Source organism: Nocardia sp. NPDC047654 (assembly GCF_043205035.1).
In the GTDB taxonomy this organism is placed as follows: Bacteria; Actinomycetota; Actinomycetes; order Mycobacteriales; family Mycobacteriaceae; genus Nocardia.
The window spans coordinates 403219-460889 of record NZ_JBIDDF010000002.1; the positions used below are offsets into that span (position 1 = coordinate 403219).

The window sequence follows — 57671 nt, forward strand, 5'->3', positions numbered from 1 at the left end:
AACCTCATCATCACCCAGGTTTACAACGCACTATTCCCGTCACAGGTGGTCTGAGCCGGTGTCATCAACCTATGTACCGCCGCTGCTGCGGCCTCTCCAGACGATCCGGAAATCGGCCCAGGCGCCGGTCGATTGGCTCGCCAGGCTCGGCCACCAGGTGTTCTTCCTGTTGCGCTCGATCGGCTCGATTCCGCTGGCGCTCAAGCACTACCCCAAGGAAGTGTGGCGCCTGCTCTCCGACGTCACCTGGGGCAACGGCAATCTCGTCGTCGGCGGCGGCACCATCGGCGTCGTCGTCATTCTGAGCGCCTTCGGCGGCATGACCGTCGGTATCCAGGGCTACAACTCGCTGAACCTGCTCGGTCTGAGCCCGATCACCGGCGCGATCTCGGCGTTCGCCACGACTCGCGAACTCGGCCCGCTGCTCGCGACGCTGGCCTTCGCCGCTCAGGCGGGTTGCCGGTTCACCGCGCAGCTAGGCGCCATGCGCATCTCCGAGGAGATCGACGCGCTGGAGTCCATCGCCATCCGGCCGCTGCCCTACCTGATCAGCACCAGGATGTTCGCGGCGATGATCGCCATCATCCCGCTCTACTGCCTGGGCCTCACGATGGCCTACATCTCCTGCTCGCTGACCGTGCAGCTGATCGGCGGTACCGCCGTGGGCACCTACCAGCACTACTTCTATCAGTTCCTCGTCCCGGTCGACGTCGTCTATTCGCTGATCAAGGCGATCCTGTTCGTCGCGATCACCACGTTCATCCAGTGCTACTACGGCTTCTTCGCCTCCGGTGGCCCCGAGGGCGTCGGCGTGGCCGCGGGCCGCGCGATCAAGATGTGCATCATCGCGGTCGTTTTCGCGAACCTGTTCATGACATTGGCGATCTGGGGCGTCAACCCCGGCATCCGGATCTCGGGGTAGACACCAGATGATCATCGATCCCAGTGGGCGCGGGCCCACGATGCGGCAGCTGTTCATCGCGGGCGTCTGCGGTCTGGTCGTGTTCGCGCTGGTGCTCAGCTTCCTGATGCTGCGCTACAAAGGGTTCTTCCAGGAGAAGGTCAACGTCACCGCGAACCTGACCACCACGGGTGACGGTCTGCCCGAGCAGGCCGACGTCAAGTTCCGCGGCGTGCTCGTCGGCGCGGTGAAGACCGTCGACGTCGCGGCCAAGGGCGAACTGCAGAAGGTCCGGATCGAGATGAAGCCGGAGTTCGCCGACGACATCCCGGCCAACGTGACCGCTCGCGTGGTGCCGAGCAATCTGTTCGCCGTCACCTCCGTCGAACTCGTCTTCAACGGCCCCGCCGACCAGTACCTGCACGAGGGTTCGGTCATCGAGGAAGACCGCAGCAAGGGCACCATCGCGTTGCAGGACACGCTCACCACGGTCCGCAACATCCTCGACAAGATCGATCCGGTGCAGTTCGGCCGGGTGCTGGGCACCCTGTCGCAGGCGCTGGACGGCAGCGGCCGGGTGCCCGGCTCCACCGTCGAGCGGCTGGACCGTTGGCTGCTGGCCGTGGACGAGTCGATTCCCGATCTCGGTGTGCTGCTGGGTGACTTCTCCGCCTCGTTCAACGCGCTCAACCAGTCCGCACCCGAGCTGGTCGACGTGCTCGGCACCTCGGTGCAGACCGCGCGCACCATCGCCGACCGCCGCGGCGAGCTGGTCGCGTTGATCACCGGTACCTCGGGCACCATCGACACGGTCAACGACCTGTTCGCACGTAACCCGAACGTGGGCATCGAGGTCACCGCGGGCACGAACGACATGTTCGGCGCACTCGCCGCGGACCCGGACGCGATCACCAGGAGCCTGCTGAACCTCAGCGAGACCATGCGCCGGATGGACACCACGTTCAAGTGGGGCCCGCAGAAGCAGCAGGTCTGGGACGCGGGCATCACCCTCACGCCGTACCGGCCCTACACCGTGGCCGACTGCCCGCGCTACGGCGACATGGTCGGGCCGAGCTGCTTCACCGCTCCCGCCGTCGCCGACGTCGGCGAGCTGCCGGAACAGCTGAAGCCGCGCGCGCTCGCCTCGGCCGCCGGGCTTCCCCCGGTCGTGCCGATGCCCGGCCTGCCGCTGATTCCCGGCGTCACCACACCGGACCCGAACCGCGCCACCGCGGCCGCTCCCACCGGCGGTGCACCCGCTCCGTTCGCGGGCACTCCGCTCGAAGGCCTGTTCCCGATGCTGCCGCCCGGTCTGCTCCCGCCTGCCGCGGCTCCGGCGCCCGTCGCGCCGGCCGCCGCCCCGGAAGGCACCCCGTCGGCGGCGCCGATCTCCTACCGGGGTGACTCGGCGATCCCCGCGCTGCTCGGCCGCAAGCCGACCACCGCCGAATATCTGCTGCTGAGCTCGATTCTGAAGGGCGGAACCATGCAGGTGTCCGACAACGGTGCCGGACGATGAGCATTCGCAAGCCGCTCATCGGCTTCACCATCTTCGCCATCGTGTCGATTCTGGTCACGGTGGTGGTGTGGAACACGCTGGCGCGCATCGTCAACGGGGACACCTACACCTACTCCGCGACGTTCTCCGACGTGCTCGGTTTGCACGAGGGCGACGACGTCCGCATGGCGGGCGTGCGGGTGGGCAAGGTCGAGAAGATCGAGCGGGGCCGCGACGCGAATCTGAAGAAGTCGGTCGCGAAGGTCACCTTCGTCGTGCAGCGCGACCAGACGATCTACAACGACACCAAAGCGCTGGTCCGCTACCAGAACCTGATCGGTCAGCGGTACGTGGCCCTGGCTCCCGGCAAGGCGTCGAGCCCGGCGCCGTTGAAGAACAACGGTTCCATCCCGATCGATCGGACCGAGCCGTCGTTCGATGTGTCCGGTCTGCTCAACGGATTCCAGCCACTGTTCCAGGTGTTGCAGCCCGAGCAGGTCAACCGGTTGTCGGAGACCTTCATCCAGGCATTGCAGGGCGACGGCGTCTCGTTGAGCGCGTTCATCGTGCAGGCCGCCCAGCTGGCCACCGACTTCCAGCGCAGGGACGCGATCCTGTCCGATGTGATCACCAACCTGTCGGGCGTGATGTCGGGGTTGGCGAAACGAGGTGATGAATTGGAGACCCTGGTGACCCAGACCCGGGCCTTGATCGGCGGGCTGTACGAACAAGGGCAGTCGTTGCTCGGCTCGACCGAGCAGATCGCGACCGCGACCACGTCGCTGGTCGGCATGATGGACCGGATCCAGCCGAGCCTGCGCACCGCGCAGAACTCCACCAGCGCCGCGTTGACGCTGTTGCTGGACAACGGCGCCAAGCTCGATCAAGCGGCGATCGACCTGCCGAACGTCCTGTCCGCGGCGGGCAGGCACACCTCGGAGGGCGGTTACGCCAACGCCTACCTGTGCGGGCTGGACCTGTCGCTCTACGGTGTCCTCTTCCCCCGCGGTCTGTTCTCGCAGATCGGTGGCACCTCGCACTCGGCGGTGTGCCGCCCATGATGACGAAGCTCAGGTCCAGGTTCGAAAGCAACCGGTTCTTCTGGTTGGGCGTCATCGGCGGTGTCCTCATCGTGGTGCTGCTGGTGGTGTCCAGCGTCTACAAGCTTCTCGGCGTCGGCGAGCAGTCGATCAAGGCCGAGTTCGTGCAGGCCGCGGGTATCAGGGTCGGCGACAAGGTGAACATCGCGGGGGTGTCCTCCGGGTGGGTGGTCGACGCCGAACTCGAGGGCAGTCACGTGCTGCTCACGTTGAGCGTCAGCGACGACGTGAAACTCGGCCCGGACGCGCGCGCATCCATCAAGATGGCCACGCTGCTCGGCGCCAGGTACGTCGACCTCGAGCCGGGCGACGGTTCGGGCCTGAAGGGCAAGCGGATCCCGGTGTCCAACACCACGGTGCCGTACAACCTGGCCGACGTCGTGCAGGTCGGCACGCCGAAGTTCGAAGCGCTCGACACCAAGAAGCTGGCCGACTCGCTGAACCTGATCAACGAGCAGATGAACGGCTCGCCCCAGCTCACCGCGCAGGCACTGGACAGCGTCGGCGCGCTGGCCAAGGTGATCGACAGCCGCAAGGCCGAGGTGGACACCCTGCTGAAGGACTTGGACCGGGTTACCCGGATCCTCGGCGACAACCGCAACAGCATCCTGCTGGTGATCACCCAGGGTGAGGCCATCGCCAATCGGGTGATGGAGCGCCAGGCGCTGCTGCGCCAATTGCTGGACAACGTCGCCGCGCTGACCAAGCAGCTGGAGGCGATCGGCGCGGAGAACAACGATCAGCTCGGCCCGACCATCCAGCAGCTGAACACCATGGCCGAGGGCCTGCAGAAGAACAAGGACAACCTGGATCGGATGCTGTCGATCATGCCGCCGACCCTGCGCTACCTGGCGAACTCCTGGGGCGGCAGCGGTCCGTACGGCGATGTCGGCCTGCCGTGGCTGTTCCCGGACAACTGGTTGTGCTTCGCCCAAGTCATCGAGGGGTGCCAGGGATGAGATTCCGCACGGGCTTTCCGCTGAGGACCGTCGCGAAGGCGTTCATGATCAGCGCCGCCGCGCTCACGATCGGCAGCTGTTCGCTGCTGCCGAGTTCGGTGAACAACGCACTGGGCACCACCCTGCAGTTCACCGCGGACTTCGACAACATCGCGGGCATCTACGAGGGCAATCCGATCACGGTGCTCGGGCTCGACGTCGGCAAGGTCGACAAGATCGTGCCCAAAGGCACCCTGATCGAGGTGCACATGTCCATCGACAAGGACGTGAAGATCCCGAAGGACGCCATCGCCGCGATCATCTCGCCGTCCATCGTGACCGACCGGCACATCGAACTCACCCCGGTCTACACCGGCGGCGCGACCTTGGCCGACGGCGCGCACCTGCCCAAGGCCCGGACCAAGACGCCGGTCGAGCTGGACACGATGATCAAGACCATCGATCAGTTCGCCGCCGCGCTGAAGCCGGAGCCGGGTCAGGAGGGCATCGGCCCGCTGTCGGGCCGGGTGCTCTACCCGATGCTCAACGGCAACGGCGAGAAGATCCGTGACACCCTCAACGCGTTGTCCAGCGCGTTGAAGGTCGGTGTGGACAACAAGGACGCGATCTCCAGCATCATCATCAAGCTGAACGACCTCACCACCATGCTGGCCGAGAACGACCAGTCGGTGCGCGATTTCAGCAACCGGGTGACCCAGATGACCGGCCTGCTCGCCGATCAAGCGCCCGGTCTACAGGCCACGCTCGATCAACTCCTCGCCTTCCTGCGCAACACCAGCACCACGCTGACGCAGTACGAGAGCCAGTTGTCCGGCACGATGACCGGCCTGACCAACGTGACCCAGCAGTTGCGCGACAACGCCTACGGCCTCACCGAAGTCGCCGACCTGGCGCCGATGGTCATGCAGAACGTCGACAACATCATCAACCGCGAGCACGGGTACGTCCGGCTGCACGCGGTGATCGGCACCGCGCTGTCGGGTGAGATCGTCAGCCTGTTCTGCGAGCGCATCCAGATGAAGGCCGACGGCTGCCGTACCGGAAACATGCAGGACTTCGGACCCGACTACGGGCTCACCGCCGCACTGCTCGGACTGACGAAATGACGTACCGAATGACGATCAAGGCACGCAGGACGCTGGTCGCCGTCGCCGCGGTAGCCGGTGTGGCGGTCACCTCCGGCTGCGGGCTCACGGTGGAGAAGCTGCCGTTGCCGAAACCGGGTCAGGGCGGGGAGACCTACACGATCCACGCGGTCTTCGAGAACGCGCTGAACCTGCCCGACCAGGCGAAGGTGAAGATCGGTGGCTCGGATGTCGGCGTGGTCACCGACATCAAGACCAAGAACTTCCAGGCCGTCGTGGACTTGACCATCCGCAAGGACATCGAGTTGCCCAAGGGAAGCACGGCGGAACTGCGTCAGGCCACCCCGCTGGGTGATGTGTTCGTCGCGGTGTCCAAGCCCAAGACCGAGCCCGGCGCGGACGTGCTGCACGACGGTGACACGCTCACCCTCGACAGCACCTCCGCGGGCGCGACCGTCGAGCAGCTGCTCATCTCGGTCTCCATGCTGTTCAACGGTGGCGGCATCGCCAGCCTGTCCAAGCTGGGTTCCGAGCTGGACTCCATCGTCGGCGGCCGCGGCGAGCAGCTCGCCCACCTGATCACCGAGATGACCGGCGTGGTCGGCAGTCTGAACGACAACTCCGCCCGGGTGGACAGTGTGCTCGGTGAGTTCAGCACCCTCGCCAACACCATCGAGGGCAGGCGGTCGGAACTCGGCGAGGTGGCCGACACGCTGCCGCAGATGATCGGCGCCATCGCCGAGAACAACCGAGCCCTCGGCGATCTGCTCGCCAGGTTGTCCACCGCCAGCGCCGCCCTCGGCGATTACGCGAACACCTCGACCGAGAGCTTGAACGGACTGCTGGAGAACACCCACCAGCTGATGGACGCGATAGCCAAGACCGGCGACGGCTTCGGCGTCCTGCTCGACCGACTGCGGGTGCTGCGGCCGAAGGTCGACGCGACCTTCCGCGGCAGCAGCTTCGCGGTGTACGCGACCGCGACCAACCTGGACATCAGCGCGCTCACCGATCCGCAGCACGGCAAGCTCCAGGACCTCAACGACTTGCAGGACTTCGCGGGCAGCCTGATCCAGGTGCTGCAATTGGTGCAGGGCCGGGTGGGAGGACAGCGATGACCTCGGCGCGCAAACTGTTCGGAAGCAAGATCTTCCTGTCGAACGTGGGCTTGGTGCTCGTGCTGCTGGTCGGCGCGACGTACCTGCTGCTGAACGTCATGCGGGTGAACCCGCTGCGGTCCGACTACACCGTCACGGTGAATCTGGATCGTTCCGGTGGTCTGCAACCCGGCAACGACGTGACGTTGCGCGGGTGGCGCATCGGCAAGGTGACATCGATCGAGCTGTCCGATCGCGGCCAGGCCATCGCCGCCACCGCGCAGATCGAGTCGAAGTACAAGATCCCGGTGGACACCCAGATCGCGGTGCAGGCCTTGTCGGGCGCGGGTGAGCAGTACATCGACTTTCGGCCGAATGCCGAACAGGGGCCGTTTCTGGCCAACGGCGCGGTGATCAAGTTCGATCCGGACAGGATCCACACGCCCACGCCGGTGTGGTCGGTGCTGGACAACTCCAGCGCCCTGATCGCGCAGATCAACCCCGAGCACTTCCAGGTCATCCTGAACGAGCTGGACATCGCGCTCAGCGGCGGCCCGGATCAGCTGCGCGGCCTGGTCAACGGGATCAGCCTGGCGACGGCGGGCCTGGACTCGTTGCTGCCGCAGACCACGAACCTGATCACCAATCTGCGCACCATCGCGAGTACCACGTCCAACGCACAGCCCGATCTGGCCACGCTGACTCGCAACTCCGGCGTGCTGTTCCAGCAGTTCAACAACGCGAACGCGGAATTGCAGCGCGTGCTGGACCAGGCGCCGGGCCAGCTCACCAGCCTCGGCGCGGTGGTGGACCGAACGGCCGATCCGATCACCAGCCTGGCGACCAACTTCCAGGCCATTACGAAGGCGGCGCAGCTGCGGCTGCCCGCGCTGCGCGCGCTGTTCCCCTCGCTCGCGCTCGGTGGCGAGGCGCTCGGCGTCCCGGCGCACGACGGCGAATTCCACGCGATGATCGACATCTGGCCGCGGCCGTTCTGCACCTACAACACTCCGAAGATGCGCAACGAGGTCGTGCAGGACGGCACGATCCCGATGTGGAACTACTGCGAGAATCCGCCGCCGGGTCAGCAGATCCGTGGTGCCGCCAACGCGCCGCGGCCCGACGTGCCCAACAACGGCGCGCACATGCCGCCGGGTGTGGATCCGAACGAGCGGACCCTGCCTCCGGTGCGGTGAGTCGTACCCGGCCCTGCGGTCCTCCCGTCGGGCGGGCATACTCGCCGGTGAAACGCGTAAGGTTCGCTGCCGCGGGCCGCTGAAGCCAATCGGTGCGCACCGATGCGCGCCGGGAAAGTGCAGGTTCTATCGATGTCTACCGACGACGCCGAGACCGACAAGGACGCCGAGACCACGGCCGCCACCTCCGACAAGGGCACCGACGCGGTATCCGGGAAGTCGGAGGACGCCGCCGGCGCGGCGAAGCCCGAGCTGTCCAAGGCGGAGAAGGCAGACAAGGCCGAGGCCGGCGCGAAGCCGGCCGCGAAGAGCGACTCGCCCAAGGCGGCGGCCTCCGCACCGTCCGGCAAGTCCACCTCGATTCCGCTGGTGGCCGCGTTCGTGGCCGGCGTGCTCGCGGTCGCCGCGATCACCGCGGTGGTGGTGTTCTTCTTGCAGGGCAAGGATCGCGGCGACAAGCTCGACGCGATCCGCGACTCCACGAGCGCCGCGTGCACATTCGGCAAGGACGTCTCGGTCTACGACTACTCGAAGAACCTGGACGACTACTTCACCACGGTGAAGGCGGGCTCGACGGGCGAGTTCCTCAAGGAGTTCGACGACGCGACCAAGGCGCTGAAAGACGCCATGGTGCAGGCACAGGTCAAGTCCTGGGCCGACGATGTGCAGTGCGGATACCAGGCCGGTGACAAGACCTCGGCCAAGGTGCTGGTGACCCTCACGCAGTATCGGACCAACTTCACCCAGGCCAACCCCGAGCGTCAGTTCGTCGTGGTGATCGCCCAACTGCAGAAGTCCGGCGACAAGTGGCTGGTCGAGAAGCTCGATTCGCCGATGCTGAAGGGTGCCGGTACTGGTCTGCCCGGCGCTCCCGCTCCGGGCGCGCCGCAGCAGGCGCCGCCGCCCGGCCAGCCCGCGCCGTCTGGTCAGCCCGCACCGCAGCCGGGTAACTAGCCGAGCGCCTCCGGCGGTGGGCCGAGCCACCACCGCCGGAGGTCATTCGGGCAGCATGCGACGATCCGGCGGATCAGAACAGTGTCAAAGCCTGTGGCGCCGACGGCGCGGCCGCCTTCCCCGCGGCCTTGTCTTTCGGCGCTTCCGGCGCCGTCGACGCTTCCTCCACAGTCACCGCGAGCATTTCCACGGTGTTCGCCTCGGCGACAGCCGCGGTGACCGCGGCCTGCCGAGCCGCTTCTCCGGCCAGCGCGTCGGCTTGCTCGTTGAAGTAGTTGCCGACATGACCACGGACCCAACGGAAGCGGACCGGCCCCGGCCTGCTCGAGATGGCCCGATCGATCTGCCGGACGAGTTCGACATTCTTCACCGCGCCACCGGTGGACGTGCGCCAGCCGTTGAGCCGCCAGCCCGACACCCATTCCGAGGCGCATTTGATCGCGTAGAGCGAATCGCTCTCGATGAGCAGGGGTTCGGACCCTGGATGGGCGACGATCGCCTCCAGCACCGCGCGCAACTCCGCGACCTGGTTGGTTCCGGACGCGGCTCCCCCGCTGGCAGAGGAGCCCTGATGATTGACCCAAGCCCAGCCGATGGCGCCGCCGGGATTGCGGAGGCAGGATCCGTCGGTGCTCACGATGATCATGGGTGGCACCCTACGCAATCCGACCGACAAGATCGGTACCGTGGAATTCCTCTATCTCCCTCCGTAACCGGGCCTCCGTACGCCGCAGCGCCGATTTGACCGCGGCGTCCACCAAGCCGGTGCTCAGGCGCCCGACCACTCCGCGAGGTGGACTGTACTCCGCCTCGGAGGTCAGCACCGAGCGCCCGTAACCGAGCGGGTCGAAGCGCAGCCGCAGCATGCCGGAGAACCGTCCGCGCAGCGTGTACCCGATCACCGCGTTGTGGCGGTGTTCGGTGATCTCGCAGGTGGAAGTCGGTTGCCAGATCGCGAAGCGGGTGGTGGTGGCGAAGACCGCGCCGAGTCCGCGGTCCTGGTCGCCGGTCGGTACGAAGTCCGCGATGCCGAACATCCAATCCGGTACGAACAGATGGTTGTCCGTATAGCTGAAAGCGACCTCGACGGGCGCTCCGACGTCACTCGCGTACTTGATGTGGCCCATAGGCCCTCCCTGTCCCACGACTGGCGTTAAAAGTACTACAGCACTCCTCTTTATTCGAGGGCTCTGCGGTATTTCGTCAGCTATTTCGCCAGGTTGCGACCGAATGGTTGCTTGGGAGGAAGGCCGTTCACGGCGTCCTCAGAGCTGGTCGACGAGGTGCTCCGCGATCGGCATGGCCGAGGTCGCCGCAGGTGAGGGGGCGTTGAGCAGATGAACCGAGCGCTCGGTGCGCTCGATCATGAAGTCGTGCACCAGTGTTCCGTCCCGCAGCACCGCCTGGGCGCGAATACCCGCCTCGCGGGGCCGCAGATCGGCGAGCGTCAGCTCCGGACAGTAGCGGCGGCACTGCTCGAGGTATCCGCGCTTGAACAGCGAGTTGCGCAGTTCCCGCAGACCGGTGCGCACATTCGCCTTGGCGACGCGATGGAATCCGGCGAATCCGAGGACTTCCCGCGTGTCCCGCAGGTCGACACTGCCTTTGCGGTAGCCCTCCCTCGACAGTCCGAGCACGGCGTTCGGCCCCACGGTCAGCGCTCCGTCGATCGTCGGGCTCAAATGCACGCCGAGGAACGGCAATCCGGGATCCGGTATCGGATAGATCAATGTGCTGACCAGACCGTTTCGCTCCTGCGGCAGCTGGTAGTACTCGCCGCGGAAGGGAACGATGCGAAAGTCGGTGCGCAGCCCGGCCGCCCGCGCCATCCGGTCGGCTTGCAGGCCCGCGCAGACCACCGCGCGGCGAGCCGTCCACGAGCCGGCCGGTCCCGCGGCGGTCACGGCATCCGAAGTCTCGGTGAGCGTGGCGACCTCGGCGCCCAGCACGAATTCACCACCCGCGCCGCGGACTTCCTCGGCGAGCGCTTCGGTCACCCGGGTGAAGTCGACGATGCCGGTGTCCGGGACGAAGAGGGCCCCCACGCCGGTGACGCGCGGTTCCCGCCGCCTGAGCTCCGCGGCGTCGATCAGTTCGACGGCCACGCCGTTGGTGATCGAGCGTTCGTGCAGCGCGAGCATGCGTTCGTATTCGGCGTCGTCCGTAGCGACCAGTAGCTTTCCGCAGACGCGGTACGGAATGTCGTGGGCGGCAGCGAATTCCTTGGTCCAGCGAGCGCCCCGGCGGCACAGCGTGGCCTTCAGGCTGCCGGGCGGATAGTAGATGCCGGAGTGGATGACTCCGCTGTTGTGGCCGGTCTGATGGGCGGCCAGCCGCCGGGCTTTCTCCAGCAGCACCAGGCTCGCACCGGGATTGCGCGCCAGGATCCGGTGCGCGGTCGCGACGCCGACGATGCCGCCGCCGATGACGCAGAAGTCGTAGGCGCTCATGCCGAGCAGGGTAAGCGGTAGCTCACACGGCGGTGGAATCCGCTCCGCCGTGCGCGGGGGCGGGCGCGCGTTCGGTGGTCCGCTGTTCGAGGTCACGGCTGGGTGCGGGTGTGGCGTGCCGGTTCAAGCGCAGGTCGTGCTCGCCCAGCCGCGGATCGGAGAACGCCATCCGCACTTCACCGCTGTGGGTATCGAGGTCGGTGCGCATCGTGGTCACGGCCGGCATCTCCGACGTGGGGCCGGAGGAGCGGAGGTAGCCCGGCAGCATGATCAAAGCGTTGGTGTCCACGGTGACCGAGACGGTGTCGTCCTCGACCTGTGCGACCTGCGCGCCGACATAGGCGTCGCCGACTCGCACCTTTCCGCCGACAGGTGTGGGAGCGGGTGGTGTGGCAGGCGAATCTACATGCGGCGCGGTGGTTTCCGGCTTGGCGGTTTCCGGCTCGGCGGCACGCGGAACCGAAGCAGCCGCGGGCAGGACGAAACTGGTGCCGGTCAGTACCGGATAGGGGGTGTACCGGCGGCCATGGTCGGGCTCGTCCGGGGCGGGCGGAGTGACCGGCGCGGCGATCCGAGTCGCCGGGCGCTGCATATCGGCGATCTGCTGTACGACATACGCGCCCGCCACGACGGTCAGGCTCAAGCTGGCGGCACCGGCGAGCACGATGGCGGCATGCCGCGCGACCTGGGCAGGTCGATGTGCTGTCACGATGCGTTCCTTTCGCTGCGACGCTGCTCCCCACAGCGACCAGCACCGTGGGAAGCTGTACGCCCGTCCAGATTACCTGGGGGGTCGGGCAGGGTGTCGCATCGAAGAGAGCAGGATCACAGCCGGCGCGGGGAAAGACGGCGTGGTCGCGATGGGATTACCAGGCGTCACCGCGCCGAAAATGGCGTCGATGTTTCCGTGAACGCACCGACGGGTAAATAGTCGGGTAGCTGGCGAGCGCCATTCTCGACTGCCACTCGAGACACCCGGCCAACGGCGTCCGGCCGTCGACATGAACACGGCGCACCCAAGTGTGGCGCTCGCCCGCTCCGAAGCGTCGTCGACGGGCCGGGTGCAGGCGGGTCAGGCGAACTGGCCCGCTGCCCTTCCCGCACCCGTCGGGCCAGCGAAAGCCTGTGCGAGAGTGAGCCATTCCGCGGCGTCGTCGCCGTGCGTCACGAGCGCCAGATCGTCGGGATGGCGGCGTTGGGTCACCAGCATGCAGAAATCGAGCGCCGGTCCGGTCACGCGCTGTTCGGCGTCCTCGGGCCCCCACCTCCAGATCGTGCGATCCGGCGCGGTCAATGCGACCCGGAATTCCGCTGCGGGCGGCGTCTTTCCGTGCACGGTGTAGGCGAAGTTCCTGGTGCGCACGCCGATATGGGCCACGGTGCGCAGCCGCGCCGTCGGCGTGCGGTGTACGCCGAGGGCATCGGCCACATCCTGCCCGTGCGCCCAGGTCTCCATGATGCGGGCGCTGATCATCGACGCGGCGCTCATCGGCGGACCGAACCACGGCAACTTGACGCCCGCGGGCGCGGCGCGCAGCGCGGCGATGAGCGAGGCGCGTCCACGCCGCCATCGATCCAGCAGATCGGCGGGCGGTTCGGTCGCGGCTTTCTCGGCGGCCTCGTCGACGAACGTGAGCGCACGGGGCCCCGCTTCGGTCAGCAACTCCCCGAAGCGCGCGGCATCCGCGGTGGCGATCGTCGCGATCTCGTCGGTCCAGGCCAGATGGCCGATCTGATGGGCGATGGTCCAACCGGGCGCGGGTGTGGCGCGCGCCCACTCCTCGGGCGCCAATGGGCCGACGAGTCGTTCGAGGTCCGCGCATTCGTCGGCGAAGTCGCCGAGCAACGCCGCTAGGTCAGCCATCAGTTCCCCTGCCGCTACCGGGCGCACCGCCTCGTGCGCCGCCGGGTCCAGCATCGCAGCGAGACTAAAAAAAGGCAAGCATGCTTGTTTTATATTGGTCGGCGCGGGCCCGCTACCAGCCGAAAATCAGCAGGTGGGCGGCTCCCACCACGAGCCCGAGGACCGCGCCGTGCAGATACAACAGCCACGCGTCCTGTTCCACGGACGCGTAGAACATCTCCATGAACTCCCCCGGCGTGAGCCGCCGCAACTTGCGCGCCGCGAATTCATCGATGGTCTTGGCCTGCTCCCGGTTGAACTCCTCGTCCTCGACCAGGGTCGGGGCCAAGCCGACCGCCGCGCCCGCCGCGCCCACCGTGAGGTTGTCGAACTGCCGGCGTCCCAGGGCGGCCCGCACGAGGGTGGTGGTCGGGCCGAGCTGACGATTGATCTCGTCGGCGATCAAGCGCTCCAGCAGCTGCCTGGTCTTGTCCCCGTTCGGGCCCTCCAGCAGTTCCTTGGACAAGTTGGGCAACGTCAGCACCTGGTAGGCCAGGATGTGCGCCAGATCGGTGGCCGCCTGCGGCTGCCGTTTCGCCAGCAGCGCTTGCTTCCACAGGTACTTGTACCTCGGTTGCGGGTCGCCCGGCTCGAAGACCATCTTCACCGCGATGACGTTCACGATCACACCGATCGCCGCCGAGGCGAGCAGTACGATCACCCAGCCCGGCACCCAGCCCAGCACCGGGATGTCCTGGTGCACATGCATGTACAGCGCCAGCAGCACGCCGAAGGGCGCGCCGAGCAAGCCGACACGGACCATGAACCGCAGCTCGGGCGCCGCGATGGTGGTGGTGAGGTCCTTCAGGATGGTCGGGTTGTCCTCCAGGTAACGGATCACGAAGCCCTTGATGCCGATCAGCTGGTCGACGTTGTCGCCGAGCGAGGCGAACGCGCGACGTGACAGGGCGGGCAGTTCGCGATCCACCCGCTGGTAGATCAGCTGCTTGGCGGCGCGCGGCACGGTGCGCCACAGGTCCGGGTTGTCCCGGTACATCAGCTCGTCCACCAGCGGTCGCACCTGCTCCCGCGCCAGCACCGCGATGTAGTCGGCGATACCGTCGAGATCGAGTTCGTGGATGAAGTCCTTCGGACTGCCGATCCGCATCAGCGCCTTGTCCACACAGATGCTGGCCATCTTCTCCGCGCGTGCCGGGATGAAGCCTTGGAAGCCGAGGCGGCGGCCGTCGCCGGAAAAGGTCGGCAGCACCTGGACCCGCCGCGGGAAGTATGGGTAGAGCACGTGCAGGCCGGGAATTCGAACGCCGCGAAACCGGATCGGCCAGAACAGCATCAGCACGCCGGTCCAGTTGGTCAGCCAGCCCGCCAGCGCGCTGAAGATCGGAAACGTGATCAGGTCGACCACGAACTTCGACTGCCCGGTCAAGCTCTCCCAGTCGATGAACACGCCAGCGGCGAGCGACGACATCGATGGGACTCCCTAAGCCGATCCGGCGGTACCGCCGGTATGAGATACCAAGGTCCCCACGTTCTCATTGCCTTGGAGGGGGTGTCAACGCGAAGCGGGACTTCGCCGTCAGCGAACGGACCGGTCGGGGCGGAACAAACCCGGACACCCCGGGGTTGAGTAGGCATCGCTCAACTTTTGGAAGGGTCGAAGACGTGACTACACCACAGAACCTGCCGGTGCTGTTCCTGACCGATCCGATCGTGCTGCCGGGCATGGTCGTGCCCATCGAACTGGACGAATCGGCGCAGGCCGCGATCGATGCCGCACGGGCCGCCAAGACCGAAGCCGTGCTGCTCGCGCCGCGGTTGAACGAGGGCTACGCCACCTACGGTGTGGTCGCCACCATCGAACAGGTCGGCCGTATGCGCGGCGGAGCCCCGGCGGCCGTCCTCAAGGCCGAACGGCGCGCCAAGATCGGGCACGGGGTCACCGGCCCGGGCGCCGCGTTGTGGGTCGAGGCCGAGCCGGTCGAGACGTCCACCCCCGACGGCCGCGCCGAGGAACTGGCCGCGGAGTACAAGAAGCTGGTCGTCTCGGTGCTGCAACGCCGCGAGGCCTGGCAGATCATCGACGCGGTCAATCAGCTGACCGACCCGTCGGCCATCGCCGACACCGCGGGCTACGCCCCGTACCTGACCGCCGAGCAGAAGCGGGAACTGCTCGAGACCCCCGACGTGGTGGAACGGCTCACCACACTGATCGAGTGGACCAAAGCGCACATCGCCGAGGCCGAGATCAGCGAGAAGATCAGCGAAGACGTTCGCGAGGGGATGGAGAAGAGCCAGCGCGAATTCCTACTGCGCCAGCAACTCAACGCCATCCGCAAGGAACTCGGCGAGGACGAGCCGGACGGCGCGGACGACTACCGCACCCGCGTCGAGCAGACCGATCTGCCCGGCAGCGTCCGCGAGGCGGCGCTGCGCGAAGTCGGCAGACTGGAGCGCGCCAGCGATCAGAGCCCGGAATCGGGCTGGATCCGGACCTGGCTGGACACCGTGCTGGAGCTGCCGTGGACGGTGAAGACCACCGACAGCACCGACGTCTCGGCCGCCCGCGCGGTCCTGGACGCCGACCACCACGGCTTGGACGAGGTCAAGGACCGCATGGTCGAGTACCTGGCCGTCCGCGCTCGCCGCGCCGCCCGCGGCCTGGAGGTCGTCGGCGGACGCGGGTCCGGCGCGGTGCTGGTGCTGGTCGGTCCGCCCGGCGTCGGCAAAACCTCGCTGGGTGAGTCCGTCGCGCGCGCCCTCGGCCGAAAGTTCGTCCGCGTGGCCCTGGGCGGCGTGCGCGACGAAGCCGAGATCCGTGGGCACCGCCGTACCTACGTCGGCGCGCTGCCCGGCCGCATCGTCCGCGCCATGAAGGAAGCCGGATCGATGAACCCGGTCGTCCTGTTGGACGAGATCGACAAGGTCGGCTCGGACTTCCGCGGCGACCCGGCGGCCGCCCTGCTCGAGGTGCTGGACCCGGCGCAGAACCACACCTTCCGCGACCACTACCTGGATCTGGACCTCGACCTATCCGACGTGCTGTTCATCGCGACCGCGAACGTGATGGAGACAATCCCCGGCCCGCTGCTGGACCGGATGGAACTGATCACCGTCGACGGCTACACCGAGGACGACAAGGTGGCCATCGCGCGCGACTTCCTGGTGCCGCGGCAACTGGAGCGCAACGCGCTGACCGCCGAGGAGGTGACGATCAGCGAGGAGGCGCTGCGCGAGATCGCCGCCAACTACACCAGGGAGGCGGGCGTTCGGCAGATGGAACGACTGATCGCCAAGGCGCTGCGCAAGGCGGCCACCCGGTTGTCCGAGCGCGTAGCCGTCCCCGCGGCGGCGGGGTACGACCCGGACCTGGGCTACGAGGTGGATACCGACACCTTGACGATCGGTCTTGCCGACTTGAAGGACTACCTGGGTCGCCCGCGCTTCACCCCCGATTCGGTCGAACGCACGGCCGTCCCCGGCGTGGCCACCGGTCTCGCCGTGACCGGCGCAGGCGGCGACGTCCTCTACATCGAGGCGAACGCCGCCGAGGGTGAGCGCTCGCTGACCCTCACCGGCCAGCTCGGTGACGTCATGAAGGAGTCCGCGCAGATCGCGCTGACCTACGTGCGCTCGCACCTGGAGGAGATCGGCATCGAGCCGACGGTGCTGGATCGCAACATCCACATCCACTTCCCGGCCGGCGCGGTGCCCAAGGACGGCCCGTCCGCGGGCGTCACGATGGTCACCGCCCTGGTGTCGCTGGCGCTGGGACGGCAGGTGCGATCGGACGTCGGCATGACCGGTGAGGTCACGCTGAACGGACGGGTGCTGCCGATCGGCGGCGTGAAGCAGAAGCTGCTCGCCGCCCAGCGGGCCGGATTGAAGACGGTGTTCATCCCGGCGCGTAACGAGCCGGATCTGGACGACGTCCCGGCGGAAGTGCTGGCCGCGCTGGATGTCCGCCCCGTCGCCGACGTGGCCGACATCCTCGCCTACGCCATCGAACCGGTGGCCGAACCCGCGTTGGGGCCTGCCTTCGCGGCTACTGCCTGACCTGGGCTGGAACGGCCGGGCACGGAAACTCCGTGCCCGGCCGTTCGCATGCTGCCGAGCGGGCGGACGGACCGTTGGTCAGCCGCCGGTATTCGCACCGGTCGGATCGGCTTCCGCGAGCCGGGTGGTGCCCTGGGCCACCGCACACAGAACGGGTTCGCGGCCCGAGCTTTCCGTGTAGATCTCGCAGTGGGCGACCGCTTGGCGGCGCGTCGCGCCGGTGACAGCTGCCTCGACGCGCAAACGCTCGCCCGCGGCGGGGCGGAGGTAGGTGATGGTGACACCGCCGGTGAGCACATTCGCGCCGAGCACCGTACCGGCGGCGAAGGTGAGGGCGTTGTCGGCGGCGTAGGCGAGCACGCCGCCGTGCACGTAACCGAATTGCTGGGTCAATTCGCGGCGGAGGGGGACGACCAGGGTGGCCGCGCCGTCGCCGAACGCGGTGATCTGGGTGCCCACCAGCATGGCGAAGGGCTGCGCGGCCAGTATCTTCTCGGCGCTGTCCAGGTCGAGGGCGATGGTTGTCGTCATCGGGAGACCTCCGCTGCGGCTCGGGTGCGATCGGCGGCGAGGGCGAGCCAGGCGGCGTCGGCGAGTTCGCCCGCGACTTCGGCCGGGCCGACGCGCATTTCGCCGCCCAGCCACTGTCGCGTGTATTCCTGCGCCGGTCCCAGCCACAGCGCGTAGACCAGATCGATCGGAAGATCACGCACCGCCCCGTATCCGGCATGCGTGCGCCACCACCGCGTCACGTCGGAAAGGAAGCGGCGATTGCTCTCGCTCTCGCGCACCCCTGGTGGACGCGCGGAGGTGAGCACGGTTGCGCGGTATTGATTTTCGCCGACCCACCGCAGGTGCTCGCGCACGCCCTCGGTGACGCCCGCGCGCGCGTCGGTGCTGTCGCCGACGACTGCCCAGAAATGCTCCTGGTAGTCCGCGAGCGCGTTGGCCCACACCTGCCGGTACAGGTCGGCCTTGTCCGGGAAGTGGTGATAGAGCGCGCCGACGCTGGCGCCCGCCGCGGCGCGGATCTGCGTCAGCGTCGCGTCGAGCGCCCCGTGCTCGGCGAACTGGCGCTCGGCCGCCAACAGCAACCGATCTCGAATCTTCATAACCAGAATTTAGTTCTGTTCTGCGGAACGCGCAATGCGCGATGTCGCACCACTGGGGTAAGAACGGGGTGTGGCCAGATGGCTGTTGCACATCGATCTCGACCAGTTCCAGGCGGCGGTGGAGTTCCGCCGCCACCCGGAACTGCGGGGACTGCCGGTCATCGTCGGCGGCCACGGCGATCCCACCGAACCGCGCAAGGTGGTGACCTGCGCGTCCTATCCGGCGCGCGCGTTCGGCGTGCGGGCCGGGATGCCGCTGCGCAGCGCCCAGCGCAAGTGCCCCGAGGGCGTGTTCGTTCCGCTCGACATGACCGCCTACGAGGACGCCTCGGACGAGGTCATGGCGCTGCTGCGGACGTTTCCGGGACGGGTCGAGGTCTGGGGCTGGGACGAGGCGTTCCTCGCCGCCGACACCGACGACCCGGAGGCCCTCGCGCAGCGGGTGCGCGGCGCCATCGCCGGCCTCGAGCTGACCTGCTCGATCGGCATCGGTGACAACAAACTCACCGCCAAGCTCGCGACCGGGTTCGCCAAGTCGGCGGGCAAGTCGTCGGCCGAGCCCGACGCCGGTGCGGGCACGGCGGCGGGCGTCTTCCGGCTCACCGCCGAGAACTGGACCGAAGTGATGGCCCATCGTCCGACAGATGCGCTGTGGGGTATCGGCACGCGCATCGCCGCACGTCTGGCCGAGCTGGGCATCCGAACCGTCGGCGACCTGATGGCCGCCGACCGGCATCGTCTCGCCGCGGAGTTCGGGCCGAACACCGGGCCGTATCTCTGGGTGCTCGGCCACGGCAAAGGCGATACGGACGTCACCACCGAACCGCGAATACCCGTGGGCCGCAGCAAGTCCGAGACGTTCCCGCACGACCTGACCGATCCCGGCGAGATCCGCGCGCAAGTGGCGCGGCTGGCCACCGAGGTCGCCGAGGAGATGGCCGCGGCGGGCCGGATCGGCACCCGGGTTTCCGTGACGGTGCGCACCAACACCTTCTACACCCGCAGCAAGCAGGAGAAACTGCCCGAGCCGACCATCGACGTCGCGCGGATCGCCGAGACCGCGCTGCGCATCATCGAACGGTTCGACCTCGACCGCCCGGTTCGTCTGCTCGGCGTCCGGCTCGAACTCCTGCCGCAGTAGCTGCCGAACCCGTCCGGACCCTCGTATGCTCGTGCGCATGGAGTTCTGGGCGATGGTGGCACACGAGACGGACAGCGGGATCGTCCTGACCCGGCAGCAGGTCAACGAGGATTTTCTCGGGCCGGGCGACGTGACGATCAAGGTGCACTACTCGAGCGCGAACTACAAGGACGGTCTGGCGATCACCGAGGGCGGCGGGGTGGTGCGCAACTACCCGATCGTGCCCGGGATCGATCTCGTGGGCGAAGTGGTCGAGTCCGCCGACGACGATTTCGCCCCAGGCGACCAGGTGATCGCGCACGGATACGACATCGGGGTTTCGCACAACGGCGGCTTCGCCGAATACGCCAGGGTGCCGGCCGAATGGGTGGTCGAGCTGGCGGACCTGAGTCCCCGTGACGCGGCCGCGCTCGGCACCGCGGGGTTCACCGCGGCCCTGAGCGTGCAGGCCCTGCTCGATCGCGGCCTCACCCCGGACGCGGGCCCGGTGCTGGTCACCGGCGCGACCGGCGGGGTCGGCAGCGTGAGCATCGACATCCTCTCCGGCCTCGGCTTCGAGGTGATCGCTTCCACCGGCAAGACCGACGCGAACGATCTGCTCAGCGAGATCGGCGCGAACGAGGTGATCGGCAGGTTGCCCGAAGATCCGAACGCCAAGCCGCGGCCGTTGACCAAAGCGCGGTGGGCCGCGGCCGTGGACAGCGTCGGCGGCGCCTCGCTCGCCTATGTGCTGAGCGCCATCGGATACGGGGGTGTGGTCGCGGCCAGCGGGCTCACCGGCGGAGCGGAACTGCCCACCACGGTGCTGCCGTTCATCCTGCGCGGCGTCGCGCTCGAGGGCATCGACTCGGTCAACCTCCCGATCGAACGTCGCCGCGAGGTATGGTCCCGGCTCGGCAAAGAGCTCCGACCGCAGCATCTTTCGTCCCTGGTGAACCACGCTCCGATCACCGAGGCCGAGAAGGTGTTGCGCTCCATCCAAAGCGGCAGCCATCGCGGCCGCACCGTGATCGGCGTCCTCGGCGAATTCTGACCCGCCGGTTCTCGGCGTACTTCGGCAGGGCTCGGACGAATCCGCACCCGGCGGACGCATGGTCGTAGGACCGACGAAGCCCGGCTCGAACGAATCGAGCCGGGCTTCGCTGATCGGTCTCACGCCGCGAAGGACTACGCGCGATGATCTTCGCACCGTGGATGGCCCGCGAGCCGAACACGCCGCGCGGGGGAAGACGCTGCCACCGTCGCGTGCCCCGATCCGATACGGTTCTTCGGCAAGCATGTGATCGCACCGGCCGAGAGGCGAACTTCGTTGTCCGCGAATCTGTTCTGGCGTTCGATGTCGATAGTGACGGTTTCCGCGCTGCTCGCCGTGCCCACGTACAGCCGGGCCGATCCGGTGGCCGACCCGCAGCCGAACAGCTCGGACCGGTTCTATCACCAGACGCTCGAATGGAAGCCGTGCGGCGTCGAGAATCTGGACAAGGCCGGGGGCGAGTGCGCGAACGTCCAGGTGCCGCTCGACTACGCGCGGCCCGGCGATCGCACGATCACCCTGGCGATCTCCCGGGTGAAGGCGAGCGATCCGGCGCGGCGGCGGGGAATCCTGCTGTCCAATCCCGGCGGTCCGGGCGGCCCGGGACTGGACAGTGTGGATCTGCTCGGTGATGTGCTGTCGCCGGACGTGCTGGCCAGCTACGACCTGATCGGGATGGACCCGCGCGGGGTCGGCGAGTCGAGCCGGAGTCCGCGGTGCGGGTGGCCGGTCGGCGAGATGATCCGGTCGGCGGGCCTCGACCCGCTCGGCTTCGTGCACGACACCGTCCAATCCGCCGGCATGGCCGCCACGTGCGTGGTTCGCGATCCAGAGCTGGTGCGGCAGTTCACCACTCGCAACACGGCGCGGGACATGGATGTGGTCCGAGCCGCCTTGGGCGAGCAGAAGGTCAACTTCTACGGCTTGTCCTACGGCACGTATCTCGGGGCGGTGTTCACCCAGATGTTCCCCGAGCGCAGTGATCGCATCGTGCTCGACAGCGCGATCGACCCGGACCGATACTGGGAGGGCTTGGTCCAGGACTGGGGTCCCTCGGATGAGATCGCGCTGGACGATTGGGCGGTGTGGGCCGCCGCCCGGGACGAAGAGTTCCGGCTCGGTGCGACGCCGCAGCAGGTGCGCGCGAAGATCGAGGAGTTGGTCCGCGTCGTCAACCGCAGGCCGATCGTCGTCGATGACTTCGCGATCGACGACCACTGGTTGCCGTTCATCCTGCACTCCTTGCTGTGGAACTTCCGGTTGAACGAACCGTTGGCCGCGACGGTGCGCGAGCTCGCCGACGACGCAGGCGGTCCGCCCACCGCCTCGCGCACACCGCGGTTGCGCGCCATCGTGGCGGCGCTGCGGGACAACGAGAACTCCGTCCTGGCGCAGATCGCCTGCGGTGATGTCGGCGCACCCATCGATCCCACCTGGTACTGGCGCAACATCGAGGAGAGCCGGGCCGCGCAACCGGTGTTCGGCGCGCTGGCGGGCAACATCCAGCCGTGCGCTTTCTGGCCTCGGCCGGTCGAACCGCCGACCGTGGTCCGGAATGCGGTGCCCGTGCTCATCGTGCAGGCGTCGGGAGATCCGCGAACTCCTTACGCCCACGCCGTCCGGCTGCACGAGTATCTGTCGGCGTCGCGGATGGTCACGCTGGAAGACGTCCGCATCCACATGACCTTCCGGCCCGAGTTGAGCAGCTGTGTGAACCACGCGATCAACGCCTACTTCGGCGCGGGAACCCTCCCGGACACCGACACCACCTGTACCGCGGACCGGACGGTGAGCTAGTACGACGGGTCAGGCCGCCGCCGTAACCGGCTCCTCGGCGAACTGGGTGCGGTACAGCTCCGCGTAGCGGCCATCGGCGGCCAGCAGTTGGGTGTGCGTGCCGCGCTCGATGATCCGACCCTCCTCGAGCACCAGGATCTGGTCGGCGGCGCGGATCGTGGACAGCCGGTGTGCGATCACCAGCGCGGTCCTGCCCTCCAGCGCTTCGGACAGCGCCTCCTGCACGGCGGCTTCGGAGGTCGAGTCCAGTGACGCCGTCGCCTCGTCCAGGATCACCACGCGCGGTTGCTTGAGCAGCAGGCGCGCGATGGTCAGCCGCTGCCGCTCACCGCCGGAGAGCCGGTAGCCGCGCTCGCCGACCACCGTCTCCAACCCGTCCGGCAACGAAGCGACCAGGTCGCGCAGCCGGGCGCGTTCCAACGCGTCCCACAACTCGTCCTCCGTGGCCTCCGGGCGCGCGATCAGCAGATTGGCCCGGATGGTCTCGTGGAACAGGTGCCCGTCCTGGGTGACCAGGCCGACCGTCTCGCGGATCGACCGGGTGGTCAGCTCGCGCACGTCCGCGCCGTTCAACCGCACCGCGCCGCCGTCGACGTCGTAGAGCCGCGAGACCAGCTGGGCGATGGTGGACTTGCCCGCACCGGACGAGCCCACCAGCGCGATCAGCTGACCGGGCTCGGCGCGCAGCGACACCTCGTGCAGCACCTCCACCCCGCCGCGAGTGTCCAGATTCGCCACCTCCTCCAGCGAGGCCAGCGACACCTTGTCAGCCGACGGGTAGCCGAAGTTCACCGCGTCCAGCTCCACCGCCACCGGACCGGCCGGAACGGGCTTCGCGCCGGGCGCGTCCTCGATCAGCGGCTTCAGGTCGAGCACTTCGAAGACGCGCTCGAAGCTCACCAGCGCGGCCATGATCTCCATCCGGGCGCTGGCCAGCGCGGTCAGCGGGGTGTAGAGCCTGGTCAACAGCAACGACAGCGAGACAACCGCGCCCGCGTCCAACTGCCCGCGCAGCGCGTACCAGCCGCCGAGCCCGTACACCAGGGCGATCGCCAGCGCCGACACCAGCGTGAGCGAGGTGACGAAAACGGTTTGCAGCATCGCGGTGCGCACGCCGATATCGCGCACCCGGCAGGCCCGCAGCGCGAACTCGCCGGACTCCTGCTCCGGACGGCCGAAGAGCTTGACCAGCGTCGCGCCCGGCGCCGAGAACCGCTCGGTCATCTGGGTGCTCATCGCCGCGTTCAACCGCGCCGCCTCCCGCTGCATGTCCGCCAAGCGGTTGCCCATCCGGCGCGCCGGAAACACGAACACCGGAAGCAGAACCAGCGCGAGCAACGTGATCTGCCACGAGATGCTCAGCATCACCCCGAGCGTCAGTGCGAGGGTGACGAGGTTGGCCACCACGCCGGACAGGGTGTCGCTGAACGCGCGCTGAGCGCCGATGACGTCATTGTTCAAGCGGCTGACCAGTGCGCCGGTCCTGGTGCGGGTGAAGAAGGCGACGGGCATCTTCTGGACGTGATCGAACACGGCGGTGCGCAGATCGAGGATGAGCCCCTCGCCGATCCGTGCCGACATCCATCGGGTCGCCAGCCCGAGCCCCGCGTCGAACACCGCGAGCACGCCGATCACCAGCGCGAGGACGACCACCACTCGCGGCGCCGCGCCGCCGACGATGCCGTTGACCACCCGGCCCGCCAGCACCGGCGTCGCCACGGCGAGAACCGCGGACACTACGCTGAACAGCAAGAACGCACTGATCCTGCGGCGGTGCGGCGCCGCGAACCGGATGATGCGCCGGGCGGTGGCGAAGCGGAACGGCCGCTGTTCCCGCGGCGCGTTCGCCCGCCGGTACATCTGGCTCCACGCCACGGATTCGATGCTCACGTTGCTCTCCCTCTCGCTCCCCGCCCATCCAAGACCTGGCCACCGACACTAGGACCTCAACAATGGTTGAGTTCAAGTCGATTCCGGACGCACGCCGTTTCCGCCGAGAGCGAAACCGGCCGTAGCCCGAATACTCGGTCCACCCCGGCGGTCACTCGAACGCGAGCCATAGGGGCCGCGAACACCCAGCACCGCGGCGCTGGGAAAATCAACACTGTGAACCGGATGGCGGCACTGCGCGGCACGATCGCGGGTGAGGTCGGTACCTCCGAGCGGCGGCGGGCGGAGTACTCCTCGGACGCGTCGAACTATCGGGTTCTCCCGGCCGCGGTCGTCTTTCCCCGCACCGAAGAGGACGTCGCGGTCACCCTGGAATTCGCCCGCGATCACGGCCTGCCGGTGACCGCACGCGGCGCGGGAACGTCGGTGGCGGGCAATGCGATCGGTTCCGGACTCGTCCTCGACTTCAGCAGGCATATGAACCGGATCGTGTCGATCGATCCGGCCGCGCGCGTGGCCACCGTGCAGCCGGGCGTGGTGCTGTCGGAGTTGCAGCGGGCGGCTCGTCCGCACGGCCTGCGCTTCGGGCCGGACCCTTCGACCCAGAATCGCTGCACCCTCGGCGGCATGATCGGCAACAACGCCTGCGGACCGCGCGCCGTTGCGTGGGGCCGCACCTCCGACACCGTGCGCGAACTGCGCGTCCTGGACGGCACCTGCACCGAACGCACGTTGGCCGCCGACCTGTCGGCGGTGCCGGGCCTCGCGGAATTCGGCCGGGCGAATCTCGCGGTGCTGCGCACCGATCTGGGGCGCTTCGACCGGCAGGCGTCCGGGTACGGCTTGGAACATCTCCTTCCCGAACGGGGCGCGTCGGCGGCGAAGGCGTTCGTCGGCAGCGAGGGCACCTGCGGTCTGCTGCTGGAGGCGACGGTCGACCTGGTCGCGCTGCCCGCGGCCACCGTTCTCACGGTGCTCGGCTACCCGGACATGGCCACCGCCGCCGATGACGTCGCCGCCGTGCTGGCCTGCGCGCCGATCGCGGTCGAGGGCATCGACGCGCGGCTGGTCGACGTGGTCCGGGCGCACCGGGGGCTGGTGCCGGAGCTGCCGCGCGGCGACAGTTGGCTCTTCGTGGAGACCGCGGGCGAGACGCAGGCCGACGCGCTGGTCGTCGCACAGCGGCTGTGCCGGACGGCGGGGGCGATGGACACCCGGATCGTCCCCGATCCCGGGACCGCCGCGGCGCTGTGGCGGATCCGGGCCGACGGCGCGGGGCTGGCGGGGCGCACGCCCGACGGGCGACCGGCGTGGCCGGGATGGGAGGACGCGGCCGTCCCACCCGCGCGGCTGGGCGCCTACCTGCGCGATTTCGCGGCCCTGACCCACGACCACGGCGTCGACGGACTGTTGTACGGGCACATCGGCGACGGCTGCATCCACGTTCGCCTCGACCTCCCGATCGCCGACGCGCCACGCCGTTTCCGTGCCTTCCTCTTCGACGCGGCCGAGCTGGTCGTGCGGCACGGCGGTTCGCTCTCCGGCGAGCACGGCGACGGCCGGGCCCGCTCCGAGTTGCTCTCGGTGATGTACTCGCCCGCGGTGCTCGACGTCTTCGCCGGCTACAAGGCGCTGTTCGACCCGGACGACGTCCTGAATCCGGGTGTGCTGGTCGCTCCGCGCGCGATCGACGCGGACCTGCGCCTGGCGGGAGTTCCGGACGTCCGGCCGTCGAGCGGCTACGTGCTGTCCGAGGACGACGGCGATATGGGCGTCGCGGTCCATCGCTGCGTCGGCGTGGGCAAATGCCGAGCCGACGGCGGTTTCATGTGCCCGTCCTACCAGGCCACCCGGGACGAGAAGGACAGCACTCGGGGGCGGGCGAGGGTGTTGCAGGAGGTGGTGCGCGGCGCGTTGCCCTGGTCGTCGGAGGCCGTCGCCGAGTCGCTCGACCTCTGCCTGTCCTGCCGGGCGTGCCGGTCGGACTGTCCGGCGGGCGTGGACATGGCCACCTACAAATCGGAGACGCTGTATCGGCGCTACCGCCATCGGCCGCGCCCGATCGACCACTACTCGCTCGGCCAGTTGCCCCGGTGGTTGTCCGTGGCGAGCCGGATGCCGCGCGTGGTGAACGCGCTGGCCGGGCGAGTCACACTGCGCCGCGCGGGTTTACGAGCGGCCGGCATCGATCCGCGCCGTGACGTGCCGCGCCTGGCCCCGCGCGGTTTCCGCCGGATCTGGCGTGATCTGGACGAGGGGGCCGCACTGGCCGAGTCGTCCTACGCGCCGGAGGAACGGGGTGGCTCCGGCGAGGTGATGCTGTGGATCGACACCTTCACCGACGCGTTCGCCCCGGAGATCGCCCTGGCCGCGGCACGGCTGCTGTCCACCCTCGGCTACCGCGTCCGGATTCCGGAGCGACGCGTCTGCTGCGGACTCACCTGGATCAGCACCGGTCAGCTCGACGGCGCCCGTGCGCGGTTGCGGGCCACATTGAGCGCGTTGGAGCAGCACGTGGGCGCGGGCGGCCTGGTCGTGGGACTGGAACCGTCCTGCACCGCGGTCCTGCGCGCCGACCTGACGGAACTGCTGCCGGACGACCCGAGATCCGCCCCGACCGCCGCCGCGGTGCGCACCTTCGCCGAATTCCTCGCCGAACAGCCGACCTGGCGTCCGCCGAAGCGAACCGGACAGTCGGTGGTCGTCCAGCCTCATTGTCATCAGCACGCGATTCTCGGATTCGATGCCGAGCGCCGATTATTAGCCAGCATGGGAGTCGGGGTGACGGAAATCACCGGATGTTGCGGGCTGGCGGGAAACTTCGGAATGCAGGAAGGCCATTACGACATTTCGGTGGCGGTGGCCGAGAACGGCCTGCTCCCCGCGCTGCGCGCCGCGGGCGAGGACGCGATCTTCCTCGCCGACGGCTTCTCCTGCCGCACCCAGGCCGCTGCCTTGGCCGGGCAACAGGCGTGGCATCTCGCGCAGTTTCTGCTGGGCCAGTGATCCTTTCGCACGCGCCCGCCGAGCAATCCGGGCGGGTGCGCCGCGTGCGTCAGCTACCGAACGGCAGGGTGCCGGGCGGGATCTGGTAACCCGAGCTGCCCGCGGAAACCCCGCCCCAGGCGTTGAGCAACCAGTTGAGCAGATTGGTGATCATGAGAACCTCCGTCATTGCTACAGCCAGCTATTTGCCGAACGAAATCAATATCGCCGTCAATCTCGTTCCGTTACATCGGATTGCGAAACGATAATAATGCACGATAGATATAGAAAGACTTCTGGTGTGGTCCAGATGATAATCGTGGTGTCCGGCGGAGGGTGCTGCGACGCCGCGCGCCGCACCGGGCAGAATGAGTCGGTGCGCAGCGTGACGGTCGAGCCGGAAGCGAGCCGGACGGTGACCACGGATCGGCCGATCGATCTGGCGTGCACGCTCGCTCCGCTCGGCCGTGGCACCGGCGACCCGTGCCATCGGGTGACCGGCGACGGCGCCCACTGGCATGCGTCCCGGCTGCCGACCGGGTCGGTCACCTACCGGTTGGCCCAGTCCGGCCCGTGCGCTGTGCGGGCAGGGGCGTGGGGGCCTGGGGCGGCGGAATTCCTCGCGGGTCTCGAGCACATGCTCTGCCTGGACGAGGACGTGTCCGCGTTTCTCCCGGATCACCCGAAGCTCGCCGATGCCCACCACCGCTTCCCCGGCCTGCGTATGTTGCGCACGGGCCTGGTCTTCGAAGCTTTGGTGCCCGCGGTGCTGGAGCAGAAGGTGCACACCGTCTCCGCACGGGCGTCGTGGCGGAAGCTGGTCCGGCAGTACGGCGAACCGGCGCCGGGTCCAGCGCCGGACGGAATGCTGCTCCCGCCGGACGCCGACACCTGGCGGCGGATTCCCTCCTGGGTCTACCACCGGGCCAACGTCGGACCGCAGCGCGCGCAGACCATCGTGCGTTCGGCTCGGATCGCCGAGTCGCTGGAGCGTGCCGCGCGTGCCGACCCGGCCGAGGCGGCACGCATGCTGCGCAGTGTGCCCGGTATCGGGGTGTGGACCGCCGCGGAGATCGCGCAGCGGGCTTTCGGCGACGCGGACGCGCTGTCGGTCGGCGATTATCACCTCGCCGCCGCGGTCGGCTGGACTCTGCTCGGCCGTCCGATCGATGACGAGGCGATGGTCGAATATCTGGAACCGTTGCGTCCGCACCGCTATCGAGCGATTCGCCTGCTCGAAATCAGCGGTCACTTCCACAAACCGAAGTTCGGCCCTCGCACCGCCCTGACGGACCATACCTGCCACTGAGTCACATCTTTCACATGCGCCCCGTCAGGAACCATTTTTCCACAATTTTGCACATTCTTTATCAGTCGCAGCGGCCCGCGGCGAAGCGAAACTAGAGCTCGTCGCGCCACACTCGGCCATCGCCGCATTCACATCGGTACGCGAGCGGGAGCCGTGGTCAGATCGCAGGGGCTTCGGTATGGCGCGCACCTCATCGACGAACCACACAACTGCAGGGGGTTGTCAGTGGAGCAGAGGCCACTTGGGGATACACCACGGTCCAGATGCCAGTTCTACCGGCGGGAATGTGATCTGCCCGCCATTGTCGACCCACCCGGACTCGGCCGGATCGTGCTGCGTGCCGGATCGGTGTGGGCGTTGACCATGCCGAGCAGCCTGGGGCAGGCGGTCATGGCGCATATGCAGAGCAAACGCGTCCGGGTCGGCCCCATCCTGGCGCACCCGCGCTCGAATCGATGGACCTTCCTGATCGCGCCGGACCTGCCCGAAAACGACACGCGCCTGTTCGCGGAATTGTTCCGGCTGAACGTGTCGGTATCCCGCACCGGATCGACGATCGCGCTGCCATCCCCGACCGCGTCGGTCGGCGCGATCCGATCCTGGATCGTGCCGCCGCGCAACGGGTTTCGACCGTCCGGGCGGGAGGTGGTCGCGGCCATCCGCGCGTGGGCGGATCCGGCGCCGCGCCGCCGTTGAGGGCAGGCGGAGCGCGCCGCGAGGACGTGCCGGGAAATCGTGCCGGTCGGGATACCGGCTCGATTTTCGGCAGGCTGTTCGCACTACAGCGCCGGTCGGCGGCGGTAATATCGGGCCGCGTGAGTGCGTCCAGCGGGGAGTGCTGGGTTCTCGGTCCGTACACGTCTGCCGCGGCAGACAACGAAGGAGTCCAATTCGTGAGCATTCAAGGCAACGCGAACATAGACCTGACCGGCGCCACGTGGCGGAAGGCCGGAGAAGGGCCGGGGGACGACAGCGTCGAGGTGGCGCTACTGGCGGACGGCCATGTGGGAATGCGCAACGGAAAGGAACCGGACGGGCCGGTGTTGATCTTCACGCCCGGCGAATGGGCCGCCTTCACCGCAGGTGTGCAAGACGGTGAGTTCGACCGGCCGCGATAAGGGGCGGCGACTTCCGGAGATCACGGAACGACGCATTTTCGGCAACGAAAAGACGTTTGCCTGGTTCCGAGACGGGTAGCCCACTCTCTGTGGACCGTGGGCTCAAGAGTTCCCATCCCCGACACAAGAAATTGCTGCCGGATGATTGGGTGGAATGGCTGATCGTCGCGCTGTTGTTCGCAGTGTCGGCGGTCGGAGTCTTCGTCCTCACCCACTCGCTGCTGTCGGCGTTGCTCGTCGGCCTGCTGGTGTGGATCGTGGCCCTCGGTGTCGTGGCCATGTTGTAAGGGTGCGCCGACCGGCCGGGAATCGCCCCGGCCGGTCCTCCCCGCCGCTAACGGCGAAACAGCTTGTTGCCCAGCCAGACCAGTGGATCGTATTTGCGGTCGGCCACCCGTTCCTTCATCGGGATCAACGCGTTGTCGGTGATCTTGATATGTTCCGGGCACACCTCGGTGCAGCATTTGGTGATGTTGCACAGGCCGAGCCCGTGCTCGTCCTGAGCGAGCTCGGTTCGGTCGCCGACGTCCAGCGGATGCATCTCCAGCTCGGCGATCCGCATCAGATAGCGCGGCCCCGCGAACGATTTCTTGTTCTCGTCGTGATCGCGTACCACGTGGCAGGTGTTCTGGCACAGGAAGCATTCGATGCACTTGCGGAATTCCTGGGAACGCTCCACATCGACCTGCTTCATCCGGTACTCGCCCGGTTTGAGATCGGCGGGCGGCGTGAACGACTGGATCTCGCGGGCTTTCTCGTAATTGAACGATACGTCCGTCACGAGATCCTTGATCACGGGGAAGGTGCGCATCGGCGTCACCGTGATCACTTCGTCCTCGGTGAAGGTGGACATCCGCGTCATGCACAGCAGGCGCGGCCGCCCGTTCACTTCGGCCGAGCAGGAACCGCACTTGCCCGCTTTACAGTTCCAGCGCACGGCCAGGTCCGGCGCCTGGGTGGCCTGTAGCCGGTGGATGATGTCGAGCACCACCTCGCCCTCGTTCACCAGCACGGTGAAGTCGTGCAGTTCTCCGCCGTCGAGATCGCCGCGCCACACGCGGAATTTGGCGTCGTAACCCATCGTTACGCCTCTCGCTCCGTCGAATGCCCGGCCGCGGCCGGGTGCCCGGCGAGTTCATCCGGGGTGTAGTACTTTTCGAGCTCACCGAGATCGAAGAGGGCGAGCAGGTCCGATCGCATCGGTTGCTGATCCTTGCGCGTCACGGTGACGCCCGGGATCGGATCGCCGGCCGTGCTCGGATCCACCGCGCAGACCAGCAGTTTGTTGCGCCAATCGGGATCCATCGACGGGTGGTCGTCGCGGGTGTGCCCGCCGCGGCTCTCGGTCCGCAGCAGTGCCGCGTGCGCCACACATTCGCTGACCAGCAGCATGTTCTGCATATCGAGGGCGAGATGCCAGCCGGGATTGAACTGGCGGTGGCCCTCCACGGTCACCTGACGGAACCGGGCGCGCAACTCGGCGAGCTTGTCGATCGCCTCACGTACTTCGTGTTCCTTGCGAATGATGCCGACCAGATCGTTCATCGTCTGCTGCAGATCGGTATGCAAGGTGTACGGGTTCTCCCCCTTGCCGTCGGTAGGAGGATCGAACGGAGCGACGGCGGCCTTCGCGGCCTTCGTGACGTCGTCCTCCGAGACCGACGGCCGCGCGCCGAGCTGCTCCACGTAGGCGGCGGCCCCGAGCCCGGCCCGGCGGCCGAATACCAGCAGGTCGGACAGCGAATTCCCGCCAAGGCGATTGGAGCCGTGCATGCCGCCGGAGCACTCGCCCGCAGCGAACAGTCCCGGCACCGTGGCCGCGCCCGTGTCCGGATCGACCTCGACACCGCCCATCACGTAGTGACAGGTCGGCCCCACCTCCATCGGCTCCTTGGTGATGTCGACGTCCGCGAGTTCCTTGAACTGGTGGTGCATCGAGGGAAGCCGCCGCACGATCTCCTCGGCGGGCATCCGGGAGGCGATGTCGAGGAAGACGCCGCCGTGCTCGGTGCCGCGCCCGGCTTTGACCTCTTCGTTGATGGCGCGGGCGACTTCGTCACGCGGCAGCAGATCCGGCGTGCGGCGTGCGGAGTCGTTGTCGCGCAGCCACTGATCGGCCTCTTCCTCGGTCTCGGCGTACTGCCCTTTGAAGACCGGCGGAATGTAGTCGAACATGAACCGCTTGCCCTCGGTGTTCTTCAGCACCCCGCCGTCGCCGCGCACACCCTCGGTGACCAGGATGCCCTTCACACTGGGTGGCCAGACCATGCCGGTCGGGTGGAACTGCAGGAACTCCATGTTGATCAACGTCGCGCCCGCGCGCAGCGCCAGCGCGTGCCCGTCGCCGGTGTACTCCCAGGAATTCGAGGTCACCTTGTACGACTTGCCGATGCCACCGGTCGCCAGCACCACCGCCGGGCTCTCGAACAGGATGAAGCGGCCGGATTCGCGCCAGTAGCCGAACGCGCCGGAGATGCGGTCGCCGTCCTTGAGCAATTCGGTGATGGTGCATTCGGCGAAGACCTTGATGCGCTTCTCGTAGTCACCGGTCTCGGCGAAATCCTCCTGCTGCAGCGAGACGATCTTCTGCTGCATCGTGCGGATGATCTCCAGGCCGGTCCGGTCACCGACGTGAGCCAGCCGCGGGTAGGTGTGGCCACCGAAGTTGCGCTGGCTGATGCGGCCGTCGGGCGTCCGATCGAACAGCGCGCCGTAGGTTTCCAGTTCCCACACCCGATCGGGCGCTTCCTGGGCATGCAGTTCCGCCATGCGCCAGTTGTTCAGGAACTTGCCGCCGCGCATCGTGTCCCGGAAATGGACCTGCCAATTGTCCTTTTCGTTGGCGTTGCCCATCGAAGCCGCGCAGCCGCCTTCGGCCATCACGGTGTGGGCCTTGCCGAACAGCGATTTGCACACCACCGCGACCGACAGCCCGTGCTCTCTGGCTTCGATGACCGCTCGCAATCCGGCGCCGCCCGCTCCGATCACGACGACGTCGTAGTTGTGCCGTTCCACTTCTGCCATGCAGAAAAACTCCTCGATGAGGCGGTCAGTCGATGAACCGCAGATCCGAAATCGTTTGGCTGGCAACCAACATGACGTAGAAGTCGGTCAGCACGAGCGTGCCGAGAGTGGTCCAGGCCAGCGCCATGTGCCGGGTGTTCAACTTGGAGACCTGCGTCCAGAACCAGTAGCGCACCGGATGGCCGGAGAAGTGCTTGAGCCGTCCGCCCGCGATATGCCTGCACGAGTGACACGACAGCGTGTACGCCCACAGCAGGATCACGTTGACCAGCAGCACGATATTGCCGAGACCGAAACCGAAGCCGCCGGATTTGCCGTGGAACGCGACGATGGCGTCGTAGGTATTGATCACCGAAACGATCAGGGCCACATAGAAGAAGTAGCGGTGCGCGTTCTGGATGATCAGCGGCAGCCTGGTCTCGCCGGTGTACTTGGCGTGCGGCTCGGCCACAGCGCAGGCGGGCGGCGAGAACCACACCGACCGGTAGTAGGCCTTGCGGTAGTAGTAGCAGGTCAAGCGGAAGCCGAGCAGGAAGGGCAGCACCACGAAGCCCAGCGGCAACAACACCGGCAGTTCGCCGAACGGGGTGCCGAAATGGCTGGAACCCTCGACGCAGGAAGTGCTCAGGCACGGTGAGTAGAACGGGGTCAGATAGTGGTAGTCCGGGACCCAATACGCCGTGCGCACATACGATCTGACCGTCGCGTAGATGACGAACGCGGCGAGTCCGAGCACCGTGACGAGTGGGGGGATCCACCATCGGTCGGTGCGCAATGTGCGTTCCGAGATTCGGGCCCTTGTTCTGCTGAAAACGCCGGTGCCCGCTTCCGGGGCGGCGGTCGGTGCGGCACTCACAGGTGGATGCCTCGCTGATCTTGTGTGCGGGTGGTCATCGTTACCTCCGCAATCGAATGTGATGCTGAGCACCATACGACACGTGCGCTATGGATCGAGCGGGGTCTCGACAAACCAAGCCCGCCGTCAACCGTATGATTTGCGCCACATTCCGCGTGCCGCTTGATTGCTTACGCCGCGTAGCGGGCTAACCGGACTTTTCGAACTCGACTCGCGCGAAACAAGTTTCGGGCGAGGCGGTCGCCGATACCGGATGGGGTGATCGCGCCGGGCGCTCCGAGCTCGCTGCAACGATGCGGGCGGCTGTGGTATCGGCTCCGATCGAGGAACTCGCCCTCACCGATTTACGACCCGGTCGGCGGTGCGGGCGTGATTCCAGTGCCTGCGGCTCTGGGCGTCGCGTCCCCCGTCTCGATTGCCGGTCGAACCGGCGTCGCACCTTGGTTACCCGTCGAACCGGCGTCGCACTTGATTGCCCCGTTTGGGGTCGCACTTGATTGCCCCGTGAAGCGGCGTCGCGCTTGGTTGAAGGGAGGTCGCGCTTGGTGGCTGGTTGAAGCGGGGTCGCGCTTGGCGGCTGGTTGAACCGGCGTCGCAAATTGTGGCCGGTCGAACCGGCGTCGCACTTGATGGCCCCATCGAACCGGCTTGGCATCAGGTGACCCGGATCTGCGCAGGCTTTGCGGGGGAAGTGCCGCCTCGGGCCATCGGTATGACATCGACCTCGGGATCGACGTGAACGGCGATGGTGAGTCGAGCGGTCACGGGACACACGGCGGTCGAGCCGGTGTCGACGACGGCGGTCGATCGCGTTCGGAAGCGGCCCGGCCCCCGCAACGTGCCGATGTCGGGCCCGAGCTATGGCGCACGCAGACGCCGCGCACCGAGGGCCTTGGCGTTCGGCCACGATCTCCGCCCTGTTCGAACGCGGGCCCCGCTGACACGCGGGCCCGGCCGCCGCCGGGCCTCAGCGCACCGTGCTGGGCGGCTTCGCGCCGCCCAGCACGGGATTACTTCGTCCGCGGACGGGAGTGGAAGCCGAGCCCCTCGTCCTGCGCGCCCATCCAGGCGGCCTCGTCGGACTTGCTGTCCGGCACGTAGATGACGTCCTGGGCGCTGCGCCGCACCTCCGGCGGCGGTGACTTCTCGAACTCGTCGGCGTCGATGACGAGCCGCTCGAGGTCGTTCTCCAGCCTGCGTACCGTGCTGGCGTCGCCGTACTGGTTGCGCAGTACGCCGATGGATTGCCGGAGCTGGCCGACCGCGTAGCGTAGTTCCGCAAGTTCGCTGCGTGTCATCGAGACCTCCTGAATTCCCTGGCGGATATGCGAACTCGATGCCGTGGTGCACGGTTGCCCGTCTGCCTTGGACCGCGCGACATCAAGTTGTGTGACCCACCGCACAACGTGATCTACAACACAGTACAGAAAGATTTTGTTCCTGGCTCGTGCCGGGCCGAAATCAGATGATTGCCCCTCGGTTGCCGAAGGTCAGCCGGCGGCGGCGTACCCGGTGGCCGAGCAGGCCGCGGCGAAGGCTCGCTCCACGAGTCCGGCGATGGAGAGTGCGACTTCTTCGGCCCGTTCGAGCATCACGCTGTGGCCGGCGCCCTCCAGGCGGACCAGCTCGGCGCCCGCCAGTTGAGAGGCCAGTGCCACCGAGTGCGCGAACGGGAAGATGATGTCCGCGGACCCTGCCAGCACCAGCGCCGGGATGACACCGAGGCGGTGCAGGGTCGCCGTCTCGTCGAAGGTGATCAGCGAGTGCAGGAACCCGGCCATGGTCAGCAACGGCGTTTCGTTCAGCATCGCGGTGGCCAGCGCGGTCATGCGCGGACTCGCCTTCTTGGTGCCGAATTCCGCCTCGCGCAGGATCGGCGTGCACAGGCGACGAGTCAGGCGCCTGGACGCCTGCATCACACGCGGGGCGCGGGTGACGGCCACTTGCAGCGAGTTCACCGCCCGCCGGTTCAAAAGGCGCGCCAGCCCGACCTCGGTGATTCCGGCGGCCGCGGCCGCGAGCAGCCCGACGCCGGTGATCCGCGTGCCGATGGCCTCGGGATGAAGCCGGGCGTAGGCGAGCACCACCATGGCGCCCATCGAATGGCCGACCAGGATCACCGGCCCGGTCGGCGCGACCGCGCGCAGCACGGCGTCCAGGTCGTGGCCGAGCTGCTCGATGGTGTAGGTCGACGGGTGCGCCGCCCCGGATTCGCCGTGGCCGCGGTGGTCGTAGAACACCATCCTGGTGTCGCTCCCCCACTGGCGCAGCAGCAGATCACGCAGGTAGGACCAGGATTCGGTGCGCAAGCAGTGGCCGTGGACGAAGACGACGGTGGCGGTGGCGTCGTCGGCGCCGAAGACGCGGACCGCGAGGGGAATGCCGTCATCGGCCGACACCATGACGCGGTGGCCGTCGTGATCGGCGGCGCGGCGGGCGATGCTCGTGGACATGGCACTCTCCTGTGAGCGAGGCGCATGATCGGCGCTCCTGCCCAGTTGTCGGACTGGATTTCCGCGCCGTTAGCGGCCCACACCTGCCGTTACGCACCCGTTGCGCAATTGAGGCTGCCGGTCGATCGGGCAGCCGTCAGGCGGGTTCACAGGAAAATCTACGACTCAATAGCTCAGAAACTAGATTCCTTTAGATTGCGCTGCGCACCTGCGGGCTTCCGCGCGAGCCGGCAAGGAGAATCTGCGTCTTTCTAGGAGAAATCCGAGACTCGCGAATATTGGGCGAGCGACCGCCCGTCGCGGCCCACGTCGGGCGGCCGCGACGGGCGGGCGGCGATCAGGACTCCGCGCGGGGGCGCGTAGACGGCAGGAACGGGCGCAGGAGGTTTTCCTCCGTCGACGGACCCATCTGCCACTCCGCGATCCACGGTCCGGTTCCCTCGCTCGGGTCGAGCACGCCCTCCTCCAGCCACTCGTAGCGGCCGTCGAGCACGCCGCGGGTGAGGGTGCGGTCGTCATCGTCGGTGTTCTCCCACAGCGAGTCGAACAGCCTGCGCACGCGCACGCGGGACTGCCTGCAGAAGGCGTCCGCCAGTTCTTCGGCCGCCTTGCTCTCCGGCGCGTCGGCGGCGCGCAGTGACTCGGCCCGTACGCAGGCCGCCGACATGGCGAACAGCTCGGCGCCGATGTCGACGATCCGGCCGAGGAAGTTCTGCCGGTATTCCAGGCCTGCCTGCCAGCGGCCCATCGCGTACATCAGCGACCTCGCCTGCTTGCGCGCACTGCGCTCGACGAACCGCAGGTGCCGGGCCAGTACGCCGAATTCGGTGTACGCCGCGGGCACCGTCCCCGCTCCGACCGCCAGCTGCGGGAACCACTTGGCGTAGAAACCCGTCGCTCCGACCGCCGCCTTCGCCTTGTCCTTGAGCTCGGCCTTGCGGTCGACCAGCGCGCCCGCGGCGGCCATGTGCGCGTCGGCCATCTCCCTGGCGATCAGCAGTCGCATGATCTCGCTGGAGCCCTCGAAGATGCGGTTGATCCGCAGATCGCGCACCAATTGCTCGGCCGGAACAGCCCGCTCGCCCCTGGCGGCGAGCGAAGCCGCCGTCTCGTAGCCGCGTCCGCCGCGGATCTGCACCAGTTCGTCGGCGATCTGACAGCTCATCTCGCTGGCCCACAGCTTGGCCAGCGCAGCCTCGATCCGGATGTCGTTGCGGCCCTCGTCGGACATGGTCGCCGACAGATCCAGCGCCGCCTCCAACGCGAACGTGGTGGCCGCGATGAAGGCGATCTTCTGCCCCACGGCCGCGTGCTCACCGACCGGCCTGCCCCACTGCACGCGCTGCGTGCTCCACTCGCGCGCGATCTTCAACGACCACTTGGCGGCGGCGGTGCACAGGGCGGGGATGGCGAGCCTGCCCGCGTTCAGCGTGGTGAGCGCGATCTTCAGGCCGTCGCCCTCCCGGCCGATCAGGTTGCGCTTGGGTACCCGGACGTTGTGCATCCGGGTCAAGCCGTTCTCGATGCCGCGCAAGCCCATGAAGGAGTTGCGCCGCTCCACGGTGATGCCCGGTGAATCGGCCTCGACCACGAAGGCCGAGATGCCACCGCGATGCCCCTCGCTCTTGGGCACCCGGGCCATCACCACCAGCAGTTCGGCGACCACGCCGTTGGTGGTCCACAGCTTCACGCCATTGAGCACGTAGGCCTCGCCGTCTTCGGTCGGCGTCGCGGTGCTGGCCATCCTGGCCGGGTCGGAGCCGACATCGGGCTCGGTGAGCAGGAACGCGCTGACCGCCCCGGCCGCGCAACGGGGCAGGAATTCGGCCTTCTGCTCGTCGGTGCCCGCCAGCTTGAGCGGCTCGGGCACACCGATGGACTGGTGCGCCGAGAGCAGGACGCCGAGACTCGGGTGCGTCGAGCCGACCAGCATCAGCGCGCGGTTGTAGCCGAGTTGGGAAAGACCTTGTCCGCCATACGATTGCGGGATCTTCAGGCCGAAGCAGCCGAGCTCGGCCAGGCCCTTGACGTACTCGTCCGGGATCCGGCTCTCCGCTTCGATCACCGATCCGTCGATGGACTCGCACAGCGTGCGCAGCCGGGACAGGAACGCCTCCGTGCGCTCGGCGTCCTCGGGGCCGGGCTGCGGATACGGGTGGATCAGGTCGAGCCGGAACCGTCCCAGGAACATCTCCTTGGCGAACGACGGCTTGGCCCAGCTCGTTTCGCGGGACTCCTCGACCAGTGCGCGGGCCTGTTCTTCGGTGGCGTCGACTTTCGCGGCTGTCGCCATGATGTCCTCCCTCGGACGTGATCAGGATCACATCCGAGTGTAGGAGGGTTTGTTACTCATCGGTAGGTCTGCTGGTCGAGATTAATCTACGAATATCTATTGATCTTGGAAGAGACGGCCATAGTAGGCAATGCGCCGCCGGGCGACCCTCAGACCGAGCGCAGATACCGGCCGAAGTGCGGCACCGTGAAGCCGATCGTGCCGCGTTCGGCGGAGTAGATCAGCCCCTTCTTGATCAGGCCGTCGCGGGCGGGGGAAAGGGAAGCCGGTTTGCGGCCGAGTTCGTTGGCCACCGCCGCGGTCGCCACCGGGCCGTCGTCGCCGGCCAGGTCGGCCATAGCGCGCATGTATTCGCGTTCGGCGGGTGTAGCCCGCTCGTAACGGGACCCGAAGAACCCCACCGCCAGCTCCTCCTCGGCGGCGGGTGAGGCCACCTCGACGTCCTCGGCCGTGATCGGACTCTCCGGCGCCTGATCCCAGGCGGCCTTCCCGTAGGCCTGCACGAAATACGGGTAGCCATCGGCCTTGCGGTACAGCGCGTCCAGTGCCTCGTCGGTGAACTTCACGTCTTCGCGCTGGGCCGGCGCGATCAGCGCCTGGTCGGCGGATTCCCGGTCCAAGCGGTCGATGCGGTGGTAGCTGAACAGTCGCTCCGAGTAGCTCTTCGAGGCGGAGAGCACTGCGGGCAAGTGTGGGAGGCCCGCGCCGACCACGATCAGCGGCGCGGCGTCCTGGCTCAGTTCGTGGCACGCGCCGCAGATCGCGGAGACGTCCGCGGGCCCCAGATCCTGCATCTCGTCGATGAAGATCGCGATGCCGACGCCGATGTCGCCGGCCAGCGCCGCCGCCTCGACCAACAGTTCCACCAGATCGATCTCGATGTCGCCGGAATCGGCCCGACCGCTGACCGCCGGTACGTCGATGCCGGGTTGCCAGCGTTCCCGCATGCCCTTGTCCGCGGTGGCCCGCAACGCGAAAGCCTTGAGGATGCCGAGGAAGTCGTCCACCCGCTCCGGATTCCGGTGCGACGTGGCGATCGCTCGCGCCGCCATGTGCAGCGCCGAGGACAGCGGGCGGCGCAGTTCCTGGTCCGGCCGCGCCTCGATCTTGCCGGTGCCCCAGCCGCGGGATATCGCGGCGGAGCGAAGCTGGTTGAGCAGCACCGTCTTTCCGACCCCGCGCAAGCCGGTGAGCATCACGCTGCGTTCCGGGCGGCCACGCGCGACGCGTTCGAGCACGATGTCGAAAGCGGTGAGTTGCTTGTCGCGCCCGGCTAATTCGGGTGGGCGCTGTCCCGCTCCGGGGGCATACGGATTCCGCACGGGGTCCATGCCCTGACACCGTAGCGCGTTTCGTCCGGATAATCTGGGCGCGTCTACGGCGTGTCCTAGAGAGCCCTAGCGGTCCGTATTGCACTATTGCTCTCGCCGCCGGTTCTCTAGGCTGGTGGCGGTTCGCCAGAATGGTCGCGCGGTACCGACGCGCGGGAACGGAGGGGGCATGTCCGACGAACCGAACCCGCCCGGCCTCGCCGAAGTGGTCGGGTCCTGGAATGTTCCGGCGGGGGCCACGGTGGCCCAGCGCATCCGGTCCAACATCCTCGTCGCGATCGAACGCGGCTACGACGATCCCCAACTGGTCGCCGATCTCGCGGTCGGGCCGCTGGTCATGGCGCTCGGCGGGCTCGAGGTCGAACTGGCCGAGGCGCGCCGCAGGATCGACGAGCTCGAGCGCGCGGTGCACGGCTCGCGGTCCTGACCCGGTGCCCGCACGGGGGCGGCGTTGTCCTTTCGGTGACCCGGCCCCGCCCACCGAGATCCGGTCGTAACCCGAGTCCCGATGGCCGTTTTCCGCCTATGGTGTCGCGGCCCCGGTAGTGATGGAAAAGTCGCAGCTCTGTGCGCTGGACAACATCGCGTCCGCACCGTAATCTTCTCGTGACTTAGTGGAACAAGTCGCTTCGTAAGTGAAACGGCGCCACTAGTTACCGCCTTAACGGCTGTCGGGGCCAACTGGTCTCGGCTGTCGTGCCGGGGACCCACAGGTTCGTCTGGGGTGAATCCTTGCGGCTATTTTCGGTTGCGAGGTAGGGCCGCTCTCCCGGTCCGAACCCGTCAGCTAACCCGGTCGGCGGGAGAGCAGCAAGATCGGAGACGTAGCTCGGTGGGTAAACACAGCTTGCAACGGGATTCTCGGGTTCCGAATTCCGTCAAGGGTGCGATTGTCATGGGTGCGGTGGCCGCGACCGGCGCCATGCCCGCGATTCCGGCCATGGCCGCGACCATCAACGTTCCCGGTGTCGGCAATTTCGACGTTCCGCAAGAATGGGAACAGCCGGTCCAGCAGCTCAATCAGCAGATCCAGCAGGCGCTCGCGGCTGCCCCCGCGGCTCCCCAGGCGCAGCAGCAGGTCGCTCCGCAGGCTCCCAACTTCGCGCCGATGCTGCCGGGCCTGTTCGGCCAGCAGCAGAACTCCCCGGGCGATATCGCCCTCGACGCCGCCAAGACCAAGGTCGGCGCCCAGTACTCCTGGGGCGCCGCGGGTCCCCGGGCCTTCGACTGCTCCGGCCTCGTCCAGTGGGCGTTCCGCCAGGCGGGCGTCGAACTGCCCCGCACCAGCTTCGAGCAGTCGCACGTCGGCGCTCCGGTCGCCTACCACGACCTGCAGCCGGGCGACATCGTCATCACCAACGGCGGCGGTCACGTCGGCATCTACGCGGGTGACAACAAGCTGCTGAACGCGGTGCAGTCGGGTACGCCGGTGTCCTACACACCGCTGCGCCCCGACATGGTGGTCACCGCACGCCGTATCGTCTGACGAGTGGCCCGCGCCGAATCCGGCATCCAGAGCACTGCGACCCAGGCCCGCGTCGACTCGTGGACCTGGGCGGTGCGCCTGTTCAAAACCAGATCCGCCGCCGCGGAGGCATGTCGCGGTGGGCACGTCCGGGTGAACGGCGCGACGGCCAAGCCCGCCCAACCCGTACGCCCCGGTGACGAGGTCCGCATCCGGGCCGGCGGTATCGAACGCATCGTCATCGTGGAGCGGATCGTCACCAAGCGTGTCGGCGCTCCGATCGCCGCGCAATGCTTGATCGATCGCAGTCCGCCTCCTCCGCCGCGCGAGATCGTGGCGAGCCTGCCCCGTCGCGACCGCGGCGCTGGGCGGCCCACGAAGCGTGAGCGGCGCGAGACCGATCGCCTCATGGGCCGAGCCGATTCCTGAACGAGCGCGTCCTCGTCGGGACCGTTCGCTCCGCGGAGATTCGCTGGCTTCAGATCATGGCGACCGGCTGCAGCCGGCCCGCGAGGTAGCGGGCCCTGCACTCGCCGCGGCGGAGCTTGCCGCTGCTGGTCTTCGGAATCCGTCCCGGCTCCACGAGCAGCACCGCACCGGGCATCACCTCGTGGATGGACGCGACCGCGGTGCGGATGCGCCGGGCCAGGGCGAACAGTTCGATCGTCTCGCGGCCGCCGAGCGTGACGAGTTCGGCGACCACGACCAGGTCTTCGCGAAGCCCGTCGTCGTGCCCGAACGCCGTCACATGGCCCGGCCGGACCTCCGAGGCGCATGCCTGCACCGTCGCCTCGATATCGGCGGGATAGTGATTTCGCCCGTCGACCACGATGACGTCTTTGCGGCGGCCCGCGATGTAGAGCTGCCCCTCGTGCTGGAATCCGAGGTCGCCGGTGCGCAGCCAGCGGGCGGCGCTCCCCGGCACGGTGGCGCCGAAGGTCTCCTCGGTGGCATCCGGCCTGCCGAAATACCCGTCGCACACATTGTCTCCGGCTACCCAGATCTCGCCGACGCGCCCGGCCGGCAGCACGGTCCCCGCCACCGGATCGACGATTCGCAGCTCCTGCCCGACGGGTGCGCCGCACCCGACCAGCGGCACGCCGTCCCCGTATCCCGGCGCTGCCTCGGGTAGCGCGACCACGCGTCCTTCGGCCAGCGCGGCACGGTCGAAATGCTGCCACACCGGGGCCTCGTGCTGGTCGCAGACGGTGACCGTGAGGGTGGCTTCGGCCAACCCGAAGCCAGGGGTGTGCGCGTGATGGCGGAAGCCGTATGGGCCGAAGGTCTCGGTGAATTCGGTGAGCGCGTCGGCGCGGACCGGTTCCGATCCGTTGAGCACGAGGTCGAGTCCGGAAAGATCGAGCCCGGCCCGCTCGGCGGGAGTAGTGCCCGAGACCGCGAGCTTCAGGCCGAAATTGGGACACCCCGTGGTACCGGCGCGGTAGTCGGAGATCGCGCGCAGCCAGCGGACGGGGCGCTTCACGAACTCGGCGGGCGCAAGCGTGATGCCGTGCACGCCCAGGAACAGCGGCAGCGAAAGGCCGAGAATCAACCCCATGTCGTGGAAGAACGGCAGCCAGGACACGACGGGCCGATCGTCCGCGACCGACACGGCGTGCCCGAGCTGCGTCAACGCCGTGGCGAGGTTCCCGTGGGTGACGCGGACACCGGCGGGAGACTTGGTCGAGCCGGAGGTGTACTGCAAGTAGGCGAGTTCGTCGCCCACCGGGTCGATGACGGGCGCGGCCGCGAAGTCCACCGCGGCCGAACCCGTGGTCGAAGCGGCTGCAGGCATGCCCGGCGTACCGGAAGGTGCCTGCGATGATTCCGCCTGCCGCGCGACCGCATCCGCCGTCGCGAGCACCGGATGGGTGCTCGACTGAATCCGATCGGCCGAACCCCACTCCGCTTCCGAGAGGGTCGCGGGCAAGGTGAGTATCCGGCCGAGCGCTGGACCGAGGATCGGCGCGGTGATCTCGTCCCGCGTCGAGAGCAGGCTGAGCGTGGGCCGGGCGTCGGCCAGGACGGCGTGCAGGCGGTCGCGGTTGCGCGCGCCCGTGGCCGGGAACAGGGGCACCGCGACTCGATCGCTGTACAGGCAGGCGAGGAACGCCACCGCGTAGTCGATGCCGTGGGCGCAGAGAAGGGCCACTCGGTCGCCGGGCGCGCTCTCCTGCCGTAGTCGTGCGGCCAGCGCGCCCGCCGCGGCGTGCAGACGGGCGTAGGTCAGCGTGACGGCCACCCGTTCCTGCACGCGGAAGCGCAGTTCGGTGAACGCCGGCTCGTCCGGCCGGGTGGCTGCCCACGCGGCCACCGACGTGGCGAGGCCATTGCCTGCCGGGTGCGCGTCGCTGCTCACGAGACGTCTCCGGTACGCGTGGTCACACGCTCGAGCAGGGCCGCGCCGAGGGCGGTGATGGTGGGGTGCTTGAACAACTCCGCGGTGGCGATCCGGACGCGCAGCCGCGATTCCAGATTCCGTCGCATCTCGATCGCGAGCAGCGAGCTGAGCCCCAACTCGTTGAAGTCGGCGGCGGGGTCGATGTGCTCGGCCGGCAGATCGAGCGTGCTCGCGAGGACCCTGCGGATGATCGTGGTCAGCGGTTCGGTCGGCTCCGCGGGCGTGGGCTCGGTCGCGGTGTGCCGGGTGGCAGCGGTGCTCGAATCCGGCGTCGGCGCCAGCAAATTCGCCAACCGCACCGCGACCGGGGACGTGTCGGTCGTCGGGGTGTACTCCAGGGCGAGCAGGTACGGGCCGTCGTAGCGCAGGGCCTGGGACAGTACGGCGCTTCCGCTCCGCAGGTCGAACGCCCCGATGCCCGCGCGCCGCAGATGGGCCGCCCCGCCGGCGGCCGCGGCGAGGCCGGAATCCCACAGCCCCCAGCCGACGCTCAGAATCCGCCTGCCCGGATCACGCTGTGCCAGGGCGTCCATCGCCGCGTTGGCGGCGGCGTAGGCGGCCTGCCCCGGCGCCCCGAGCGCACCGGTGGCCGAGGAGAACAACAGGACGAAATCCGTGGCGTCCGGAGCGGTGAGCTCGATCAGATTGCCCGCCGCGGTGGATTTGGGCAGGAACGTCCTGGCCACCTGGCCGGTGGTGATCGCGTCGAATCCGGCGTCCTCCAGCACGCCCGCCGCGTGCACGACGCCGCGAATCGCGGAGTCCGAGGCCCGGATATCGCTGAGCGCGTTGGCCAGATCGTCCCGGTCGGCGGCGTCGCAACGCACTACGACGATGCGGTCCTCCAAGCCGTCGAGCAGCGCGGGCACCGGGCGGGGCGCGCGGGTCAGCACCACCACGTCGCGCGCGCCTCCGTCGAGCAACCAGCGCACGGCGACCGAACCGAGCGTGCCGAGACCGCCGGTGACGACGTAGGTTCCGTTCGCGTCGATGCCGGCGACCGGCAGGGCGCGCGCTCGCGCGGGCGCGAAGCGCCGTACCGCGACCTCGCCCGCCGACAGGCGCAGCTCGCCGGGAATCGCGCTGTCGGTAGCCGTCACCAGACGGGTGAGCGGCGGCAAGTTCCTGAGGTCGGGGTCGGCCCAGATCAGCCGTACCGTCCGGCCCGTCTCGAGCTGGAGCGATCGAACCAGCCCGGCGATCGCGGCGGGGACGATCGAGATCGGCGCGCCGGGCTCGTCGGGCCGCGAGAGTGCGCGCGCCGCGTCCCGCAGCGGCAGTACGACCGTCACGGACGCGGTGGCGGCGTGGGCGCAAACCAGTTGCAGCAGTTCGAGGACGCGACTCGTCGCCGCGGCGGCGTTCTGGTCGTCGCTCCCGCCGGAATCCGCGGGCCAGACGGCCACTACGGCGTGGCCGCCGCCGCGCCCGGTGAGGACCGCGGCGACGAGCGGGCTCGCGTCGTCCGGTTCGCGTGCGATCCGCTCGGTCGGCAGTTCGGCGTCCAGCGCGCGGGCGAGCCGTACCGCGAGATCCGAAGCACCCACCACCACTGCGCGCCGCACGAGGCTCTCGGCCGCATCACCGATCCCGAACGCGCCGGGATCGCGAGCTCGCCAAATCTCGTGACGGAAGGGCCCGGCCTGTGTTTCGTCGGCACGTACCGTGCGAAGTGCGCCGAGTTCCTCCTCCGCGCCGGGGTCGGCGTAACGGATGCGCACGCCCGAGAAGGCGAGACAGGGCACGCCGTGCTGGTCGGTCGCGATGACGTCCCCGACCAGTCCGGTGTCGCCGCGCTCCCGCACCAGCGCGTGCACCTCGAGCACGTGGCGATTCGGCTCGTGCGACAGCCAGGCCGAGTCGATGCCGATCGGCAGCGGAATCGATGCGGTGGGCAACTCGTCGAACACCGCCGCGGCGAGCACGTGCAGGCAGCCGTCCAGCGTTGCGGTGCGGTGCAATTCAGCGGCGTCGAATAGGCCGAGCGCGCGTCCGGTACCCGCCGCGATACCGCGCAGCGTGCGAAACCGGGGACCGTACTCCAGCCGCCTGCGGCGCAATTCCTGGTAGAAAGCGCCGGTGGTGATGACGCGCATGTGGTGCCGGGCGGCCCGGTTTGCATCGACCACCCGCATCCATGCGACGATATCCGCGGGTGTGGGGTCACCGGCGGGCCGGGCCGAAGCCAGCGTCCCGGTGCCCGTGACCTCCGCCCGCACGCTTTCCTCCGCTCCCGGCCCGCGGTAGACGACCTCGGCCAGCGCGGCCGGATCGGTTCGCTCGTGCACGGCGAAGTCGGCCAGGGCGGCCGTCCCTGCGGTGTCCCGGGCGAGTCGCAGCAGCCTGCGCAGCCAGAAGACGGCGGGGACGATGCCCTCGCCCTGCACCACGTGATGAGCGAGATCCTCGGCGGCGAACGCGGATTCGGGAACGTGCGCGCTCGCGGGCCCGGCCACCAGCAGCGGGAACCTCCGCTTGCGCCACTGCCGCGGTGCGAGCGGGCCGAAGGGACCGAGCGCGGACCAATCGACCGGCCGCCCCTCCAGGTACAGCCGCGCCAAGCCGGTGAGAAAGCCGCTCGCCTCGTCATCGCGCAGCGCCACGGCATGCGTGCCGTCGCGGAAGTCCGGATACTCCCGCACCGCCGGAAGCAGCAACGGATGCGGGCCGATCTCGACCACGGTCGAGATGCCGTCGCCCGCCGCGCGTTCCAAGGCGGCCGCCAATTCCACCGTGCCCGCCGCGTTCTCGGACCAGTAGTCGCGGTCCATCGCCGCCGTGGTGAGTTTCATGCCGCGCCGCGCCGTCGAGTACACCGGCACGCGCGGTGTCCGGGCGGTGATCTCGGTCAACGCCGCGACGAAAGGCGCGAGCACAGTAACGACCTGCGGGCTGTGCGCGGCGAAGTCGACCGCGAGCTTGCGCGCGAACATGTTGCGGCGCGTGGCGCGCCGCACCAGTGTGTCGACATAGCGTGGCGTGCCGGACACGACAACCGATCTCGGGCCGTTGACCGCGGCGATGGCCACCTCCGCCCGCATCGGCTCCACGAGTTTGGCCGCTTCGTCCGGGTGCGCCTCCAGGACCGCCATCGCGCCGTGCCCGTCCAGATGCGCCAGGGTCGCGCTGCGCAGCACCACCACGCGCGCCGCGTCCGCGACCGACAGCGCACCGCTCACCGCCGCCGCCGCGATCTCACCCAGGCTGTGCCCCGCCACCGCGTCGGGCCGAACTCCCCACGCCGCCAGCAGCTTCACCAGCGCCATCTGGAACACGAACAACGCGGGCTGCACCAGATCGGTGGCTTGCGTCTCACTCGATGAGGAGAAACCGTGGCGCGGTGTCCACACTCGCGGCCCGCCCGCCGCCACGATCGCGTCGGTCGTCTCGGCGAGCGCGGCGGCGAAGACCGGATACCGCGCCGCCAGCGCGCGGCCCATCTTCGGATGCTGGCCGCCTTGTCCGGAGAACAGGAACAACAGCCCACCGCGGCGGCGGTTCACCACGGGGCCGAGCGCCGCGCCTGCGTCGCCGCCTCCGAAAGCGCGCAGCCGGTGCACCGCGTCGGCGTGATCGTGCGCGAGGACCGCTGCCCGGGCCTGCTCGGGAAGCGATCGCGCCGCCGCCGAGGCGAACTCGGGCAGCGGCGGCCGCGCCTCGTCCAGTTCGACGGCCAGCCGCTGTGCGCGTTCGCGCAATTCCTCGTCGTCGCGCGCGGTGAGCGTCAGCAGAATCGGGAAGTGCTCAGCACGGTCGGACCGGGCCGGGTCGACGCCGCGGAGCACGATGTGCGCGATCGTGCCGCCGAATCCGAACGAGCTGACGCCCGCCACGCGCTCCGGAGCGGCCACCCGGCTCCAGTCCACCGGCTCGGTCGGCACACGCAGGCCGCGCTCGGCCAAGTGCAACAGTGGGTGCTCGGTGTCGACGTTGATCGTCGGGGCGATCATCCCGTGGTGGATGGACAGCGCGGTCTTCACCATCCCGGTGACTCCGGCGGCGGCCTCCAGATGCCCGATGTTCGACTTCACCGAGCCGATCCAGATCGGATCGCCGGCGCTGTCGCCGACCGCGGCGGCGAGCGCGCCGACTTCCACCGCGTCGCCCAACGGAGTGCCGGTGCCGTGACATTCGATGTAGCCCGCGCGGCTCGGCGCGCTCCCGGCCCGCGACCAGGCGGTACGCAACGTCTCCTGCTGCGCACGGCCGTTCGGCGCGTACAGGCCGTTCGAGCGCCCGTCCGACCCGACAGCGCTTCCCACGATCTCCGCGTAGACCCGGTTGCCCTCGCGTACCGCGTCCGAACTGCGTTGCAGCACCACCACGGCGCAGCCGTCGCCACGGGTGTAGCCATCGGCGGTGACATCGAACGGCGCCGACCGCCCGCCGGGCGACAGGAACCCGCCCTCGGCCAGGTAGTTCGAGGTGTGCTCCAGCAAGACGAGATTGACGCCGCCCACGATGGCGAACGGGACCGTGCCGTCGGCGAGCAGCCGGACGGCGAGGTCCACCGCGGCGAGCGAGGACGAGCAGGCGCTGTCGAGCACCAGGCTCGGCCCGTGCAGATCGAGCACGTACGACAGCCGGTTGGCGATGATGCTGAGCGCGGACCCGGTCACCGCGTAGGGCGCGTCGTGGCCCGCGCGGCCGAGTACCGCGATGCCGTGGTCGTACCCCGAAGCGCCGAAGACGACGGCTGTCCCGGAACCCCGTACGCGATAGCCGATCCCGGCGTCGTCGAGCGCCTCGACCGCGACCTCCAGCGCGAGCCGCTGCTGCGGGTCCATGAGCGCGGCCTCGCGGTCGGAGATGGCGAACCAGTCGTTGTCGAAGGACTCGACGTCGTCGAGGTACCCGCCGTGGCGGGAGCCCAGCCGCCCGGCGGGCGGGGTGGACGTGGCGTCCCTGCCCTCGATCAGCAGTTGCCAGAACTCGGCGGCGCTCGCCGCTCCGGGCAGTCGGCAGCCGATGCCGATGACGGAGACGGGTGGATGCGAGCAGGCGGGGTCAGTGGGCGCGCCGCTCATCGCATCGCGAGATACTCGACAAGCTGTTCGATGTCCGGATGGTCGTAGATCGCGGTCAGCGGAACCTCGACTCCCATGGCGTCTTCGAGATGGGCGGTCAGCCTCGCGAGTTGACTGGAACCGAGGCCGAGATCGGTGAAGGGCGAACTGGTCGACACCGTGGCGGCGTCGACGCCTAGTAGATCCGCGACAGCCAGGACGGCAGCGCAAGTGAGCGCGGTGCGCCGGCTATAGCCGAGCGAACCCTCGTTCTCCTGTGCGCCACTGTGCCCGTCCGGAAGACTGGGCCGCATCGCGTCCTCCCTCCCCGTCTCCCCGGCTGCTGTTACCCACTCGAGATCGGTACCCCCGCGATTATGCCGGAGAAATCGTCCGGAGCAAGGTCGCATATCCGCTGCCAGCCCGGCTCTTTCGCGAACCGGCGGTGATCGCATACCGTGGCATCGTGACCGAACCGGACAGCGGTGCCGCCACCCGCGCCGAGCGCACACCGACTCTGCCCGTACTGCTGCGCTGCTGCGCCGCGCTGGCGGCCACGCCGGGCCGGTTGTTGCGGCCGCGCCGCCCCGACACCACCCTGCTGGCGAACCTCGAGGTGCTGCCGCCGCCCCCCGCGAGCGCCACGGTCGAGCTCACCGTGCTGACCCAGGCCACCATGTCCGCGCCGACCACCATCGTGGCCGAGGGCGTGCGCAGCCTACGGGAGATGCGGCTGTCGATGGCGGCGTTCCTCGTCGAGCATCCGAAGGCGCGTTTCCTGGTCGATCCGGCCCTGTGCGCGGGCGTGCACGAACGCGTGCTGCCGGAACTTCCCTTCCCGGTGCCGCTGCTCGTCGCGCCGGACAAGCCGGTGCTCGGTCTGGCCGACGCGCTCGCCGCGCACGACGTGGCGGGCGAGGACATCGATTTCGTGGTGCCGACCCACCTGCACTGGGACCATGTCTCGGGCCTGCTCGAGTTGCCCGCATCGGTCGAGATCCGGTTGCCGGGAGCCGAGTACGACTGGGCGATGGGCGGTCCGCACGCGCCTGCCGGTGTGGCGCGCGGCCCGCTGCGTGGACGCGGCTTCGATCGCTTCGACCTCGACGGCCCGCCGGTGCTGACCTTCCCGCGCAGCAAGGACCTGTTCGGCGACGGTTCGGTGCTATTGGTCGATCTCGCGGGCCACACGCCGGGCAGCATCGGTGTGCTGCTGGCGGTGGACGACGGCAGCAGGGTGCTGCTCGCGGGCGACGCCGTCTGGAGCAAGTTGCAGGTCGATCTGCTGCGGGAGAAGGCGCCGATGCCCGGCAAACTGTTCGATGCCGACCGGGACGCCGCCTTCACCACCATCCACCGCCTGCACGCGCTGCCCGACGGCATCGAACTCGTCGCGAGCCACGACTACGCGGCCGTCACCGCCCGCGCGGCCAGGTAACTCCGGTCAGCCGACCACCACGGTTTCGGCGAGGCGCGCCGTGATCAGCTGCTCGGCCTCGGTGACCATCCGGCCGATCAGGTCGGCGCAGGTCGGTATGTCGTGGATCAAGCCCTGGCACAGGCCGACCGACCAGATGCCCGCGTCCAGATCGCCCTCTTCGAACACCCGGCGGCCCCGCGCTCCCGCGACCAGATCCCGCACGTCGTCGAAGGTGCCGCCGGACTTCTCGATCTCGACGACCTTGCGGCTGATCTCGTTGTCCGCGACCCGCGCCGTGTTGCGCATGGTGCGGAAGATGAGCTGGGTGTCGCGCTCGGAGTTCGCGACGATCTTCTCCTTGACCTTCTGATCGATCGAGGACTCCTGCGTGCACAGGAACCGGGTGCCCATGTTGACGCCGTCCGCGCCGAGGGCGAGCGCGGCGACCAGGCCGCGGGCGTCGGCGATCCCGCCGGAGGCGATCATCGGGATGGTCAGTTCGCGGGCGGCGGCGGGGATGAGCACGAGGCCGGGAACGTCGTCCTCGCCGGGATGGCCCGCGCACTCGAAGCCGTCGATGCTCACCCCGTCCACACCGATCCGCTCGGCCTTCAGCGCGTGCCGCACGCTGGTGCACTTGTGCAGCACCTTGATGCCCGCGTCCTTGTAGTAGGGCAGGAACGGCTCCGGGTTGCTGCCCGCCGTCTCGACGATCTTGATGCCGCTGTCGATGATCGCCTGCACGTATTCCGCGTACGGCGGCGGGTTGATCGACGGCAGGATGGTGACGTTCACGCCGAACGGCTTGTCGGTCAGCTCCTTGGTGCGCGCGATCTCGCGGCGCAGGTCGTCGGGGGTCGGCTGGGTCAGGGCCGTGATGAAGCCGAGCCCGCCCGCGTTGGCGACCGCCGCGACGAGTTCGGCCCGCCCCACCCACATCATGCCGCCCTGCACGATCGGGTGCTCCACTCCGAACTTCTCGGTGAACCTGGTCCGCAGCATTGCGCTTCTCCTATACCTCGCGCGGGCGTGCCGGTTCGCCCGTTGGGGTCGATGGTGACACGAGGATCGCCTCGCATTCAACTCATAAGTGAGCCGAGGTTCGCATATTTGATGATCTTTCCCGGCGTTGTCCGCGCGGTGCCGCGACTTGCGATGAGTTCGTATGGCCTGCTAGAAGGCGCGCCGCCGGGCTCGACCCCCGAGTCGGGCTGATTAACCCCGATTCATCTCGCTATCCCTTGCCGGTCGTTTAAGTTAGTTGCTATTCTGCACGCGATTCAGCCCGTCGCCGCCGTCGGACAACCCGGCGGGCCGATGACGGTCCGAGAGGAGTTCGTGGCAATGACCACCGGGGCAGCAGCGCTCGACGAACCGATCAGGTCGCGGCGCAACCACTGGAACAACCAGCTCGCCGTGCACGCGCAGATGCGCCCGGACGCGGTCGCGCTGCGATTCCGTGGCGTGGACACCACCTGGCGGCAGTTGCACGAGCGGTCGCTGAAGTTCGCCGACGGATTGGCCCGCCGGGGCGTCGGGTTCGGCGACCGAGTGCTGATCCTGGCGCTGAACTACCCGGAGTACCTCGAAGCCGTGTTCGGCATCAACGCGCTCGGCGCGATCGCGGTGCCGGTCAACTTCCGCCTGACGCCGCCGGAGGTCGCCTACATCGTCAGCGACAGCGGAGCCAAGGCGGTCGTCACCGACACCGTGTTGCAGCCGCTGGCCACCGCCGTGCAGGCGCAGGCGCCCACCCTGGAGACCTGCGTGGTGATCGGCGGCGCGTCCGGCGACGGCGTGATCGGCTTCGACGACCTGCTCGCCGAGCCGGGTGAGCCGCACACCCCGCTGGACATCCCCGAGGACACCCCCAGCCTCATCATGTACACCTCGGGCACCACCGGCAGCCCGAAAGGCGCGGTGCTGACCCACGCGAACATGAACGCCCAGGCGCTGACCTGCATCCGGGCGCTGGCGTTGCAGCCGGAGTCGATCGGGCTGTGCACCTCGCCGCTGTTCCACATCGCTGGCCTCGGCAGTCTCGCCCCGGCTTTCCTGCTCGGTGCGAAGACGGTGCTGCATCCGCTCGGCGCCTTCGACGCCGGTGAGTTCCTGGACGCGCTGGAGCAGGAGCAGGCCACCTCCGCCTTCTGCGTGCCCGCCCAGTGGCAGCTGGTCTGCGACCACCCGACGGTGAAGGATCGCAAGCTCGCGCTGGAGGCGCTCAGCTGGGGCGCGGCGCCCGCCTCGGACACCGTGCTGCGCGCGATGGCGGAGTGCTTCCCGAACGCGTTCAACGTCGCGGTATTCGGGCAGACGGAGATGTCGCCGATCACCTGCGTGCTGGAGGGCAAGGACGCGATCCGCAAGCTCGGCTCGGTCGGCAAGCCCATCCCGACCATTCAGGCACGTATCGTCGACGACGAGATGAAAGATGTCGCACCCGGTGAGGTCGGCGAGATCGTCTACCGCGGCCCGACGCTCATGCAGGGTTACTGGAACAAGCCGGAGGCCACCGCCGAGGCGTTCGCGGGCGGCTGGTTCCACTCCGGCGACCTGGTCCGTCAGGACGAAGAGGGCTTCATCTATGTGGTCGACCGCAAGAAGGACATGATCATCTCCGGCGGAGAGAACATCTACTGCGCCGAGGTGGAGAACGTCCTGTTCGCGCACCCGAAGATCCGCGAGGCGGCGGTGGTCGGCCGCACGCACGAGAAGTGGGGCGAGGTGCCGGTCGCGGTGGTCGCACTACACAACCCGGACGACGAGTTGACCCTGGCCGAGCTGGAGCCGTTCCTCAACGAGAACCTGGCGCGCTACAAGCACCCCAAGGACCTGGTGCTGCTGGCCGAGCTGCCGCGCAACGCGAGCGGCAAGGTGGTGAAAGTCCAGCTGCGCAAGGACTATTCGTCCTGAGTGCGCGGTTTGTTCGTTTCACGTGAATCGGACGATTCACACGGGCGCGGGTGCGTAAGGTCGTCGTATGGCTACCCGACGCATCCGCGCCGCCGTGCTGGCGCTGCACTGGCAGGTGAATGTCATTCGGCCGGAAGGTTTTTTCGGTCCGATGCTGGCCGCGCCCGTGGCAACCTCGGGCGTGGTGGCGCGGGCGGCGAACTTCCACACCGCGGCGCTCGCGGCGCGAATGCCGGTGATCTTCACTCGGTTCACCATCCCGGTCGGGGAAGGCGAGCTGGTGCGCAACACCGGATTCATGCGCTCGGTCGGCGCGGCGCAGACCGAGTTCCGGCCGGATTCTCCTGGCGCGGCGATCATTCCGGAAATGGCGGCGCAGCCGACAGAAGTCTTCGACAACCAGAAGCTGTCCGGTCTCGCGGGCAGCAAACTGCCGGAGTGGCTGGCGGATCAGGGTATCGAGACGCTCTTCGTCACGGGCGTCGCGACCAATCTCACCGTCGAGCAGACCGCGCGTCACGGCACCGATCTGGGGTTCACCGTGTACCCGGTGGCCGACTGCGTGGCCGCCGCCTCCCCGGAAGCGCACGAAGCCGCGCTGGCCAACCTCGAACTCGTCACCGCGGGCAGCGTGCGCGCCGCGGAGGCGCTGGAACGGGTCGGCCGCTGAGCCGGCTTCGCGCCGGACGTAAGCTCTCCGGCCGGGAGCCGGAAATCGACGAACTCGGTGCGCGATAGCCACAGTCGTGATTTCGCTGCTCGCCGCGCTGGCTGTGATCGCGCAGTGGGTTCACGGACATAAGGATCGCCGGTACCGAAGCGACCGAACTCGGCGATCGGATCGTGTGACCCGGTGCGAACCCCGCTCACTCGTGGGCACGCTCGGTCAACCCGTGCCCGACCAGGCTGATCACCCGTCGGTAAGCGTCCTCGGCCGAGAGCGGTGGGTGCCCCTCCGCGATGGCGCCGAGCAGGCCGACGATGCCCCAGGACAGGAAGGTCACGGTGGTCGCGAACTCGTCCTCCGGCATCGCAAGCCGGTCGCGCAGCCGCTCGGCCAGGATCTGCGCGACCATCACCCGGGTGGTGCGCAGCAGCACGGTGCCGCTCTTGCGGCCGAGCAGCGCCCGATAGATCTCGGGATTACCGGCGGCCAGTTCGAACAGCGTACGAACCGGCGCCAGCGGTTCGGGCGCTTCGGCGTTCGTCTCGGCCGCCGCCATGGTCGCGCGCAGATAATCGGTGCTGCTGCGCAACAGCAGATCGTCCTTATCCCGGTAATGCGCGTAGAACGTCGACCGCCCCACATCCGCGCGAGCCAGGATGTCGCGGACGGTGATCCGGTCATAAGCGCGCTCGACCATGAGCTCGATCAGCGCCCGATGCAGCAGGGCTCTGGTGCGCCGGACCCGGCGATCGGCGCTGTCCTGTTCTTCCGGCACGATGCCTCCCGCACAAATGTCTCGTATGCGTCCGGTTCCGGACGGATCCCGGGGCATTGCCCCTGGTCGGCGGGTGCGTTCTGGTCCGATCCTGAACTCATGTCCGGAAACGAACCCCAGTCTGCCATCACTTCGCACGCCGACGTCGGCGTCCTGCTCACCCAACCGCGCCGCTACCGCGCGTTCAAGGCCGCTTTCCTGCTCGACCGGGGAGATCGCCTGAACGGCCGCCTCGTCGAACTGGCCCGCCCGGCGCCCGGCGCGCACATCGTCGATATCGGTTGCGGCCCGGGCGATCTCGCCCTAGTGCTGGCGCGCCGCGCCGGGCAGGTCACCGGCGTCGACCCGTCGCCGCAGATGATCGACTACGCCACCGCGCGCTCCCGCGACCTGGCGAACTGCCGATTCGAACTCGGTACGGCGCAGGCGCTTCCCTTGCCCGACGCGGCCGCGGATCTGGTGACCTCAACCTTCGCGATGCACCACATCCCCGCCCCGCGCCGAAGCGACGCCGTCGCGCAGATGTTCCGAGTGCTGCGACCCGGGGGCCGGCTCTTGCTCGCCGACACCTATCCGACCGACCCGTTGCGCTCCGCCGCCGTGCGCGTCATGGCGCGGTTCGCGGCCCACCGCACCCACGACACCGGTCACGACCAGGGCGATCCCATGGCCGGAGCAGATATCCGCCGATACCGGGACATGTTGCGCGCGAATGGGTTCGAAGACGTCGAGTTCGTCACGGTGCGCCCCGCGACCGGCGTCCTGCTGGCCACCAAGCCGTAGGAAGTCCGTCCGCGGGCGAATGTAGGCCTAGATCAAGTCCTGCTTCGCCAGCCAGCGCATGGTGGCCCAGCCGCAGAACACCGGAAGCCAGCAGGTGAGTACGCGGTAGAGCAGCACCGAGGGCACCGCGATGTCGGCGGGCAGGCCGAACGCGGCCAGACCACCGATCAGCGCGGCCTCGACCGCGCCGACACCGCCCGGGGTCGGCGCGGCCGAGGCCAGCGTGCCGCCGATCATGGTGACGATGGTGACGGTGATGAACGTGGTGCCGCCGCCGAACGCCTCGACGCTGGCCCAGAGCGCGCCGGCGAGGCCGAGGGTGATCGCCGCGCAGCCGAGGACGATCACCGCCGAGCGCCTGGGGTCGCGGGCGAGCACGGCCAGCTCGCCGAGCACTTCCTGTAGTTGCGGGCGCACCGCGTTGTTCAGCCACCGGCGCAGTTTGGGCACGAACATGAACGTGCCGACGATGCCGACGCCGACACCGGCGAGCAGATACAGCACCGTCGCGTCCGGGACGAAGTGCGAGAGATCCGTCGAGGTACCCGCCAAGATGCTGAACGCGAGCAGCAGGCTGACGTGCGTCATCACCTGCACCGCCTGTTGCAGCGCCACCGCGGCGGTGGCGCGCACCGCGCCGACGCCACCCTTTTGCAGGAAGCGGACGCTCAGCGCGAGCCCACCGACCCGCGCGGGCGTGGTCGTCGCGGCGAAAGTGTTGGCGATCTGCATGATCACCAGATTGCGGAAGCTCACCGCGCCGGACGCGCAAGCCCACAGCGCCGCCGCCGCGCCGACATAGGTCAACGCCGAGACCGCGAGCCCCAGCAGCGCCCACCACCAGTTCGCCGTCCGCAACTGAGTGAAGAAGGTCGGCACCGCGCTGATGAACGGGTACGCGACGTACACCAGCGCGATCAGCAGTACCAGCTGGATGATCTGGTTACGGGAGAACCGGGTGATCTGCTCGGCTTCGATCCGATTCTGCCCGGTCTGTTTGCGCACCTCGTCGCGGGCGGCGGACAGCGCGGCCTTCCAGTCCGGCACCGCCTTGCGGATCCCGGTCGGTACGGCGGATTTGGTCAACCGGCTGGCCGCGGCGAGCACCCGCGCTTCGCCGAGGGTGTCGATCGCCGCGCACACCGCGGGCTCCTTGCCGAAGGTCGCGGTGGTGGTCACCAGCAACTGGGCGATATCGGATTGCAGTTGCGCGTCCGACGCTCCGTACTCGGCGTTGCCGAAGCCGCCGAACAACGTGACGCCGTCGTCTACGCGGATGTCGAGCGGCCGCAGGTCGCCGTGCGAGATCCGTTTCTCGTGCAAGGTGTCGAGGGCTCGCCACACCCCGGGCAGCGCGGCGGCGGACCGATCGGTGATCGGCACGCCCCGGGGTCGGGTGTGGGCGTACAACATCCAGCCGCGGGACAGGGCGGCGACCGCGACGGGCGTACTGCTGCCCAATCCCAGGTCGCCCACGGCGATCGCCATGAGGGCGCGATGCTCGACCACGCGGTGCATGGAGCCGTGGATGGCCGCGGTCTCACTGGAGCGGAATGTCAACCAGCGCCACAACTGCCGCAGCGCGCCGAAGCTGCGCTGGTTCTTGCCGAACATCTCGATGGTCAGTTCGCGTTCCGGCCCTTCGACGGCGGCGGCGAGCATCAGCGGCCCCCGGCCCGCCGGATGCACCACGGTGAATCCGGTGACGGTATGACCGCGTCCGGCGAGCACCCGGACGGCCGCGTCGAGGGGGACCTCCAGCGCCGGAGTGCCCACCACGAGCACGATCACCGCGCCGACCAGCCAGCCGACCGCCAGCCCGAACATCGCCCGCGCGGGCACCACGGTGCTGACCACGAGATGGATCGGCGCGAACGCCAGCAGCAGGAACCACAGCCAGCGCCGCGGCCGGACGGGCAGCCACGGGCTGGCGACGGTGAGCATCGCGGCGATCATCGCGATCCAGCGCGGATCGTCCAGGAACTGGGACAAGAAGGTGTCCAACCGGTCCGGAACCTGCAGATGCCATTTCGGCGCGGACAGCCCGGTGCCGGTGATCGACAGCAGCAGTCCGGCGACCACACCGGCCGCCGCGTAACCGGCGAGCAGCTTCCACTGCCTGCCGATGATCAGTTCGATCAGGATCGCGAACGGCAGCGCGAGAATCGCCATGCCGTAGACCAGATACACCAGGTTCGACTGGTCCGGATTGAGGAAACCGACGATGTTGGAGACCGAGCGTTCCAGCGCCAGCCATTCCGGGCGGGTGATCAGCGATGCCGCGATCACGACCGCCACCCACAGCGCCGCGAGAACGACGCGAATGATGTCGCTCGTCCGCCGGATCAGCGGCTGTAGCAGGTTGCCCGTGACCGGGATCTCCCGCCCGTCCACTCGCATGCTGTTCCGCCTCTCCGGGTCTTCAGGCCGTACTGTTCAGGTGGCGCAGGATTTGCGTGCAGGTCCTGCGTTGGGTGCCACTCCTGTTCTGTGCGTGCCCGGCGAGTTACCCATGTGCGTACGAAATCAGTTGCCGCGTTCGCTGCACGATACCGGCCGATGCGCGGCGTGAACTCGGCAGAACCCAGCCGCTGTCGCGGGATCGATAAGGCGCTGTGCCGGACATCACTCGCGATCGAGGTTGATCCTCACACTAGTGTCAAGTTCGAGCATGAGGGCATGGACAACGAACTCTTCGGCTACAGCCCGATCGTCGACCGCCCGCCGCTGCGCTGGCCC

Annotated in this window: 48 protein-coding genes and 1 riboswitch (2 of these 49 only partly in view); of the genes, 26 read left to right on the top strand and 22 right to left on the bottom strand. The window is 68.4% G+C overall.

Annotated elements, in window-relative coordinates; translation table 11 throughout:
- From ACGF7Y_RS10245 to ACGF7Y_RS10285, 9 genes are all read left to right on the top strand, one after another.
- Positions 1 to 54 carry the 3' end of an ABC transporter permease gene (locus ACGF7Y_RS10245; protein ID WP_062966837.1) on the top strand. The gene continues 801 nt to the left of window position 1, outside the view, so 54 of the gene's 855 nt are visible here — the last part of the coding sequence; the start codon falls outside the window, past its left edge; it ends in the stop codon at positions 52 to 54.
- Between the two features lie 4 nt (positions 55 to 58).
- A complete protein-coding gene (locus ACGF7Y_RS10250) occupies positions 59 to 922 on the top strand; it encodes an ABC transporter permease (protein WP_393231698.1) in 864 nt (287 codons plus the stop codon).
- Positions 923 to 929: 7 nt separating this feature from the next.
- Positions 930 to 2420 carry an MlaD family protein gene (locus ACGF7Y_RS10255; protein ID WP_393231701.1) on the top strand — a complete coding sequence of 497 codons (1491 nt, stop codon included), beginning with the start codon at positions 930 to 932 and terminating at the stop codon, positions 2418 to 2420.
- Positions 2417 to 3460 (top strand): MCE family protein, encoded by a 1044-nt coding sequence (locus ACGF7Y_RS10260; protein ID WP_357041091.1) that lies wholly within the window; start codon positions 2417 to 2419, stop codon positions 3458 to 3460. Before ACGF7Y_RS10255 ends, ACGF7Y_RS10260 begins: the two co-directional genes overlap by 4 nt.
- Positions 3457 to 4458: an MCE family protein gene (locus tag ACGF7Y_RS10265; protein WP_393231704.1), complete on the top strand. Its 1002-nt coding sequence runs from the start codon at positions 3457 to 3459 to the stop codon at positions 4456 to 4458. The genes ACGF7Y_RS10260 and ACGF7Y_RS10265 overlap by 4 nt, the downstream gene beginning before the upstream one ends.
- Positions 4455 to 5564 carry an MlaD family protein gene (locus ACGF7Y_RS10270; RefSeq protein WP_357041097.1) on the top strand — a complete coding sequence of 370 codons (1110 nt, stop codon included), beginning with the start codon at positions 4455 to 4457 and terminating at the stop codon, positions 5562 to 5564. The genes ACGF7Y_RS10265 and ACGF7Y_RS10270 overlap by 4 nt, the downstream gene beginning before the upstream one ends.
- A gap of 8 nt (positions 5565 to 5572) precedes the next feature.
- On the top strand, positions 5573 to 6661 hold the full coding sequence (locus ACGF7Y_RS10275; RefSeq protein ID WP_393231706.1) for an MCE family protein: 1089 nt from the start codon (positions 5573 to 5575) through the stop codon (positions 6659 to 6661).
- Positions 6658 to 7836, top strand: a complete 1179-nt coding sequence (locus ACGF7Y_RS10280) for an MlaD family protein (RefSeq protein WP_393231709.1) — start codon at positions 6658 to 6660, stop codon at positions 7834 to 7836. Before ACGF7Y_RS10275 ends, ACGF7Y_RS10280 begins: the two co-directional genes overlap by 4 nt.
- A 132-nt stretch (positions 7837 to 7968) precedes the next feature.
- Positions 7969 to 8790 (top strand): hypothetical protein, encoded by an 822-nt coding sequence (locus ACGF7Y_RS10285; protein WP_393231712.1) that lies wholly within the window; start codon positions 7969 to 7971, stop codon positions 8788 to 8790.
- 73 nt (positions 8791 to 8863) lie between these two features.
- On the opposite strand, the gene ACGF7Y_RS10290 is transcribed toward ACGF7Y_RS10285, so the two are convergent.
- The 6 genes from ACGF7Y_RS10290 to ACGF7Y_RS10315 form a co-directional block, all read right to left on the bottom strand.
- Positions 8864 to 9436 carry a ribonuclease H gene (locus tag ACGF7Y_RS10290; RefSeq protein WP_063050315.1) on the bottom strand — a complete coding sequence of 191 codons (573 nt, stop codon included), beginning with the start codon at positions 9434 to 9436 and terminating at the stop codon, positions 8864 to 8866.
- Between the two features lie 10 nt (positions 9437 to 9446).
- Entirely contained in the window at positions 9447 to 9917 is a 471-nt protein-coding gene (locus tag ACGF7Y_RS10295; RefSeq protein WP_393231715.1) for an SRPBCC family protein, read from the bottom strand.
- 138 nt (positions 9918 to 10055) lie between these two features.
- On the bottom strand, positions 10056 to 11240 hold the full coding sequence (gene lhgO, locus ACGF7Y_RS10300; RefSeq protein ID WP_393231718.1) for an L-2-hydroxyglutarate oxidase: 1185 nt from the start codon (positions 11238 to 11240) through the stop codon (positions 10056 to 10058).
- A 22-nt stretch (positions 11241 to 11262) separates the two neighbouring features.
- Complete coding sequence (locus tag ACGF7Y_RS10305) at positions 11263 to 11949, bottom strand: hypothetical protein (protein ID WP_393231721.1); 687 nt, start codon at positions 11947 to 11949, stop codon at positions 11263 to 11265.
- Between the two features lie 363 nt (positions 11950 to 12312).
- Complete coding sequence (locus ACGF7Y_RS10310; RefSeq protein ID WP_393233116.1) at positions 12313 to 13104, bottom strand: TIGR03084 family metal-binding protein; 792 nt, start codon at positions 13102 to 13104, stop codon at positions 12313 to 12315.
- 112 nt (positions 13105 to 13216) lie between these two features.
- Positions 13217 to 14572, bottom strand: a complete 1356-nt coding sequence (locus ACGF7Y_RS10315) for a hypothetical protein (RefSeq protein ID WP_393231724.1) — start codon at positions 14570 to 14572, stop codon at positions 13217 to 13219.
- 254 nt (positions 14573 to 14826) lie between these two features.
- On the opposite strand from ACGF7Y_RS10315, the gene lon reads away from it, so the two are divergent.
- Positions 14827 to 17157 carry an endopeptidase La gene (gene lon / locus ACGF7Y_RS10320; protein ID WP_393233118.1) on the top strand — a complete coding sequence of 777 codons (2331 nt, stop codon included), beginning with the start codon at positions 14827 to 14829 and terminating at the stop codon, positions 17155 to 17157.
- Between the two features lie 78 nt (positions 17158 to 17235).
- Here the strand turns inward: lon and ACGF7Y_RS10325 are convergent, their stop codons facing one another.
- Positions 17236 to 17688 carry a PaaI family thioesterase gene (locus ACGF7Y_RS10325; RefSeq protein ID WP_393231727.1) on the bottom strand — a complete coding sequence of 151 codons (453 nt, stop codon included), beginning with the start codon at positions 17686 to 17688 and terminating at the stop codon, positions 17236 to 17238.
- Complete coding sequence (locus tag ACGF7Y_RS10330) at positions 17685 to 18269, bottom strand: TetR/AcrR family transcriptional regulator (RefSeq protein WP_393231730.1); 585 nt, start codon at positions 18267 to 18269, stop codon at positions 17685 to 17687. The genes ACGF7Y_RS10325 and ACGF7Y_RS10330 overlap by 4 nt, the downstream gene beginning before the upstream one ends.
- A gap of 70 nt (positions 18270 to 18339) precedes the next feature.
- On the opposite strand from ACGF7Y_RS10330, the gene ACGF7Y_RS10335 reads away from it, so the two are divergent.
- From ACGF7Y_RS10335 to ACGF7Y_RS10345, 3 genes are all read left to right on the top strand, one after another.
- Positions 18340 to 19410, top strand: a complete 1071-nt coding sequence (locus ACGF7Y_RS10335) for a DNA polymerase IV (RefSeq protein ID WP_393231733.1) — start codon at positions 18340 to 18342, stop codon at positions 19408 to 19410.
- Between the two features lie 37 nt (positions 19411 to 19447).
- Positions 19448 to 20443 (top strand): oxidoreductase, encoded by a 996-nt coding sequence (locus ACGF7Y_RS10340; protein WP_393231736.1) that lies wholly within the window; start codon positions 19448 to 19450, stop codon positions 20441 to 20443.
- Between the two features lie 312 nt (positions 20444 to 20755).
- Positions 20756 to 22240, top strand: a complete 1485-nt coding sequence (locus ACGF7Y_RS10345) for an alpha/beta hydrolase (RefSeq protein ID WP_393231738.1) — start codon at positions 20756 to 20758, stop codon at positions 22238 to 22240.
- A 9-nt stretch (positions 22241 to 22249) separates the two neighbouring features.
- Here ACGF7Y_RS10345 and ACGF7Y_RS10350 read toward each other — a convergent pair whose 3' ends face one another.
- Positions 22250 to 24130 carry an ABC transporter ATP-binding protein gene (locus ACGF7Y_RS10350; RefSeq protein ID WP_393231741.1) on the bottom strand — a complete coding sequence of 627 codons (1881 nt, stop codon included), beginning with the start codon at positions 24128 to 24130 and terminating at the stop codon, positions 22250 to 22252.
- Between the two features lie 225 nt (positions 24131 to 24355).
- On the opposite strand from ACGF7Y_RS10350, the gene ACGF7Y_RS10355 reads away from it, so the two are divergent.
- The 5 genes from ACGF7Y_RS10355 to ACGF7Y_RS10375 all read left to right on the top strand — a co-directional run bounded on the left by ACGF7Y_RS10355 (position 24356) and on the right by ACGF7Y_RS10375 (position 29829).
- Positions 24356 to 27136 carry an FAD-binding and (Fe-S)-binding domain-containing protein gene (locus tag ACGF7Y_RS10355; protein ID WP_393231743.1) on the top strand — a complete coding sequence of 927 codons (2781 nt, stop codon included), beginning with the start codon at positions 24356 to 24358 and terminating at the stop codon, positions 27134 to 27136.
- A 364-nt stretch (positions 27137 to 27500) separates the two neighbouring features.
- Entirely contained in the window at positions 27501 to 28424 is a 924-nt protein-coding gene (locus ACGF7Y_RS10360; protein WP_393233120.1) for a DNA-3-methyladenine glycosylase family protein, read from the top strand.
- Between the two features lie 330 nt (positions 28425 to 28754).
- Positions 28755 to 29120 (top strand): DNA-directed RNA polymerase subunit beta, encoded by a 366-nt coding sequence (locus ACGF7Y_RS10365; RefSeq protein WP_393231746.1) that lies wholly within the window; start codon positions 28755 to 28757, stop codon positions 29118 to 29120.
- Between the two features lie 197 nt (positions 29121 to 29317).
- Positions 29318 to 29542, top strand: coding sequence for a DUF397 domain-containing protein (locus tag ACGF7Y_RS10370; RefSeq protein WP_393231749.1), 225 nt, complete (start codon positions 29318 to 29320; stop codon positions 29540 to 29542).
- An 89-nt stretch (positions 29543 to 29631) separates the two neighbouring features.
- Positions 29632 to 29829, top strand: coding sequence for a hypothetical protein (locus tag ACGF7Y_RS10375; RefSeq protein WP_393231751.1), 198 nt, complete (start codon positions 29632 to 29634; stop codon positions 29827 to 29829).
- A gap of 47 nt (positions 29830 to 29876) precedes the next feature.
- On the opposite strand, the gene ACGF7Y_RS10380 is transcribed toward ACGF7Y_RS10375, so the two are convergent.
- From ACGF7Y_RS10380 to ACGF7Y_RS10410, 7 genes are all read right to left on the bottom strand, one after another.
- The gene (locus ACGF7Y_RS10380) at positions 29877 to 30623 is read right to left on the bottom strand and encodes a succinate dehydrogenase/fumarate reductase iron-sulfur subunit (protein WP_040871255.1); all 747 of its coding nucleotides are present in this window, start codon (positions 30621 to 30623) and stop codon (positions 29877 to 29879) included.
- A gap of 2 nt (positions 30624 to 30625) precedes the next feature.
- Positions 30626 to 32566 carry a fumarate reductase/succinate dehydrogenase flavoprotein subunit gene (locus ACGF7Y_RS10385; RefSeq protein ID WP_393231754.1) on the bottom strand — a complete coding sequence of 647 codons (1941 nt, stop codon included), beginning with the start codon at positions 32564 to 32566 and terminating at the stop codon, positions 30626 to 30628.
- Positions 32567 to 32591: 25 nt separating this feature from the next.
- Positions 32592 to 33422, bottom strand: a complete 831-nt coding sequence (locus ACGF7Y_RS10390) for a hypothetical protein (protein ID WP_393231756.1) — start codon at positions 33420 to 33422, stop codon at positions 32592 to 32594.
- A gap of 1010 nt (positions 33423 to 34432) precedes the next feature.
- Complete coding sequence (locus ACGF7Y_RS10395; protein WP_040871251.1) at positions 34433 to 34720, bottom strand: hypothetical protein; 288 nt, start codon at positions 34718 to 34720, stop codon at positions 34433 to 34435.
- A 192-nt stretch (positions 34721 to 34912) separates the two neighbouring features.
- A complete protein-coding gene (locus tag ACGF7Y_RS10400) occupies positions 34913 to 35875 on the bottom strand; it encodes an alpha/beta fold hydrolase (RefSeq protein ID WP_393231759.1) in 963 nt (320 codons plus the stop codon).
- Positions 35876 to 36212: 337 nt separating this feature from the next.
- Entirely contained in the window at positions 36213 to 38168 is a 1956-nt protein-coding gene (locus ACGF7Y_RS10405) for an acyl-CoA dehydrogenase family protein (RefSeq protein WP_393231761.1), read from the bottom strand.
- 149 nt (positions 38169 to 38317) lie between these two features.
- The gene (locus ACGF7Y_RS10410; protein WP_393231763.1) at positions 38318 to 39499 is read right to left on the bottom strand and encodes an AAA family ATPase; all 1182 of its coding nucleotides are present in this window, start codon (positions 39497 to 39499) and stop codon (positions 38318 to 38320) included.
- Between the two features lie 169 nt (positions 39500 to 39668).
- On the opposite strand from ACGF7Y_RS10410, the gene ACGF7Y_RS10415 reads away from it, so the two are divergent.
- From ACGF7Y_RS10415 to ACGF7Y_RS10425, 3 genes are all read left to right on the top strand, one after another.
- Positions 39669 to 39926 carry a hypothetical protein gene (locus tag ACGF7Y_RS10415; RefSeq protein ID WP_063050295.1) on the top strand — a complete coding sequence of 86 codons (258 nt, stop codon included), beginning with the start codon at positions 39669 to 39671 and terminating at the stop codon, positions 39924 to 39926.
- Positions 39927 to 40146: 220 nt separating this feature from the next.
- Positions 40147 to 40316: riboswitch (cyclic di-AMP (ydaO/yuaA leader) on the top strand.
- A gap of 78 nt (positions 40317 to 40394) precedes the next feature.
- On the top strand, positions 40395 to 40985 hold the full coding sequence (locus ACGF7Y_RS10420; RefSeq protein ID WP_040871243.1) for a C40 family peptidase: 591 nt from the start codon (positions 40395 to 40397) through the stop codon (positions 40983 to 40985).
- 3 nt (positions 40986 to 40988) lie between these two features.
- Complete coding sequence (locus tag ACGF7Y_RS10425; RefSeq protein WP_245549225.1) at positions 40989 to 41393, top strand: RNA-binding S4 domain-containing protein; 405 nt, start codon at positions 40989 to 40991, stop codon at positions 41391 to 41393.
- A gap of 49 nt (positions 41394 to 41442) precedes the next feature.
- Here ACGF7Y_RS10425 and ACGF7Y_RS10430 read toward each other — a convergent pair whose 3' ends face one another.
- From ACGF7Y_RS10430 to ACGF7Y_RS10440, 3 genes are read right to left on the bottom strand one after another with little or no spacing between them, the layout of a single operon-like run.
- Positions 41443 to 43323 carry a fatty acyl-AMP ligase gene (locus ACGF7Y_RS10430; protein ID WP_393231767.1) on the bottom strand — a complete coding sequence of 627 codons (1881 nt, stop codon included), beginning with the start codon at positions 43321 to 43323 and terminating at the stop codon, positions 41443 to 41445.
- Positions 43320 to 48392 carry an SDR family NAD(P)-dependent oxidoreductase gene (locus ACGF7Y_RS10435; protein ID WP_393231770.1) on the bottom strand — a complete coding sequence of 1691 codons (5073 nt, stop codon included), beginning with the start codon at positions 48390 to 48392 and terminating at the stop codon, positions 43320 to 43322. Before ACGF7Y_RS10435 ends, ACGF7Y_RS10430 begins: the two co-directional genes overlap by 4 nt.
- Positions 48389 to 48685 carry an acyl carrier protein gene (locus ACGF7Y_RS10440; protein ID WP_393231773.1) on the bottom strand — a complete coding sequence of 99 codons (297 nt, stop codon included), beginning with the start codon at positions 48683 to 48685 and terminating at the stop codon, positions 48389 to 48391. Before ACGF7Y_RS10440 ends, ACGF7Y_RS10435 begins: the two co-directional genes overlap by 4 nt.
- 152 nt (positions 48686 to 48837) lie before the next feature.
- Here ACGF7Y_RS10440 and ACGF7Y_RS10445 point away from each other — a divergent pair, with 152 nt between their 5' ends.
- A complete protein-coding gene (locus ACGF7Y_RS10445; protein WP_393231775.1) occupies positions 48838 to 49809 on the top strand; it encodes an MBL fold metallo-hydrolase in 972 nt (323 codons plus the stop codon).
- A 6-nt stretch (positions 49810 to 49815) separates the two neighbouring features.
- Here the strand turns inward: ACGF7Y_RS10445 and ACGF7Y_RS10450 are convergent, their stop codons facing one another.
- Complete coding sequence (locus tag ACGF7Y_RS10450; protein WP_084498590.1) at positions 49816 to 50793, bottom strand: nitronate monooxygenase family protein; 978 nt, start codon at positions 50791 to 50793, stop codon at positions 49816 to 49818.
- Positions 50794 to 51135: 342 nt separating this feature from the next.
- Between ACGF7Y_RS10450 and fadD5 the strand changes: the two genes are divergently transcribed.
- Both fadD5 and ACGF7Y_RS10460 read left to right on the top strand, forming a co-directional pair.
- Positions 51136 to 52707, top strand: coding sequence for a fatty-acid--CoA ligase FadD5 (gene fadD5 / locus ACGF7Y_RS10455; protein WP_393231779.1), 1572 nt, complete (start codon positions 51136 to 51138; stop codon positions 52705 to 52707).
- Positions 52708 to 52774: 67 nt separating this feature from the next.
- Complete coding sequence (locus tag ACGF7Y_RS10460; RefSeq protein WP_393231782.1) at positions 52775 to 53377, top strand: cysteine hydrolase; 603 nt, start codon at positions 52775 to 52777, stop codon at positions 53375 to 53377.
- Positions 53378 to 53573: 196 nt separating this feature from the next.
- Here ACGF7Y_RS10460 and ACGF7Y_RS10465 read toward each other — a convergent pair whose 3' ends face one another.
- Positions 53574 to 54149 (bottom strand): TetR/AcrR family transcriptional regulator, encoded by a 576-nt coding sequence (locus tag ACGF7Y_RS10465; RefSeq protein ID WP_393231784.1) that lies wholly within the window; start codon positions 54147 to 54149, stop codon positions 53574 to 53576.
- Positions 54150 to 54248: 99 nt separating this feature from the next.
- On the opposite strand from ACGF7Y_RS10465, the gene ACGF7Y_RS10470 reads away from it, so the two are divergent.
- Positions 54249 to 54932 carry a class I SAM-dependent methyltransferase gene (locus ACGF7Y_RS10470; RefSeq protein WP_393231786.1) on the top strand — a complete coding sequence of 228 codons (684 nt, stop codon included), beginning with the start codon at positions 54249 to 54251 and terminating at the stop codon, positions 54930 to 54932.
- Positions 54933 to 54959: 27 nt separating this feature from the next.
- On the opposite strand, the gene ACGF7Y_RS10475 is transcribed toward ACGF7Y_RS10470, so the two are convergent.
- On the bottom strand, positions 54960 to 57332 hold the full coding sequence (locus tag ACGF7Y_RS10475; protein WP_393231788.1) for a lysylphosphatidylglycerol synthase domain-containing protein: 2373 nt from the start codon (positions 57330 to 57332) through the stop codon (positions 54960 to 54962).
- Positions 57333 to 57611: 279 nt separating this feature from the next.
- Between ACGF7Y_RS10475 and ACGF7Y_RS10480 the strand changes: the two genes are divergently transcribed.
- Positions 57612 to 57671, top strand: the start of a protein-coding gene (locus ACGF7Y_RS10480) for a polysaccharide deacetylase family protein (RefSeq protein WP_393231790.1). The gene runs 840 nt beyond the window's last position; 60 of the gene's 900 nt are visible here — the first part of the coding sequence; it begins with the start codon at positions 57612 to 57614; its stop codon lies beyond the right edge, outside the window.

Excerpts from the sequence above, each read along its gene's own strand:
- ACGF7Y_RS10275 (WP_393231706.1), top strand. The coding sequence starts at position 5,573 with ATGACGATCAAGGCACGCAGGACGCTGGTCGCCGTCGCCGCGGTAGCC.
- ACGF7Y_RS10400 (WP_393231759.1), bottom strand. The coding sequence starts at position 35,875 with ATGTCCACGAGCATCGCCCGCCGCGCCGCCGATCACGACGGCCACCGC.
- ACGF7Y_RS10340 (WP_393231736.1), top strand. The coding sequence starts at position 19,448 with ATGGAGTTCTGGGCGATGGTGGCACACGAGACGGACAGCGGGATCGTC.
- ACGF7Y_RS10395 (WP_040871251.1), bottom strand. The coding sequence starts at position 34,720 with ATGACACGCAGCGAACTTGCGGAACTACGCTACGCGGTCGGCCAGCTC.
- ACGF7Y_RS10260 (WP_357041091.1), top strand. The coding sequence starts at position 2,417 with ATGAGCATTCGCAAGCCGCTCATCGGCTTCACCATCTTCGCCATCGTG.
- fadD5 (WP_393231779.1), top strand. The coding sequence starts at position 51,136 with ATGACCACCGGGGCAGCAGCGCTCGACGAACCGATCAGGTCGCGGCGC.
- ACGF7Y_RS10415 (WP_063050295.1), top strand. The coding sequence starts at position 39,669 with ATGTCCGACGAACCGAACCCGCCCGGCCTCGCCGAAGTGGTCGGGTCC.
- ACGF7Y_RS10410 (WP_393231763.1), bottom strand. The coding sequence starts at position 39,499 with ATGGACCCCGTGCGGAATCCGTATGCCCCCGGAGCGGGACAGCGCCCA.
- ACGF7Y_RS10315 (WP_393231724.1), bottom strand. The coding sequence starts at position 14,572 with ATGTCGTCGCTCGCCGCTGGCGTGTTCATCGACTGGGAGAGCTTGACC.
- ACGF7Y_RS10310 (WP_393233116.1), bottom strand. The coding sequence starts at position 13,104 with ATGGCTGACCTAGCGGCGTTGCTCGGCGACTTCGCCGACGAATGCGCG.
- ACGF7Y_RS10460 (WP_393231782.1), top strand. The coding sequence starts at position 52,775 with ATGGCTACCCGACGCATCCGCGCCGCCGTGCTGGCGCTGCACTGGCAG.
- lhgO (WP_393231718.1), bottom strand. The coding sequence starts at position 11,240 with ATGAGCGCCTACGACTTCTGCGTCATCGGCGGCGGCATCGTCGGCGTC.
- ACGF7Y_RS10285 (WP_393231712.1), top strand. The coding sequence starts at position 7,969 with ATGTCTACCGACGACGCCGAGACCGACAAGGACGCCGAGACCACGGCC.
- lon (WP_393233118.1), top strand. The coding sequence starts at position 14,827 with ATGGTCGTGCCCATCGAACTGGACGAATCGGCGCAGGCCGCGATCGAT.
- ACGF7Y_RS10385 (WP_393231754.1), bottom strand. The coding sequence starts at position 32,566 with ATGGCAGAAGTGGAACGGCACAACTACGACGTCGTCGTGATCGGAGCG.
- ACGF7Y_RS10295 (WP_393231715.1), bottom strand. The coding sequence starts at position 9,917 with ATGGGCCACATCAAGTACGCGAGTGACGTCGGAGCGCCCGTCGAGGTC.
- ACGF7Y_RS10405 (WP_393231761.1), bottom strand. The coding sequence starts at position 38,168 with ATGGCGACAGCCGCGAAAGTCGACGCCACCGAAGAACAGGCCCGCGCA.
- ACGF7Y_RS10435 (WP_393231770.1), bottom strand. The coding sequence starts at position 48,392 with ATGAGCGGCGCGCCCACTGACCCCGCCTGCTCGCATCCACCCGTCTCC.
- ACGF7Y_RS10450 (WP_084498590.1), bottom strand. The coding sequence starts at position 50,793 with ATGCTGCGGACCAGGTTCACCGAGAAGTTCGGAGTGGAGCACCCGATC.
- ACGF7Y_RS10440 (WP_393231773.1), bottom strand. The coding sequence starts at position 48,685 with ATGCGGCCCAGTCTTCCGGACGGGCACAGTGGCGCACAGGAGAACGAG.
- ACGF7Y_RS10355 (WP_393231743.1), top strand. The coding sequence starts at position 24,356 with ATGGCGGCACTGCGCGGCACGATCGCGGGTGAGGTCGGTACCTCCGAG.
- ACGF7Y_RS10470 (WP_393231786.1), top strand. The coding sequence starts at position 54,249 with ATGTCCGGAAACGAACCCCAGTCTGCCATCACTTCGCACGCCGACGTC.
- ACGF7Y_RS10380 (WP_040871255.1), bottom strand. The coding sequence starts at position 30,623 with ATGGGTTACGACGCCAAATTCCGCGTGTGGCGCGGCGATCTCGACGGC.
- ACGF7Y_RS10325 (WP_393231727.1), bottom strand. The coding sequence starts at position 17,688 with ATGACGACAACCATCGCCCTCGACCTGGACAGCGCCGAGAAGATACTG.
- ACGF7Y_RS10475 (WP_393231788.1), bottom strand. The coding sequence starts at position 57,332 with ATGCGAGTGGACGGGCGGGAGATCCCGGTCACGGGCAACCTGCTACAG.
- ACGF7Y_RS10290 (WP_063050315.1), bottom strand. The coding sequence starts at position 9,436 with ATGATCATCGTGAGCACCGACGGATCCTGCCTCCGCAATCCCGGCGGC.
- ACGF7Y_RS10330 (WP_393231730.1), bottom strand. The coding sequence starts at position 18,269 with ATGAAGATTCGAGATCGGTTGCTGTTGGCGGCCGAGCGCCAGTTCGCC.
- ACGF7Y_RS10270 (WP_357041097.1), top strand. The coding sequence starts at position 4,455 with ATGAGATTCCGCACGGGCTTTCCGCTGAGGACCGTCGCGAAGGCGTTC.
- ACGF7Y_RS10265 (WP_393231704.1), top strand. The coding sequence starts at position 3,457 with ATGATGACGAAGCTCAGGTCCAGGTTCGAAAGCAACCGGTTCTTCTGG.
- ACGF7Y_RS10255 (WP_393231701.1), top strand. The coding sequence starts at position 930 with ATGATCATCGATCCCAGTGGGCGCGGGCCCACGATGCGGCAGCTGTTC.
- ACGF7Y_RS10420 (WP_040871243.1), top strand. The coding sequence starts at position 40,395 with ATGGGTGCGGTGGCCGCGACCGGCGCCATGCCCGCGATTCCGGCCATG.
- ACGF7Y_RS10280 (WP_393231709.1), top strand. The coding sequence starts at position 6,658 with ATGACCTCGGCGCGCAAACTGTTCGGAAGCAAGATCTTCCTGTCGAAC.